This is a genomic window from Pseudomonas sp. B21-048 (assembly GCF_024748615.1).
Lineage (GTDB): Bacteria > Pseudomonadota > Gammaproteobacteria > Pseudomonadales > Pseudomonadaceae > Aquipseudomonas.
Genome location: NZ_CP087168.1, coordinates 3378790 through 3435761, shown reverse-complemented (window position 1 = coordinate 3435761; position 56972 = coordinate 3378790). Strand labels below are relative to the sequence as shown.

Genomic DNA, 56972 nt, shown 5'->3' with positions numbered 1-56972 from the left:
CCGTTCCTGACCGATGGTCTGTCCTGCAAGCACTTGGCTTGCGCTTGATACAAGTCAAGGAGCATTGATCGCCAATCCCGGACACTGTGGATCCGCAGCCAGTCTCGGAGACCTGTCATGCTCGATTTTTCTCACGCCCCCGGCGAGCCGATCGCTCGGTGCGATCAGGGCGTACTCGACCCCAACTGCCATGCCGACACACAAAAGTTTCATGACGGCATCGGCTCTCTGGATTTGCTTCGTGCCTTGCGCATCAGCCGCCAGAAACGACGCCCGATCGCCCTGAACGTGCAGCTGCCTTCCAGCCTCAATCCATTTTGTTCCTCGCGCGATGTCGCCTGCGAGCACGGCGGCATCGAACAGTACCTTCAGCGTCTGGAACAGGAGATCGACCTCGTCGGTTGCCATCTGGGTGCGGAGCAACGGGTCGAACAATTTCATCTGAGTGGCGGAACACCCTCCATCGCTCATCTGGAACGGCTGATGAGTCGTCTGCGTGGCCGGTTCAACTTTCTCGAACATGAGTGCGGCGACTACAGTGTCGACGTCGACCTTCACTCTACCGTTTGGTCGACCATGGGCGCGTTGCGCGACCAGGGGTTCAATCATGTCAGCATTGGCGTTCCGGATATCGACACCGACTGTGACATCTCCGTGGCCTGCTACCAGAACCCGGCACCCATTCATTCACTGATCGATGCCGCCCGTACCTTTGGTTATCGGTCGATCAATGTCGATCTGGGTTTTGGTCATGCCTGGCAAACGCCGGAAAGCTTCGCGCTGAAGCTGGCGGCGATCATTGAGCTGGAACCGGACAGACTGATGGTGTTCGACTATGCCCGGCCACCACGCCGCTATCGGCCAAGGCTCGGCGACAAGGTCAGGAAACTGTGCAGCCAGGACGATAAAGGCGCGATGCGCCAGATCGGCTTCGAACAGTTGATGGGCGCAGGTTATCACTACATCGGTATGGGGCAGTTTGTACGGCCCGACGATGATCTGGCGATCGCTCAGGAGCGGGGCCGGTTGCGTCGCACCTGTGACGGTTTTACCCGTCACGGTTATTGCGACCATATCGGGTTCGGTTTGGGGGCTATCAGTCAGATCGACGATTTGTATACGCAAAACACCGATGTAATCGAGCGCTATCAGCAGCAGCTGGACCGGGGCCAAATGCCGACGTGTCGTGGCTGGCGTTTCGAGGCGGGGGATCAGATAAGGCACATGGTCATGGAGCGACTGGCGTGTGATCAAGAGCTGGATATCCGCGCCATCGAGCGACGGTATGGGCTGATTTTCTCCAAGTACTTTGCCTCTGTCTGGCCATTGCTGGAGCAATTGAGTCGTGAGGGGTTGATTGAATTGTCGGACCGTTTCATCAGCATTCTTCCCGCCGGCCGGTCGGAAGCAGATGCCATCTGCAACCTGTTTGAAAAGGATTTGGGCAGTGCAACGCATTAACCCTCCTGCGAGTTGATTGATCATGAAACCTGCATTCGATTTCGATCGAGCCCTGGTCGAAAAGTATGACCGCCCCGGGCCGCGCTACACCTCTTACCCCACGGCGCCGCAGTTTCATCAGGCGTTTGCCGTCGACGACTATCAGCGTGCCGCCTGCGACAGCAACCTGGCGGCGGCGCCCAAGCCGTTGTCGGTGTATATCCACATTCCGTTCTGCAAGAGCCTTTGCTATTACTGCGCCTGCAACAAAATCATCACCCAGAAAACCCATCGGGCCGTCGAGTACCTGACGTACCTCAAACGTGAAATCGTGATGCAGGCCGCCTTGTTCGACAGCACGCGCAAACTCACGCAACTGCACCTGGGTGGTGGCACGCCGACGTATTTGACCCGTGAACAGCTGGCGGAACTGATGGACTGTTTGCACCAGGCATTCGACATGGACGACAGCGATGACCATGAGTTTTCCATCGAGGTCGATCCACGCACCATCAGCACCGAGCAGATTCAGTCGCTGCGCCAATTGGGGTTCAATCGCTTGAGCTTCGGCGTGCAGGATTTCGATCCCCACGTACAAGCCGCGGTCAATCGGCAACAGAGCGAAGAACAGATTTATGCGCTGGTCGCGGCGGCGCGTGAGGCGCAATTCAAGTCGATCAGCGTCGATCTGATTTACGGCCTGCCACTGCAAACGGTGAACAGTTTCGACATCACCCTCAGCAAGATCATCGCCCTGCGTCCGGACCGGATTGCCGCGTACAGCTACGCCCATTTACCCGAGTTGGTGCGCGCGCAACGGTTGATTCGCCCGGCGGACATGCCGCCGCCGGAGCGCAAGCTGGAGTTGCTGGAGCTGACCATCCGCCGCCTGACCGAAGCCGGTTATGTCTATATCGGTATGGATCATTTCGCCTTGCCAGACGACGAACTGGCGCTGGCCCGCGCCCAGGGCACCCTGCAACGCAATTTTCAGGGTTACTCGACCCATGCCGACTGCGATTTGATCGGCCTTGGGGTGTCTTCGATCGGCAAGGTCGGTGACAGCTACAGCCAGAGCGTGAAGGAGCTTTCGCAGTACTACGCGCGTATCGATCAAGGCTTGTTGCCGGTGCATCGTGGGTATCGTTTGAGCGCCGATGACTTGCTGCGTCGCGAAGTGATCAACGACCTGATGTGCCACGGCAGAATCGATTTCGCCAAGTTCGAAGCGGGTCATGGCATTTGCTTTACCGAGTATTTTGCCGAGGCGCTGGCGCAACTGGGCGAGCAGGTGCGTGACGGACTGCTGCAGATTCACAGCGATGAGTTGGTGCTGTTGCCGCAAGGGCATTTGATGATGCGCAGTGCCGCGATGGCGTTTGACGCCTACCTGGGCGAACAACAAAAAGGCCAGTTTTCCCGCACCGTTTGAGGGTTACGGAGCGCTCTGGCGCAAGGAATGATATTGAGTTGATTTCAATCAAGGGCAGGGTGCACAACGCTCCCTAACATGGCCGCAAGCCTCCTTGAAATCAGCGAGTTCATGACAATCCATCAGCCTACGACACATGGCAATCCGCGCATCTGGAGCGTCGGGCTGGTGGTGATGGTCTTGCTGATGATCGCAGCGTTCGCGACGGTGCAGGCCAAGGCATACGGCGACATCGAGCAGCAGCGCATCCAGAAGGTCTTCCCGCAAACCGATTCGGTGTCCGCAGCCGAAGGCACGTTCAAGGTGCGCACGCTGTCGGCGGCCGGCAAGGTCATCGGGTATGTGTTCCAGAGCCTGGATGTGGTGGACATCCCGGCCTACTCGGGCAAGCCGATCAACACTCAAGTGATCCTCGACACCGCCGGCGTGATTCAGGACGCCTATGTGCTGGAGCACCACGAACCGATTCTGCTGATCGGTATCCCCGAAGAAAAACTCCACGGTTTCAGCGCCCGATACAAAGGGATCAAGGTCAGCCAGCGGGTGGTGGTCGGCCATTCAAGCGACCCGAGCGCGGTTACCGTGGATGCCATTGCCGGCGCAACCGTCACCGCCATGGTGGTCAATGAGGTCATCATGCGTGCCGCCCATGAGGTGGCCGTGTCGCTGAAGCTGATCAAGGGCGAGGGTGGGGTGATGAACAAACCCGCCACCGTGCGCCAGGACTTTTACGAGCCCGCCACCTGGGAGCAACTGACCGGAAATGGCGCCATTCGCCGGTTGAACCTGACCCGTGGGCAAGTCGATGCCGCCTTCAAGGGCACCGAAGCCGAAGGCGTCGATAACGCCGGCCCGGATCAAGTCGATGACACCTTTATCGAGCTGTACACCGCCGATTTGAACCCACCGACCATTGGCCGCGCACTGCTGGGCGACAATCAATATCGCTTCCTCATGCAGGAACTCAAACCCGGCGAACAAGCCATCCTGATGCTGGGGCGTGGGTTGTTTTCCTATAAAGGCTCGGGTTACGTGCGCGGCGGGATTTTCGATCGGGTGCAATTGCGCCAGTTCGGCAACGTCATCAGCTTTCGCGACATGGACCATCAGCGGCTCTTCGACGTGTTTGCCAAGGGCATGCCCGAGTTCAATGAAATGTCGATTTTCATTGTGCGCAAACCGGCCGGATTCGATCCGGGATCGCCCTGGTCTTTGGAGTTGCTGGTGCGGCGCCAGACGGGACCGGTCAGCGGCACCTTCAGCAGCTTCGAACTGCCTTATCAACTGCCCGAGCCCTACCTTGAGCGCCCCGCGCCGAGTGCCGAAGAACGGGCGGCCATCGAGGAAGCCAACCGGCCGATGTGGCTGACCATCTGGTACCAGAAACACTTCCAGATCGCCGTGCTCGCGAGCGCGTTGTTGCTGCTGACGGCCATCCTGTTCCTGCAAGACAAACTCACCCGCCGGCCACGCTTTCTGCACTGGCTGCGTCGTGGTTACCTGCTCTTTACCGTGGTCTTTCTGGGCTGGTATGCCTTGGGGCAATTGTCGGTGGTCAATGTCCTGACCTTCGTGCATGCGCTGTTCGAGCACTTTCGCTGGGAGCTGTTTCTCACAGATCCGCTGATCTTCATGCTCTGGGTCTTCACCGCCGCGAGCATTTTGCTGTGGGGCCGTGGCGTGTTCTGCGGCTGGCTGTGCCCGTTTGGCGCCTTGCAAGAGCTGATCAACGAAGCCGCGCGCAAGCTGAAAATTCCCCAATACGAATTGCCCTTTGCGGTGCATGAGCGGCTGTGGGCGATCAAATACATCATCTTGCTGCTGCTTTTCGGCATCTCCCTGGAATCGATGTCCACCGCCGAGCTGTTCGCCGAAGTAGAACCGTTCAAGACCGCCATTACCCTCAAGTTCGACCGCCAGTGGTGGTTCGTGCTCTACGCGGTGGGACTGCTGGTCATCAATCTTTTCACGCGCAAAGTCTATTGCCGCTACATCTGCCCCTTGGGCGCGGCGCTGGCGATTCCGAGCAAATTGCGCCTGTTCGACTGGCTCAAGCGCCGCAAGGAATGCGGCAGCCCCTGCCAGTTGTGCGCCAAGGAATGCGAGATCCAGGCGATTCACCCCGATGGCCGGATCAATGCCAACGAGTGCCATTACTGCCTCGATTGCCAGATGACCTACCACAACGAAGACAAATGCCCGCCGCTGATCAACAAGCGCAAGAAGCGCGGCAAATCGGCACCCGTGGCGGTGCAACTGATACCTGTCGTGCAAGTGTCGGCGGCTGAATGAAGCTTGCGAGCGCATGTGCGCAGTGACCGTTTTATCCCTTCAAGGAGTACGCAATATGACTGATACAGAATCCACAAAACCGGTGCCGGAAGAAGAACAGACCGGACTCAGCCGTCGCGGTTTTCTGGGCAGCAGCGCCATCACCGGTGCGGTACTGGCGGGGGCCGCGACACTGGGCGGTGCGGTGTTCAGTCGTGAGTCCTGGGCGGCCGCGGTCAAGGATGCGCAGGCGAAAATCCATGTCGGCCCCGGTGAGCTGGACGAATACTACGGCTTCTGGAGCGGTGGTCATCAGGGCGAAGTGCGGGTGCTGGGTGTGCCGTCGATGCGTGAGCTGATGCGTATTCCGGTGTTCAACGTCGACTCGGCCACCGGCTGGGGCCTGACCAACGAAAGCAAACGGATTCTGGGCGACAGTGCAAAGTTCCAGAACGGCGATTGCCATCACCCGCATATCTCCATGAAAGACGGCAAGTACGACGGCAAGTACCTGTTCATCAACGACAAGGCCAACTCACGGGTCGCGCGCATCCGCCTGGACATCATGAAATGCGACAAGATCCTCACCGTGCCGAACGTGCAGGCCATTCACGGCCTGCGTCTGCAAAAAGTGCCCTACACCAAGTACGTGTTCGCCAATGCTGAGTTCGTCATTCCGCACCCCAATGACGGCCGCACGTTCGATCTGCAAGACAAGAACAGCTTCACCATGTTCAACGCCATCGATGCCGAGAAAATGGAGATGGCCTTCCAGGTGATCGTCGACGGCAACCTGGACAACTCCGACGCCGATTACACCGGCAAGTACGCCGCGTCCACCTGCTACAACTCGGAGAAGGCTTACGACCTTGGCGGCATGATGCGCAACGAGCGCGACTGGGTCGTGGTGTTCAACATCCCGCGCATCGAGGCCGCGATCAAGGCCGGCAAGTTCATTACCCTGGAAGACTCGAAAGTGCCGGTGGTCGACGGTCGTAAAACCGAGGGCAAGGACTCCGAGTTCACTCGCTACATCCCGGTGCCGAAGAACCCCCACGGCCTCAACACCTCATCCGATGGCAAGTACTTCATTGCCAACGGCAAGCTGTCGCCAACGGTATCGATGATTGCCATCGACCGGCTGGACGACTTGTTCGCCGATAAATTCAAGGACCCGCGCGAGGTCATCGTCGCCGAGCCGGAACTGGGCCTGGGGCCTCTGCACACCACCTTCGACGGTCGCGGCAACGCTTACACCACGCTGTTTATCGACAGTCAGGTGGTGAAGTGGAACATGGAGGAAGCGATACGTGCCTACAAGGGCGAGAAGGTCAATTACATCAAGCAAAAGCTCGACGTGCAGTACCAGCCTGGCCATAACCACGCCTCGCTGACCGAAACCAGTGAAGCGGATGGCAAGTGGCTGGTGGTGTTGTGCAAATTCTCCAAGGACCGCTTCCTGCCGACCGGGCCGCTGCACCCGGAAAATGACCAGTTGATCGATATTTCCGGCGAAGAGATGAAGCTGGTGCATGACGGCCCTGCGTTTGCCGAACCTCACGATTGCATCCTGGCGCGCCGGGATCAGATCAAGACCCAAAAGATCTGGAACCGCAACGACCCATTCTTCGCCGCCACCGTGGAGCTGGCCAAGAAAGACGGGATCAACCTGGAGACCGACAACAAGGTCATCCGCGACGGCAATCATGTGCGGGTCTACATGACCTCCATGGCGCCGGCCTATGGTCTGACCGAGTTCACCGTCAAGCAGGGCAACGAGGTCACCGTGATCATCACCAACATCGACCAGATTGAAGACGTGACCCATGGTTTCGTCATGACCAATCATGGCGCCAGCATGGAGATCAGCCCGCAGCAAACCTCGTCCATCACCTTTACCGCCGACAAGGCCGGCTTGCATTGGTACTACTGCAGCTGGTTTTGCCATGCGCTGCACATGGAAATGGTCGGTCGCATGAAAGTCGAGCGAGCCTGACAGTTGGCATTCGACAGGAGCGGACCGATGACCAATATCAAGCGCAATCCGATCAAGGTAATCGTGTTTGCGCTCCTGCTGATGTCCGGCAGCGCGCTGGCGGTGCAACCCATCACCACGTTGCCGTTGCGGGTTGACGCTGACCAACGCTGGCACCTGCCGGCGGGCGAGTACCATGGCTCGTTCAGCGTCGATCAACCGATGCAGATTGTTTGCGAGCCCGGCGCGGTGTTTCAGGCGCAAGGGCAGGGGAATGGGGTGATCGTCAGCGCGCCCGATGTCCGGATCGAGGGCTGTACCTTTCTGGATTGGGGGCACGACCTTACCGCCATGAATGCCGCGGTGTTCCTCCAGCCCAAGGCCCGTGGCGCAGTGATCAAAGGCAATCGCCTGCAGGGCCAGGGTTTCGGTATCTGGGTCGACGGGACGCAGGATGCGAGCCTGATCGACAACCGCATCCAGGGGGATCCATCGCTGCGCTCCCAGGATCGCGGTAACGGTATTCATCTGTATGCGGTGCATGGCGCCAAGGTCATCGGCAACCAGGTGCGCGATACCCGCGATGGTATCTACATCGACACCTCCAACGGCAACCTGCTGCAGGGCAATACCCTGGAAGACCTGCGTTACGGCGTGCATTACATGTTCGCCAACGACAACCGGCTGATCGGCAACACCACCCGCCGCACCCGCACCGGCTATGCCTTGATGCAAAGCCGCAAGCTCACGGTGATCGGCAACCGCTCCGAGCAGGATCAGAACTACGGCATCCTGATGAACTACATCACCTATTCAACCTTGCGCGACAATTTCGTCACGGACGTGCGCGACGGCTCGACTGGCGACAGCATGATCAGCGGCGCCGAAGGCAAGGCGTTGTTCATTTACAACTCGCTGTTCAACAGCATCGAACACAACCACTTCGAGCACAGCGCCGTGGGCATTCACCTCACCGCCGGCTCTGAAGACAACCGCATCGCCGACAACGCCTTTGTCGGCAACCAACGGCAGGTCAAATACGTCGCCACCCGCTTGCAGGAATGGTCGGCGGATGGCCGGGGTAATTACTGGAGTGATTACCTGGGCTGGGATCGCAACAACGATGGCCTGGGCGATATCGCCTACGAACCCAACGACAACGTCGACCGCTTGCTGTGGCTGTACCCGCAAGTGCGGCTGTTGATGAACAGCCCCGGCATCGAATTGCTGCGCTGGGTGCAACGGGCGTTTCCGGTGATGAAATCGCCGGGCGTCCTGGACAGCCATCCGCTGATGAATCCCACCACACGACCCCTGACCCAGGAGCCCACCGCATGAACGTCATCGACATGGAAGGCGTCAGCCAGCGCTATGGGTACACCACCGTGTTGCATCAATTGAACCTGAGCCTGGGCGAAGGCGAAGTGCTGGGCTTGTTCGGGCACAACGGCGCGGGCAAGACCACTAGCATGAAACTGGTGCTCGGCCTGCTTCAAGCCAGTGAAGGGCAGGTCCGGGTGTTCGGTCGTACGCCCAGTGATCCGCAGGTTCGGCGTTTGCTGGGTTATTTGCCGGAGAACGTGACCTTCTATCCGCAGATGAGCGGCCAGGAGACCTTGCGTCATTTCGCCCGACTCAAAGGCGCAGCGCCCGCGCAGGTGGATGTGCTGCTGGAGGAAGTTGGCCTGGCGGGCGCGGCGCATCGACGGGTCAAGACCTATTCCAAAGGCATGCGCCAACGCTTGGGACTGGCGCAAGCCTTGCTCGGCGAGCCGCGTTTATTGCTGCTCGACGAGCCGACCGTCGGCCTCGATCCGATCGCCACTCAAGACCTGTATCGGTTACTCGACCGGCTGCGCAGCCAGGGCACCAGCATCATTCTCTGCTCCCACGTATTGCCGGGGGTCGAAGCGCATATCAACCGTGCCGCGATTCTGACCCAGGGGCGCCTGCTGGCCCTAGGCAGTCTGCGCAGATTGCGCGAGGACGCCGGGTTGCCGACGCTGATTCGCGCCAACGGGCTCAAGCACGCCGGGCCTTTGCAGCAATCCTGGAACAACGCCGGGCACGTCACCCAGCGCTGGGGCGTGGAGGGCCTTGAAGTGGCGGCGCTCAATGGCAACAAATTGGACCTGTTGCGCCAATTGCTCAATGAACACGAGCCGGCCGACGTGGAAATCGATCCACCGTCCCTGGAGGACATCTACCGCTATTACATGGGCCGGGCCGGCGCGACCCCCAGTGGAGAGACCGTATGAACCCGATCTGGAACATGGCCCGCAAGGAATTCAATGACGGTTTGCGCAACCGCTGGTTGTTGGCAATCAGCCTGCTGTTCGCAGTGTTGGCGACCGGCATCGCCTGGTTGGGGGCGGCGGCTTCCGGGCAATTGGGCTTCACCTCGGTGCCCGCGACCATCGCCAGCCTGGCCAGCCTGGCGACATTTCTGATGCCGCTGATTGCCTTGCTGCTGGCCTATGACGCCATCGTCGGCGAAGACGAAAGCGGCACGTTGCTGCTGTTGCTGACCTATCCGCTGGGGCGTGGGCACATCCTGCTCGGCAAGTTCGTCGGCCACGGATTGATCCTGGCGCTGGCGACCCTTATCGGTTTCGGCTGCGCGATGCTCGCGATTGCGGTGCTGGTGGAGGACGTCGAACTGAACCTGCTGCTCTGGGCGTTTGGACGATTCATGCTGTCGTCGACGTTACTGGGCTGGGGCTTTCTTGGGCTGGCCTATGTGCTGAGCAGTGTGTCTGCCGAGAAATCCACCGCCGCCGGGCTGGCGCTGGGGGTGTGGTTCTTTTTCGTGCTGGTGTTCGACCTGGCGCTGTTGGCACTGCTGGTGCTGAGCGAAGGGCAGTTCAACCCGAAGGTGCTGCCCTGGTTGCTGTTGCTCAACCCCGCCGACGTCTATCGCCTGATCAATCTTTCCGGGTTCGAGCCCGGCGCTGGCAGCGCTGGCGTACTGACGCTGGGCAGCGATTTGCCTGTGCCGGGCTCGATGCTCTGGTTGTGCCTGTTGCTGTGGGTGGCTGTGCCTTTGGGCGTGGCCTGGTTGCTGTTCCGTCGACGGGCGACATGAATTCATACCTTGGTTTTTGGAGCATCTGACGATGAGTAATCTGTATTCGACGACGGTCCGCGCCGTGGCGGGCCTGATGGTCTGTCTGCTGCTGGCGGCCTGTGACAAACCGGTGCAAGCCACCTACAGCGACGCCCCCACTGCCTTTCACCCCAGTGATGAATGCCATGTTTGCGGCATGATCATCGACGGCTTTCCCGGGCCCAAGGGCGAAGTGGTCGAGCGCAGCGGCATCAAGAAATTCTGCTCCACGGCGGAGATGATCGGTTGGTGGCTGCAACCGGAAAATCATCATGGCGAGGCCCGGTTGTATGTCCACGACATGGGCCGCAGTCCGTGGAACGCACCCAATGATTCTCATCTGATCGAAGCCAAAAATGCGTTTTACGTGGTCGGCACCCAGCTCAAAGGCGCCATGGGTGTGGTGTTGGCGTCCTTCTCCAGCCAGCAGGCTGCGGAACAACTGGCCGCCGACCAGGGTGGTCGTGTGCTGCGGTTCAGCGAGATCGATCAGGCGGTACTTCAGCAGCAGCCAGCGATGTCGCACTCGACTCATTGATCGGCGAGCCATCGAGAAAAGTGATCGCCGTCAAGTCGGTATTTTTGCGTCTGTTCAAAGATAGGGGCTCACAACGTCCCCAGTGCTTGGCATTAACGATGCCCAGGAGAACATGATGCAAACCGAGTTTCAGGATCGTCTGGCGGTGATCACCGGTGCCAGCTCCGGGATTGGCCTGGCGTTGTGCGCCGCGCTGTTGCCGCGCGGGGTCAAGGTGCTGGCGATGTCACGTACTGTCGGTGATTTGCCGACCTTGCAACAGATTTACGGCGAACGGCTGCAATGGTGTGCCGGGGACGTCACGTGCGAGGAAGACTTGCAAGGGCTGGCCCGGCGGGCGGCGGCACTTGGGCGGGTGGATTATCTGGTGCCCAACGCGGGTATTGCCGAAATGGCCGACAGCCTGGACATGCCGGCCTTCCAGCGCCAATGGGCGGTCAACGGTGCCGGGGCGCTGAATACCTTGGCGGTGTTGCGCGGGGAGTTGGCGAATCCAGCTTCGGTGGTGTTTGTCGGTAGCTTCCTGACCGGTTCGAGCTTTCCCGGTCTGGCTGCCTGCATCGCCAGCAAGGCCGCGCTGGCGGCGCAGGCGCGCACATTGGCGGTGGAATTCGCGCGTTATGACGTGCGCATCAATCTGGTTTCCCCGGGGCCGACCGCGACCGCGATGTGGGACAACCTGGGGTTGAGCGATGGGGAACTCGATGACGTCGCTGATACCCTTGGCAAGCGTCTGCTGCCTGGTCATTTCCTTGATGCGTCGGCGGTGGCCAATGTGATTATTTTTCAACTGTCCCAAGGCGCCCGGGGTGTCTATGGGCAGGATTGGAAGGTTGATAACGGTTATACCTTGGGGTGATGGGTGAGCTCGGCGTACATATCCGTTTCTGCGGTAACGGCTGCTTAGGGTTCCGCCCTTACGGCGGGTCACTTTGGAAAAGCGCCAAAGTAACCAAAACGCTTTCGCCCCTGACGTACGGCCCTTCGCCTAGGCTCAGGGTACCCTCACTCCGGTCCTGCTCCGTGGGCCCGCCGCCATCGGCCATCCATGGCCGGGGGCGGCTACCGCGGCATCCTTGCCGCGGTACCCACTGCGCAGAACCTGCGTTCGGCCTTCCGACGGGGCAGGTCAAGATCAAAATCAAAAGCCAAAGCCAAAGCCAAAGCCAAAGCAAAGCAACAGGAGCCGTTCCCACACTGATCGTTCCCACACTCCGCGTGGGAATGCCGCCGGGGACGCTCCGCGTTCCGCTCCCGACGCAAGACTTGAGTCCTGCGCACTGGTGACGCGGAGCGTCACGGGATGCATTCCCACGCGGAGCGTGGGAACGATCAGGTGTACGCGCAGGTGTTGAGGAAGCAGGCCGGCCGGTAGGCCGCCTCGCGCGGCTTTTGCGGTGCACGCCCCCTCGAGAGGCCGAGAGGAGGTTCTGCGCAGTGGGCAACCCGGCATGGATGCCGGGTTAGCCGCCCCCGGCCATGGATGGCCGATGGCGGCGGGCCCACGAAGCAGGACCGGAGCGAGGGCATGGCGAGCCTTAGCGAGCCACCGAACGAAAGGGGCAAAAGCGCTTGGTTACTTGGCGCTTTTCCAAGTAACCCGCTGTAAGAGCGGAACCAATAGCAGCCGTTACCGCAGAAACGGATATACACCCAAACCCAAACCCTAATGCGAAGTCCCCTCCACAAACTCAATCTTGTTCCCCACGTTGTACTTACCCGACGGCTTGTTCATCGGCAGGCGCTTGATCTCCTTAAGCGTATTACTGTCATACACAATCAACGCGCCATCGCTGGCCCAGACGCTCAGCAACAAGTAGCGACCATCCCGAGTGAACTCAACATGGGCAGCCGTCTTGCCAGGCATCGGACGCAAGGTATGGGCTATTTCCAGAGTCTGCTTGTCAATCAGGTGGATCGCATCGTTATCAGGCCCGAAGAACACATCGGTCCAGGCATAACGCGAATTCACATGACTGCGCATAAAGAAGCCCGGCCCCAGGGTCGGAATTTCCTTGATCAGTGTCCAGGTCTTGAAGTCGATGACCGAGATCAGCCCCTTGCTGATGTTCGGCGTGGCGAACACCCACTCACCGTTGCGTTTCCAGTAGGTCCCGGACCCCAGGTGCGGCATGCCCGGCAGCGGTATGTTGGTGACCACCTTGCCACTGTCGAGGTCGATCACCTGGCCGCCCTTGGCCTTGCGCGATGTGGCCAGCAGTTGCTTGTAGTCCGGTGAAAAGGAAAAGTCGTCCAGCCTATCCTCGGCCTGGATCCGTCGTGGTTCAAAGTCCGGTGTGCCGGCGCTCGACAACTCCCAGACTTCCTTCACATCCTTGAGTGCCACGATGAAACTGTCCCGTGGCGGCGCGGTGTAGACCGCGCTGACCCGTGACGCGGTGCCGTCCTTGCCGATGGCCGGGATGGTTTTGACCAGCGACAGGTCACGGGCATCGAGCACCACCAGATTGCCCGGCAGATAGTTGCCCACCAGCACCCAGCGGCCATCCTTGCTCACCGCCAGGTTGCGGGTATTGAGCCCGGCGCGGACCTCGGCGATCAGCTTCAGGTTGTGCAAGTCGTACAGGCTGACCCAGCCATCGCGTGAGGCGACGTAGACGAAGCGTCCATCCGGTGAGAACTTTGGCCCGCCATGCACCGCAAAGTGCGAAGCAAACCGCGCCAGCACGTCGAAACGATCGCCGTCGAGGATGTTGATGTGGTGGTCGCCGGCTTCCACCACCACAAACAGATTCAGCGGATTGGCGCCATGCTGGGGCGTGTCGGGCAGTTTGCTGATATCGGCGAGAATGGAATGACTGCCGCGAATGTCGTCGTTACTCCAGGTGGGCGGGGTGGCGGGGGGGTGCTGAAGGTAGTCCACCAGTGCGTCGATCTGCGCGGGATTGAACACACTGGCATACCCGGCCATCTGACTCGCGGGGCGGCCGTTCTGAATGACGCTGCGGATTTCATCGGGTTTGATCCGGCTCAGACTCTCCGGCAGCAAGGCCGGCCCGGTACCGCCGAAACGGTTGGCGCCATGGCAGCTGTGGCAATGTTGTTGGTAGAGGTCGGCAGCCGCGTCGGAGGATGGAACCGTTGCGCCGGCCTGGGCCGCGCCGACCCATAACAAGGGGACAAGCAGCATGCGCCTCATATCGCCACCTTACTGGGGCGTTGCAACAGGGGAGCGGAGTAAAAGCGCGCTGGATATTCCTGCTGTTGGGTGGCGAACAGATCGACCACTGTGCCGATCACCGTCAGCGTCGGAATGCCCGGTGGACAATCCAGCGCCAAGGTCGGCAGCTGGTGCAGCCTGCCTCGCGCGACGTGCTGGTCGGGACGCGTGCCATTGCTGATCAGCGCCGCCGGTGTATCGGCGGCCATTCCGGCTTCGATCAAGCGCTGGGCGATCATTCCGAGGTTCGATAACCCCATGTAAAACACCAAGGTCTGGCTGCTGTCGGCGAGGCTGCTCCAGGGTAATTGCAACTCACCATCGCGCTGCAAATGCCCGGTAATGAAGCGGCAGGAGTTGACCAGGTCCCGGTGGGTCAGCGGAATGCCCGCATAAGCGCTGCACCCGGAAGCGGCGGTAATGCCCGGGACTACCTGGCAGTCAATGTCGCGTTGCAGCAGATACTCCAGCTCCTCAGCGCCACGGCCGAAGATGAACGGATCGCCACCCTTGAGCCGGACCACGCGCTGCCCCTGATCGGCGAGGTCGGCGAGCAGTTCGTTAATTTGTTCCTGGGGCAGGCTGTGGCAGCCGCTGGCCTTGCCGACGTAATGCCGGGCGCAGGTGAGAGGGATCAACGTCAGCAGCTCGGGACTGATCAGGCGGTCATAAACCACGGCGTCGGCCTGCATCAACAGGCTCCAGGCACGCAGGGTCAGCAGGCGTGGATCACCGGGGCCGGCGCCGACCAGGGCCACTTCGCCCGGTCTGAACGGGGACGCAAGTGCGGCCGGTAAAACAATCGATGGGTGCATGGGACGTCCTTGGTTCTTCATCAGGTGAGCCGGCCCCATCCTTTTCAGATGGCTCGCCAGGCGGGTGCTTCAGTGCATGACGCAAGGGATGGTCATTAAAGGCGGCATACCAATCTCTTCATCGCTGAGGTGGCAACCCGGGTCCTGGCCCCAGAGGTCGCCTTCGGCCCAGGCGCGGGTGCGGGTATTGCCGTTGCAGATGTTCAACCAGCGGCATTGGCCACAACGGCCACCGACGGCGCGCGGATGCACACGCAGCTGCTGCAACAAAGCGTCCGGCTGGTCCAGCCAGAGTGTGCGAAACGGCGTGTGCCGGACATTGCCCACCGAGTGCTGCCACCAATAGGTGTCGGGGTGCACTTCGCCGGTGTTGTCGATGTTGGCGATGCCGCTGCCCGAGGCGTTGCCGCCCCAGGCCCGGAGCATGTGTTCCAGACGCGGGTAATGTTCGGGTAGACGCAGGCCCACCCATTGCAGCAAGAGAATCGCGTCGGCATCGTTGTTGCCGCTGACAAAATCGCTGTCGCGGCCGTGCTCGATGTCTTCCCAGGCCCGTTCGAAGATCAGCGTCATCGCTTCGCGGCTCATCTGCTGCCGGGCGTCGAGCTTGCGGCTGCGTTTGCCGCGACCGCTGTAGTTGAGGTGCGACAGATAAAATTTTTGCACGTCGTACTCGCGCATCAGCGCCAGTAATTGGGGCAGTTGTTGATGGTTCTCTTGGGTCAGGGTGGTGCGCAGGCCGACGCGAATGCCTTGTTCACGACAGAGCCGGATCGCTCGCATGGAACTGGCGAAGCTGCCCTTGAGTTGGCGGAACGCATCGTGGGTGGCTTCCAGGCCATCGATGCTGATCCCTACATAGTCGAAATTCGCCGCGCGGATTTGCGTGATGTTCTGATCGTTGATCAGCGTGCCATTGGTGGACAACGCGACAAAGAAACCCTTGTCGCGGGCGTAGGCGCTGAGCACAAACAGGTCGTCGCGCAACAGCGGTTCACCGCCGGAAAGAATCAGTACCTTCACGCCAGCATCGTGCAGATCGTCGATCACGGTCAGCGCGGCGGGCGTATCCAGTTCGTCGCGAAAGACACTGTCGGCGGACGTGGCGTAGCAGTGTTTGCAGGTCAGGTTGCAGCGCCTGAGCAAATTCCAGATCACCACTGGCGGCCGGTTGCTGCCCGGTGGGCTGGTTCTGGGGGCAGGCGTCTGGCCGGTCAGGGCACGCAGGTATTGGCTGATCCTCAACATGCAAATCTCCTTGAACACGCGCGTGTTCAGCGTGGCGCTGGTGGTAGCCGCAAACCGGTTTTCTTCAGGATGCGACTGCTCACCAGCATCTCGTCGGCGGCGCAGGCGTCGCCCAGCAAGTAGCGCAGGTGTTCGCGGTAGCTGTCGATTTCCTCGCGGCTGCGGCCATGGACCATGGCGAACAGGTTGTAGCGCCACGCGGTTCGGCGCGGGCGTCGGTAGCAATGACTGACGTAGGGTTGCGCACCGATTAGCGCCCCGAGGCGCGGCATGTCGGTGTCGCGCACATCCCAGACCGTCATGCCGTTGTAGCGATAGCCCAGGCGATAGTGGTTGGGGACGGCGGCGATGCGCCGGATGGCGCCCTCGGCCTGCAAGCGCTTGAGCAAATCCAGGGTGGATTCGATGCTCAGCTCCAGCTGTTCGGCGAGCCAGGCCCACGGGTCGTCCAGCAATGGCAGGCCGGCCTGGGTCAACTCGATCAGACGCTGAGCCAGGGTGTCTTCAGACCGGGAAGTACAGACCGACATGGTACGTCTCCTCTTTGGGCAAGTTGAGCGGCGGCAGGCCGGTCAGGGCTTCGATGTGCTGCAGGGTTTCGACGATACCTTGCTCGGTCGGGCAGCCGAGCACAAACCACATGTTCCAGGCGTGTTCGCGTCGGTAGTTGTGCGCCACTTCAGGCAGGGCGTGCAGTTGCTCGGCGACCTCATCGAAACGCTCCTCCGGTACCGCCAGCGCCGCGAGGGTGAAGGCGCCGCCGAGGCGTTCGATATCGAACATCGGGCCGAAGCGCGTGAGCATGCCGTCTTCCAGCAAATCATGGAGGCGATCGAGCAATTCGGTGCTGCTGCTCTCCAGTTCGGCGGCCAGTGCCTGCCACGGGTGGCGCACCAGCGGCAGGCCCAGTTGCAGGCGGTTGATCAGCCGACGGTCGAGGTCATCCATGGGGGGTGGCGCCTGTTGGTGAGGGTGCAAAGCGTCCACCGCGTTGTTTGAAAAGCTGGGTGCTGAACAGCAGTTGATAGGGCAGATCACTCAGCAGATGCTCATCCAGCAACGCCTGGATCTGCGCCTCGACTTGCGCACGTTGACGTCCGTGAACCATGCAGAACAGGTTGTAGCGCCACTGCGGCAGGCGCCGCGGCCGTTGATAGCAGAGCGTAATGCCGGGCGCTTGCCCCAGGCGCTGGCCGACTTCGTCGATCAGCGCGTCCGGAACATCCAGCACCAGCATGGCGTTGGCGGTAAAACCCAGCGCACGATGGTTGAGCACCAGACCGACCCGGCGAAACAGCCCTTGCTCATGCCATTGGTGCATTTGTGCGAGCACCTGACTTTCGTCGGCATTTATCCGTTCGGCGAGGGCCTGATAGGGGCGCAATACCAGCGGCAACCCGCCTTCCAGATGCCGACGCAGCGCCAGTGCCTGTTTGGGATTCAACCCCGGCGTCATAGGCTTTCTCCCAGCGCAAACCCGAGGTCGATGCGGTAAGCAGTCAACATCGGCAGATCCAGCGGCATGAGGCCGGTGTCTTTCTCAAGTTCTTCGAGAACGCCTTCGATGTGTTGGCGATCAGGGCCGGTCAGCACAAACCACAGGTTGTAGAAATGCTCCCGTGCATAGTTATGGTTGACCTCGGGATATTGGCTGACGCGCTCGGCAACCTGTTGCAAGCGTTCGGCGGGCACGGCGAGGGCGGCGAGGGTGCTGGCCCCGGCGCGACTGTGTTCGAACACCGGGCCGATCCGTGAGAGGGTGCCGGCCTGATCCATTTCTTCCAGGCAAGCCATTACCTGGGCCACGGGACAACCGAGAATCCGCGCCATCTCCTGATAAGGTTCCGCGCACAGCGGCATGCCGTGCTGGAAGCGGTCGATCAGTTGGCGGCTGAGCAGGTCGAGGTTCATTTCAATAGCCCATTTTTTGCGCGCGACTGCTGAAGAAGATGCCGCTCGGCGCGGTGGCGGGAAGGGTGCTCAACGGCTTCAGGCTGTACGGGTCCCAGACCTGAACCTGATCGCCATCGCGTAACGACAACCACAACTGGTCGCCACGCGCGGTGAATTCCATGTGCAGCACCGCTGGCCCTGGCCGCAGATCGGCGACCACGGCATGGGTTTCGCTGTCGATGACCTGAACCCGATCGTTGTCCGGGTAGGCGAAATTGACCCACAGCTGCCGACCGTCCGGGCGCGACGTGACGAACACCGGTTGGCCGGCCACCGGGATGGCAGCGGTCTGCTTCCACGTGCGCGAATCCATCACCAGCACCTGATGACGGCCGACGGCGGGCACGAAGGCTTGATTGTCGGCAACGGCCCAACCCTCAAGGTGCGGCATTTTGTAGACAGGCAATTTCGCCTGGCCGCGTCCGTAATCACCGAGCACCCGCTGCACCCCGCGTTCCGGATGCCAGAGGTCGAGTTGCGCCATGCCGTCTTCGCCGAACAGTCCCGCCATGTAATAGCGACCGTCCGGGGTAATCAGCGCGTCGTAGGGTTGCTGGCCGATGTCGGTGAAACGGCTGATTTGCGGTGTGTTGCCCTGACTGAAATCGGCGGTCCAGATCTCGCCGGTATCGAACAGGCTGAACACAAAACGTTGACCGGGCGCATCGACCAGGCCGACCACCCGTGAGCGCTTGCTGCCATCGGCCAGGGGCGTGGCCGGTATATCGGCCACCAACTGCAGGGTTTCGGCATCGAACACCTTGACCCCGCCGGGCACGTAGTTGGACACGGCGATGAGCTTGCCGTCCTGACTGATCGCACCGCCGATGCTGTTACCGCCCTGTATCACCCGTTGATCGATGCGTTGGGTCAGCAGGTCGATTTTGCTCAGCCCGCCGTCGCGACCGAATACATAGGCATAACGCTGGTCGCGGGAAAACACCACCGAGGCATGGGACAGATCGCCCAAACCCTCGAGTCGGGCCAGTGCCGTGCGGGTGTCGCTTTCAATGATTTGCACGCTGCCGGTGGCGCGCTCCACCACCACCCCCAGATCGCCGGTGCCACGCAACGGTGGCTGAACACACGCGGACAACAACAGCCCGGTCGCCGCTAAAAGCAGGGTTGAACGGATCATGGTGCGGGATATCCCTGGAGAAGAAGATCGACCAGCCAACGGATGTCGTCCGGGCTGAGCAGCGGGGCCCAACCGGGCATCGCGGTGCCGGGCCGGCCTTGGGTGACGGTGGCTATCAGGCTGTCCCTGGATTTGCCCGCCAGCGTTGCGCGGGTCAGGTCGGGACCCAGCCCGCCGGTCATGTGCAGCCCATGGCAGGCGCCGCAGTCCTGGGCCAGCAGGTGTTCAAGTTGGGCCTGACGCTTGGCGTCAGGCGCCGCAACCGAGGTCGCGCAAAAGAGGAGGAGGGCCGCCAGAATCGCAGCGTGTCGATAAACCTTCATGACGCCCTCCAGTTGGCTATTTGAGACTCAGGACCCAGGTTGCAAGTGTCTTCGCTTCTTCATCCGTCACCGGGTTGGCCGGCATGGGCATCGGGCCCCAGTTGCCTTGCGTACCGTTCTTGATGTGGCTGGCCAGGGTATCCACGGCCCCGGCCACGCCAGCGTTCTTGGCCGCGACATCCTTGAGCGCCGGGCCGACCAGCTTGGTGTCGATGGAATGGCAGGCGGCGCAGGGTTTGCTCTTGAACAGCTCCTGGCCGTCTTGGGCCATGGCCGGCTGCACACTCAGCGCAGCGGTCAGGGCGAACAGTGAAAACAGAATATTTTTCATGGGGATTCCTTGCATTGATGGAGCTCAATAGATGTCGTGTTGGGTGTTGTAGACGTTGAATTTTCCGGTGGGTGTGATCAGTCGTTTGTCCTTTATGACTGATTTGAGCTTCAGCGTTTTGTCGTCGATCACTACCAGCGCCGATTCCTCTGATTGACCGCTCCACACGGAGAACCAGACTTCATCGCCGGCCTTGTTGTATTCCGGCTGCACCACCCGCATCGCGCCTTGCTTGATGCCGGCGTACTCGGCGATGGGCAGCACGGTGTAGCCGGCGTCGAGTTTGTCGATGTTGAACACTGCTACCGACTGGCTCAGCTTGGCGTCCGGGTTGAGGGTGGTGTCGACATACAAGTGACGGGAGTCAGGGTGGGTTTTGATAAACAGCGATCCGCCGCCCTGGCCCTTGAGTGAGGCGACCTGTTTCCAAGCGTATTGCGGGTGTTTGACCGGGTCGGTGCCGATCAGGGAAATGCCGTCATCACCCAGATGGCTGGTGGCCCAGACCGGGCCGTAGGTCGGGTGGTTGAAGTTGGCGCCGCGACCGGGGTGAGGGGTTTTGCCGACCTCCACCAACGCGGTCAACTTGCGATCTTTGGAGTCGATCACAGCAATTTTGTTGGAGTTGTTGGCGGCGGTCATGAAGTAACGGTGCGTGCTGTCCCAACCGCCGTCATGCAGGAAAGGCGCGGCATCGATGGAGGTGATGGTGAGGTTTTTGATGTCCTGATAATTGACCAGCATGACCTTGCCGGTTTCCTTGACGTTGACGATGAACTCCGGCCATTCATGGGAGGCGATGATCGCCGCGACCCGGGGTTCCGGGTGGTATTCCTGCTTGTCGACGGTCATGCCGCGGGTCGAGACGATCTGTTTGGGTTCCAGGGTTTCGCCATCCATGATGGTGAATTGCGGTGGCCAATAGGAGCCGGCGACGGTGTATTTGTCTTCGTAGCCCTTGAACTTGGAGGTCTCCACCGAGCGCGCCTCAATGCCCACTTTGACTTCGGCGACCTTGGTCGGCTCCACGGGCCACAGGTCAATCATGTCGATCCGCGCGTCTCGACCAATCACCAGCAGGTAGCGACCGGAGGCGGAGATCCGCGAGATGTGCACCGCATAACCGGTCTCGATCAGCTTGACGATTTTCTTGCTGTCACCGTCGATCAAGGCAATCTTGCCGTCATCGCGCAATGTCACCGAAAACAGGTTCGGCAGGTTGAGTTTGCTCAGTTGCTTCTTCGGACGGTCCTCAGGCTTGACCAGCACTTTCCAGGTTTTCAGCGTCTCGGCCATGCCCCATTCAGGCGGCGTCGGCGGCGCGTGCTGAATGAACTTGGCCATTGACGTGATCTGATCCTTGGTCAGCGCATTCGACGTTCCCCAGTTCGGCATGCCCGCCGGTGAACCGTAGGTAATCAACGCCTCCAGAAACGGTTGGCCACGGGACTGGGTGATGTCCGGTGTCAGTGGTTTGCCGGTGGCGCCTTTGCGCAGAACGCCGTGACAGCCGGCGCAACGCTGAAAGTAAATTTCCTTGGACGCGTCGAACTCGGCTTGGCTCATGTCGGGAGCGCCAGCGGTTTTGACCATGGGTGGTGGGGTGGCAGGCTCGTCGGCCCGGGCCGCATGAGTCACCGCAAGGGCCAGCGCCGAACACAATGTGGCGACAGTCAGAGCAAACGTTTTTCTATTGCTGATCAGCATTCCATTTCTCCTCAGGCAAGACCTTTGCGATGTGCTGAAACGGCAGCGCAGAACGCAGGTTCTTAGTGCCGTGCAAGGCTATGCCCGAGCAGGCCAATGCTTGCTTGACCGGGATCAAGTTTGCCGGCCATGTCACTTGCCAGGTTGTCGCAGGGGCCCGTAGCGTGTGACTTGAATCCGCTTTTGGAACAGACAGCCCATGGACCGAATCCAGTCTTGTGAACCCTTCTATCAACCGCTCAATAATGAGGAGGCACTGTTCGAGCAAGCCTGGCGACACGGCATGCCGGTGCTGATCAAAGGCCCGACGGGGTGCGGCAAGACCCGCTTTGTCCAGCACATGGCCCATCGGCTGAAACTGCCGCTGTACACCGTGGCTTGCCATGACGATCTGAGCGCCGCCGACCTGATTGGCCGCCATCTGATCGGTGCCCAGGGCACCTGGTGGCAGGATGGGCCATTGACCCGCGCGGTACGTGAAGGTGGTATTTGCTATCTGGACGAAGTGGTCGAGGCGCGGCAGGACACCGTGGTCGTACTGCATCCACTGGCCGACGATCGTCGCGAGTTGTTCCTGGAACGCACCGGCGAAGTGCTGCAGGCGCCGCCATCATTCATGCTGGTGGTGTCGTACAACCCCGGCTACCAGAACCTGCTCAAAGGCATGAAACCCAGCACCCGCCAACGCTTCGTGGCGATGCGTTTCGGTTATCCGCCGGCGGCCGATGAAGAGCGCATTGTCGCCCGGGAAGCTCAGGTGGACAGCACGCTGGCGGCGCAAGTGGTCAGGCTGGGGCAGGCCCTGCGAAGGCTGGATCAACATGATCTTGAGGAAGTCGCCTCGACGCGGCTGCTGATTTTTACCGCGCGAATGATCCGCTCCGGTATGAGCCCGCGTGAAGCGTGCATGGCCTGCCTGGCCGAGCCGCTGAGCGATGATCCGTTGACGGTTGCGGCGCTGATGGGCGTGGTTGATGTCCACTTCGGCTGAGTCCAGACGCGTTGCACCGGGTCACTTGCCGGGTGATCTGGCCATGTGGTTTTTCATTCTGGCCGAGCTGTCGGTGTTCGCCATCCTGATTCTGGCGTTCGCCGTGACCCAGGCACTCAAGCCGCAGCTGTTCGGCGAAAGCCGAATGTTGCTCAACACCTCTACCGGCCTGGCGATGACCCTGAGCCTGCTCACCGCCGGGCTGTTCGCCGCATTGGCCCAGGAGCAAGTCAAGCGCTCCCGGTCTCGCCACGGCGCTGTCTACCTGCTGGCAGCGTTGCTTGCCGCCAGTGTCTACGTGGTGTTGAAGGTCACGGAATACCGACACTTGCTGGCCTCGGGGCTGGGCATGGAGCACAACACGTTTTTCACCCTCTACTGGATCCTCACCGGTTTTCATTTTCTCCATGTACTGCTCGGCATGGTCATTCTCGGATGGCTGGCCGAGCGTTGCCGTCGTGGCCTGTACAACGCCGCCAACCGAAGCGGGCTTGAATCGGGTGTGCTGTATTGGCACATGGTCGATCTGATCTGGGTCGTGCTGTTTCCGCTGGTCTACGTTCTGAATTGACGGAGGTTCTGATGTCGGCTTCCAGGTTTTTGCTGGTCTGCTGGGCAGCGCTGGCCACGTTAAGCGTGTGCACGGTGCTGCTGGCACAGATGGGCGCGACGTGGCTGCTGTCGGTGGCCATTTTGCTGGTGGCGGTCGGCAAGGCCTGGTTGATTGCCGATGGCTTCATGGAAATGCGCCATGCCCCGCGATTGTGGCGCGGGTTGATGGTGAGCTGGGCGTTGGTGTTGGCAGTCGTTGTGGGGCTGACGCTGGTGTTGGTCGGCTAGCCAACCTGTGGCGAGGGAGCTTGCTCCCGCTCGGTTGCGAAGCAGCCGTAAAACCTGTGCCTGCTTTCTATCTGAATATTCGCGGTGACTGTTTTTAGGGCCGCTGCGCGCTGGAGCGCCAGCCCGGCCCAGCGGGAGCAAGCTCCCTCGCCACAGGTTGGTACCTGGGGTCCTGATGCCAATACCTGACCCAAACCATCTGCCTTTCTTGATCGCCATCAAGCAGCTTTCAAGCCTTGCTTCCTATCATGGGCAGGCCAAGCAAAGAGGAAGCGACCATGTCAGAGACCTTCACCAAAGGCATGGCCAGGAATATCTACTTCGGGGGAAGCGTTTTCTTCTTCCTGATATTCCTGGCCTTGACCTATCACACGGAACAGACCTTCCCAGTGCGCAGTAATGAAGCGCAGTTAACCGAATCAGTGATCCGCGGCAAGACGGTCTGGGAGCAAAACAACTGCATCGGCTGCCACACGCTGCTGGGCGAGGGCGCCTACTTTGCGCCTGAGCTGGGCAACGTGTTTCAGCGGCGCGGCGGGGAGGCGGGCTTCAAACCCTTTCTACATGCCTGGATGAAAATGCAGCCCCTGGGCGTACCGGGCCGGCGAGCGATGCCGCAGTTCAAGTTGAGCGAGCAGGAGGTGGATGACATCGCCGAGTTCCTCAAATGGAGCTCGAACATCAACACTAATGGCTGGCCGCCAAACAAGGAGGGCTAAGCGATGAGCATTGCTAATCCACATCTGAAATTCGCCTCGCAAGCCGTGGCCAAACCGTACTTCGTGTTTGCCTTGATGCTGTTCCTCGGTCAGGTGCTGTTCGGTTTGATCATGGGCGTGCAATACGTGATCGGAGACTTTCTGTTCCCGATCATTCCCTTCAACGTGGCGCGGATGGTGCACACCAACCTGCTGATCGTCTGGCTGCTGTTCGGCTTCATGGGCGCTGCCTACTACCTGATTCCGGAAGAGGCCGACCGCGAACTGCACAGCCCGAAGCTGGCGATCATCCTGTTCTGGGTATTCGCCGCGGCAGGCGTGCTGACGATCCTCGGCTACCTGCTGGTGCCTTATGCGGGCCTGGCCAAACTGACCCACAACGAGTTGCTGCCGACCATGGGTCGGGAGTTCCTGGAGCAGCCGACCATCACCAAGATGGGCATTGTGGTGGTGTGCCTGGGCTTTCTTTACAACATCGGCATGACCCTGCTCAAAGGTCGCAAGACCACGATCAGCATGGTGATGATGACCGGGCTGATCGGCCTTGCGGTGTTCTTCCTGTTCTCCTTCTATAACCCCGGCAACCTGGCCCGCGACAAGTTCTACTGGTGGTGGGTGGTGCATCTTTGGGTGGAGGGCGTGTGGGAACTGATCATGGGTTCGATGCTCGCCTTCGTCCTGATCAAGATCACCGGGGTCGACCGGGAAGTCGTGGAGAAATGGCTCTATGTGATCATCGCCATGGCGCTGATTACCGGGATCATCGGTACCGGTCACCACTTCTTCTGGATCGGTGCGCCTGAGGTCTGGTTGTGGGTGGGCTCGATCTTCTCGGCACTCGAACCGCTACCGTTCCTGGCCATGGTGATCTTCGCCTTCAGCATGGTAAAGAACCGTCGCCGGCAACACCCGAACCGCGCCGCCACACTGTGGGCCAAGGGCACCACGGTCACCGCGTTCTTCGGTGCGGGCGTCTGGGGTTTTCTGCACACCCTGGCACCGGTCAACTTCTACACCCACGGTTCGCAACTGACGGCGGCGCACGGTCACCTGGCCTTCTACGGTGCTTACGCGATGATCGTGATGACCTTGATCAGCTACGCCATGCCGCGTTTGCGCGGGCTGGGTGAAGCCGCTGACGAGCGTTCGCAGACCTTCGAAATCTGGGGCTTCTGGTTGATGACCCTGTCGATGGTGATGATCACGCTGTTCCTGACCGCTGCCGGTGTCGTACAGGTTTACCTGCAACGTTGGCAGGCCGACGGGATTGCGTTGCCATTCATGGCCACGGTCGAACATCTGCAGGTACTGTTCTGGGCGCGTCTGGGCGCCGGTCTCGGCTTCTTCGCAGGCTTGCTCTGTTACCTGCTCAGCTTCAAACAGCGTAGCCGCGCAGCGTTGCGCGCCCCGGCTGCGGTTGTACCTTCATGAACGAGTGCAATGGCTAGAAAAGGTCGGCCCGGCTGATACAGCGGGCCGTTTTTTTGGTTTCCAGGAAGGGCAAGCATCATGGCGTTTACCGTCGAACTGGAAGAGTGGGTAGGCAGTGTCTGGCATCGTTTCATCACCCGGCGTGCCAGCCCGGACTTCCCTGAAGCACGGGTTGAACTGGCCAGTCAGCAACGCCCGCTGGCGCTGTTGTTTCGTGCCATGGGCGGCGCCAATGGCATCGGTGTGGAAGCCGCCAGCGACCGCGATCTGCTGCTGCGCCGAAACGTGTTGCAGCAGATCGCCGGCACCTGCAAACAAGTGCCGTTGGCGTGGTGTGACGCGAGTAATCTGCGGCTGCCATCGAGCCTGGCGGTCTTCCCTGAAGTCGCACTGAATGAGGAACTCTATCGCTGGCTCGCGTTGCTGGCGGCACAGGCCGGGCCGATGCGTCACTGGGGGCGGGACAATCAACGCTGGACGCAACAGTTGTTGCGACGCTATCCCGCGCTGCGTACTCGCTATAAACGTCTGGTCGATGCCCATCTGCAATTGCGCCCCGATCCGGCTTCGCTGAATGCCAGCGAAGCCGCACTGGAACGGGCGCTATGCCAGGCGCTGCGCGAACCGGGCAGTGTCGAACATTTTCCTCGCAGCGAACGGGCCGCGTGGCCGCTACCGCTGTGGTTGTACCCGCCACAAAACCTCGCCAGCCCGCAGGCTGCAGATCTGGGCGATGAATCCGAAGAGTCTTTGACCACGCCACCCGGCGAACAGAAAAGCGGGCGTAAACGCGCGACGCGGATCGATGAAGGCAGCCGCGACGGCGGGTTGTTAATCGTGCGCCTGGAGAACCTGTTCAGCTGGACCGAACACGTGGACCTTGATCGCTGGTCGGACGACAGCGAAGACCCGGACGCCGCCCGAGTCGCCGATGACCTGGATGAACTGACGCTGTCGCGCACCCGTCTGCGCAAGGGCGGTGGTCTGAAGCTGCACCTGGATTTGCCACCGGCCGATGTCGACGATATTCCCCTCGGCGAGGGCATTAAGTTGCCGGAGTGGGACTACCGCAAACAACAAATGCAGGACAGTTTCGTCAATCTGCAAATGATGGTGCCCCGCGACTGTGAGGCACAACCGTTGCCATTGCGTTTGAAGGCCTCGGCGCACCGCTTGCGGCGCCAGTTCGAGCATCTGCGTAATGATCGTCAATGGTTACGCCAGCAACCCCAGGGCTCTGAGCTGGACATGCAGGCCTGGCTGGATTTTCACGTTGAACGCGAGCATGGCCAGTGTGCCGAACGTGGTCTGTTCATGGAGCAACGACAGACCCGCCGCGACCTGGCGTGCCTGTTGCTGGCCGACGTATCGATGTCCACCGACGCCCACCTGAACGATGAGCACCGCGTCATCGACGTCATCCGCGACAGCCTGCTGCTGTTCGGCGAAACCCTGTCGGTGCTGGGTGATGATTTTGCCCTGTACGGGTTTTCCTCGCTGCGCCGTCAGCAAGTGCGCCTGCAGGAACTCAAGGCGTTCACCCAGCGTTATGACGACAATACTCGAGGCCGCATTCTAGGGCTCAAACCGGGGTATTACACGCGCATGGGCGCCGCCATTCGCCAGGCCACGCAATTGCTGGGCAACAGCAAGCGGCGCAGCAAACTGTTGCTGCTGCTCACGGATGGCAAACCCAATGATCTGGATTTGTATGAGGGACGCTACGGTGTTGAAGACACCCGCGAGGCGGTGCTGGAGGCGCGGCGTCAGGGGCTGACGCCGTTCTGCATCACGATCGATCGCGAGGCCGGGGATTACCTGCCGTACATGTTTGGCGCCAATGGCTACACCTTGATCCGTCAGCCTGAGCAGTTACCTCTGCGCTTGCCGCAGTTGTACCGCCAGCTGACTCAACCTTGAACCCCGGGTTGATCAACGCAGCATCAGCTGATGCTGCGCGGCAGCCAGAAAAACATCGTCACGCAGAAGATTGTCAGGCCGATGCAGAACCACTTGAATCGGCGCAACCGACGTTGCGCTGCATGTGCGGCCAATGCCGGCAGAGGCATGCTGCATTGGCGGCACTCGATTTCTTGTGGTGGGTTGGCGTGTTGGCAATACAGGCAGACGGGCATGGCACTCACTCGAACTGTTCCAGGCGCAGACGATCCAGAATGGCGATCTGACGGCCGTCCTGGGTGATGATGTTTTCATCGATCAAGCGGCGGATAATCCGCGAAAAGGTTTCCGGCTGGATCGACAGATGCCCGGCAATCAGTTGCTTGGCCATCGGCAGCTCGAATTGGCTGTCTACGGTTTGCTGGCGTACCAGTTGCGTCAGCAGATAACGCACGACCCGGTGGGTGGCGTTTTTCAATGACAGGGTTTCGATTTCGTTGACCCGTTGATGCAAGCGAACGCAGAGCTTGCCCAGCAGTGCAAAGGTCAGCCGGCTATTGCTCTGCAGCAGGCGCATGTAGGTGCTGTTGGATAACCGGTAGAGCTGGGTGGGGCAGATCGCTTCGGCCGAGGCCACATAGTTTGGGGTGTCCATCAGCATCATCGCCTCGGCGAAGGTTTGTCGATCGCTGATGACCTCGAACACTTTCTCCTGCCCATCGGGTGTCAGCCGGTAGATTTTCACCGCGCCGGCAATGATGAAATAGAACGAATCTGCCGGCTCACCTTGACGGAACAATGGCTCGCCTTTGTCGATGCTCAGCAAGTGGCTGGTACTCATCAATTCATCCAGCTGTTCTTCATTCAACGGCTCGAACAAGTGATGACTGCGCAGAATCTGGTGATGGACGCGATGAAGCACCATGAGAATTCATCCTGAGGATTGAGAAAGGGGGGGATCAAGTCAGACGAGAACCAGGGAAACGCCGCTGGCCAGGGCCAGGATTGAGGTCAGCACAACAAACCAGGCCAGTGGCTGGATGACTTTTTTCATGACGACTCCGGGTAATCGAGAGGAATCCGGGATTTCTAAAAGGTTGCCCATGCTGAGCAAGACGCGGGCCAGGCTTGGGAGGGCCTTGTTTATTGGGGGGGGGGCAGCGATCAGGGTAAAAAACACCTTGATGTTTAGGGTTTAAATAACCATCAAAGGGTCATTTGTACCCTGATCGGGAGCCCCTTGTGGGGAGGGGGCAAGCTCCCTCGCCACAAAGGGCGCGCGCTCGGCATCGGGGCACGTCCCTTGCACACTTGATCTGTGACAAAGGCAATGGATCGGTAATGCCCGATGATTGGCCCTGGATTTACCTCGGCGCGTGCGGGTTGGCGCCAGGTCAGCAAACAGGTAGAGGAGTGGCTTTATGCAAGTGCTTGACCGCCGTAAAGCGATGGCAATCGCGCCGCTGTTACGGCTGGCCTTTCGGCCGTTTTTCCTCGCCGGCTGCCTGTTGGCGGTGCTGGCCATTCCGCTCTGGCTGACCGCCTTCAGCGGTTCGATGTCCGACTGGCAGCCGGCAGGCGGTTGGCTGGGCTGGCATCGGCATGAATTATTGTTCGGGTTCGGCTTGGCGATGATCGCGGGCTTTCTGCTGACGGCGGTGCAGACCTGGACCGCTCGCCCCGGCCTCAGCGGCAAACCGTTGGCCGCTTTGGCGTTGCTGTGGTTATTGGCGCGGGTGGCCTGGCTGGCCAATGCGCCGTGGCCGTTGCTTGCGGTGCTGGAAATGGCGTTCCCGTTGGCGGTGGCGGTGCTCATGGGATTCACCCTGTGGAAGGTGCGGCAGAAACGTAACTACCCGATTGTGGTGGTTCTGTTGTTATTGGCCGTGGCCGACGGGTTGTCCCTGTACGGCCTGGTCGAGGGGCATGAAGGTTGGCAGCGCCAAGGCGTGCTGACCGGCATTTGGCTGGTGGCGGCGATGATGGGGTTGATCGGCGGGCGGGTGATTCCGTTCTTCACCCAGCGTGGCCTTGGTCGGGTTGAAGGCGTTGCCGCCTGGCCCTGGCTGGATCGACTGCTGTTGGTGGGTTCGCCGCTGGTGGCGTTGTTATATGCCGCAGGGCCTGCGCTTAACCCCAATGTCTGGGTGGGCCTGCTGTTCGCGATGCTGGCGGCGGGGCATCTGGTGCGACTGGTGCGCTGGCATGACCGGGCACTCTGGCACGTACCGTTGCTGTGGTCGCTGCACCTGGCCTATGGCTGGTTGGCGGTGGCGTGTCTCGGGATGGCGCTGTGGCATTTCGGCGCGCCGATCAATCCGAGCCTGGCGGTGCATTGCCTGACGATCGGTGCCATGGGCGGTCTGGTGCTGGCGATGATCGCCCGAGTCAGCCTCGGGCATACCGGCCGTGCGCTCGAACCGCCGTCGGGGATGACCCTGGCGTTCATCTTGCTCAATCTGGCGTGCCTGAGCCGGGTTGTGTTGATCGAGTTCTTTCCCTTGCCGGCATTGTGGCTGGCCGGTCTGTGCTGGGCGTTGGCATTTGCGCTGTACGCCTGGCGCTATGGGCCGATGCTGCTGCGGACCCGGGTCGACGGTCATCCGGGATGAGCACGCGAACGGACAGAGGCTGGCGCTGATGTATCCCTTTTTACTGGTCACGCATTTGCTGGCGGCGATTGCCTTCATCGGCACGCTGTTTTTCGAGGTGGTTATCTGGCATCGCGCCCGTCAGCAGTTGGCGGATACCGCGCAATCCACGGCGGATCAGGCGATTGCCGTGCGCTCGCGCAAGGTGCTGCATGGCGTGGTGTTGCTGTTGTATGGCGCCGGCATCGGCCTGGCGTGGCAGTACCGGGGCGCATTGAGTCAGCCGCTGAGCAGCAGCTTTGGTACGTTGCTGAGCCTGAAGATCATCCTGGCCCTGAGCATCATTGGTCATTACTTGCTGCTGGCCTATTGGCTGACCCATGCGCGCCTGACCGCGACGCGTGCCAGCTGGATTCGCCGCAGCATCCTCGGGCACATGGTGTTGATCGTGATCCTGGCCAAGGCCATGTTCTATTGGCATGGCTGATCGCAAAATGTCCCTTGCAAACAAAACCCGCGTCAACCGGTGGGCTGGCGCGGGCTGGGAGGGATCGGCAATCGATCAATGACGAGGGTTCAGGGCGTTGATGAACAACACGTTGTTTTCCAGATGGATGTGTTGCATCAGGTCGTCTTTGAATTCCAGCAGCCCGCGATAGAGGGCGCGCCAGGTGTTACAGGCATCGGCAGGCGGGGTGATGTGATCGGTCAGGGCGAGCATTTTCTCCAGTGCCTCGCCATGTTGATCATGTTCGAAGCGCAATACCTGGATCGGCGGAGCCGCTTGAGGACCGATGCCCTGTTGCAGCATCGGGAACAGCACTTGTTCTTCCTTGAGCATGTGGCCTTCGAGTTCTTGCTGCATGTCGGTCAGGAGATCGGCCAGGCCGTTGGGGCAACTGCTGCGCGCCCCATGGACCTGCTCGACGCGGCGAGCCAGACGGATCAGTTCCGGCAATTGCTCGCGGTGACGGGCGTGGTAGCGCGCCAGAAGGTGAGCGATCAGCAGTTCCGACGGTTCGTTGCGCCAGTCGTGCTGGGTTTCGCCGCTGTCTTGCAGCATGTGCAGGGCGTCGGCAATGAGGACCGGGTCGAGGTTTTTGCCAAGGGCCGCTTCACGCAGGCTTTTTTGCCCGCCGCAACAGAAGTCCAGTTTGAAGGTGTGGAAGATCCGGGTGGCACCGGGAATGTCGCAGGCCAGTTGGCCGAGGCTTTGTTCCAATAGGGTCTGGCTCATCAGGGTTCCTTGTTTGGGTTTCAACGGTTCCCCAGGCTCATTGCATCCGGCATGCCATTTTCAACTGATTGAAAAACATCGATTAATTTTTAGTTGTGGTGATAGCTACCCCGATGCTTCAGGGTAAATCCAACCATAGAGGGTAATTACTACCATGCTGCGAGAAAGCCTGGCAGCCGACCTGATCGTCGAGTTGCCCAATGCCGTGCGATTGCAACGATTGGTCCAGACCCTGCGCGAATACTTCAACAGTGGCGCCGTGGGCTTGCTGCGTCTGGATGACGATAGCCTCAGGCCGGTGGCGACGGTGGGGCTGGTTCATGAAGCGTTGGGGCGCCGGTTCGTCATCGCCCAGCATCCCCGGCTGGCGGCCATCATGGCGTCGCGCGAGCCAACCTGGTTCGAACCCGACAGTCGCCTGCCGGACCCCTATGACGGCTTGCTCGACAACCACGTCGGCGAACCGCTGCCGGTGCATGACTGCATGGGCGTGAGTCTTTATGTCGAGGGGCGGATCTGGGGCGCGATCACCCTCGATGCGCTGCACGCCGGGACCTTCGACAGCCGGGCGCGGGAGGAGCTCAAGCGCTGCACCTTGCAGATCGAAGCCGCCGTGCGGGTTACGCGGCTCGAGCAGGAAAACCGCAGCTTGCGTTTGTCCCGCAGCGATCCCCAGGACTTGCGAATGCCGGTCGAGGAAGGCGAGATCCTCGGGCAAAGTGAGGTGTTGCATCAGTTGCTCAATGAGCTGGATGTACTGGCCGACTCCGATCTGCCGGTATTGCTGTTGGGCGAGACCGGCGTCGGCAAAGAGCTGTTCGCCCGACGCTTGCATCGTCTTTCAAGGCGCCACCACAAACCGCTGATACACGTTAACTGCGCCGCCTTGCCGGAGTCGCTGGCAGAGAGTGAGTTGTTCGGGCATGTCAAAGGCGCGTTTTCCGGCGCCACCAGTGACCGTGCCGGACGCTTCGATGCCGCCAACGGCGGCACGCTGTTTCTCGATGAAGTCGGGGAGTTGCCATTGGCCGTGCAAGCGAAGTTACTGCGCACCCTGCAGAACGGCGAGATCCAGCGCCTCGGCGCCGACAAGCCGCTGCACGTCGATGTGCGCATCATCGCCGCCACCAACCGGCACCTGCCGGACAGCATCCGCGACGGCTTGTTTCGCGCCGATCTGTATCACCGGCTCTCGGTGTATCCGGTGCCGATTCCGCCGTTGCGTGAGCGCGGTAACGATGTGCTGATGCTGGCCGGGCATTTCCTTGAACTCAATCGGGCGCGGCTCGGCCTGCGTGGTTTGCGCCTGTCGCCGGCGGCCGAACGCGCGCTGCTGCTTTATACCTGGCCGGGCAATGTGCGCGAACTGGAGCATGTGATCAGTCGCGCCGCATTGAAGCAACTCAGTCGCGGGACGAGTCGCGCGCTGATCATGACCCTGGAGTCTGAAATTCTCGATCTGGACAACTTGATGGCGGCACCGGGGGCGGTGGTTGAGCCGTCCCCGGAGGTGACGGCTGATCTGCCGTTCCAGCCCTTGGGCGAAGCCGTCGACGACTACCAGCGCAAGAAAATCCTTCAGGCCCTGAGCCTGTCCGGGGACAACTGGGCCAGCGCCGCGCGCATCCTCGAAGTCGACCCCAGCAACCTGCACAAACTGGCGCGGCGTCTGCGTCTCAAGTAGGTGACAGTGTTGATGGCGGTCAAGGTGGTATCGCGCAGTGCCTCGCACACTGCGTAAAACCTTCCGGAGATCACCGTCATGCCGCTTTCCCTGGCTCAGATGCGCCGCAACTACACCCTCAATGGCCTGCAAGATGAAGCGGCGCTGGACGATCCGCTGGCGATGTTCCGGCAATGGCTGCAACAGGCCCGAGACACCGAGTGCGCACCTGTCGAGGTCAATAGCATGGTGTTGGCGACGGTCGACCCAGAAGGACGGCCGCACTGTCGGGTTCTGCTGCTCAAGGGGTTGAGCGATGAAGGTTTTACGTTCTTCGGCAATTACCAGAGCGACAAGGGTCAGCAATTGGCCGCCAATCCCTATGCGGCGATGACGTTTTTCTGGCCGGGGCTGGAGCGTCAGGTGCGTATCGAAGGCCAGGTGTCCAGGCTCGATCCGGCGTTGTCGGATGCGTACTTCGATTCTCGCTCCATGGCCAGTCGCCTGGGGGCCTGGGCTTCACCGCAGAGCCGTCCGCTGGCCAGTCGCGCAGCGCTGGAATCCATGCTGGCGCAAACGATCAAGCGCTTTGTCGGCCAGACCGTGTCGCGTCCCGAGCATTGGGGCGGCTACTGCCTGCACCCTGAGCGTCTGGAGTTCTGGCAGGGGCGGGCCGACCGCTTGCATGATCGACTCGATTACCGGTTGCGCGAGGGTCTGTGGAAGCGCAGCCGGTTGGCGCCGTGAACACTTTTCAACGACTCACGAAATGATGCGCCGAGCACAAAACCTGTCGCGAGGGAGCTTGTCGGAACGCCGCATCGTCCCGTTCGGCTGCGAAGCAGTCGTAAAACGGCGGATGCTGTCTACCTGAAGAATTGCGGTGGCAGGTTTTTGGGGCCGCTCCGCAGCCCAGCGGCGGGAGCAAGCTCCCTCGCCACAGGTGTGTGTGCTACTTGTCATCACCGCTGACTGGTATTCCCTAATGTCCCCGACGAGGTACCTCCTTGGAGGAATAGGCTCGCTCGCTATTCCGGTTCAGGCTTTGGGCCATACCCTCATCTACGGGAAGACCTGGATATGGCCCATCTGGCGCAACGCACGTTTGAACCCCTGAACATCGCCGTACTGACCATCAGCGATACGCGCACCTTCGACACCGACACGTCGGGGCAGACCCTGACGGATTTGCTGCAAACGGCCGGGCATGTGTTGATCGATCGTGAGCTGGTCAAGGACGACATTTATCAGATCCGCGCCACCGTTTCCCGGTGGATCGCCGACCCCCAGGTGCAGGTGGTGTTGATGACCGGCGGCACCGGTTTCACCGCTCGCGACAACACGCCGCAAGCAGTCTTGCCATTGCTGGACAAACATGTGGAAGGCTTTGGCGAACTGTTCCGCCAGGTGTCTCTGGAGGAAATCGGCATGTCCAGCCTGCAGTCCCGGGCACTGGCCGGCATGAGTAACGGCGTACTGGTGTGTTGCGTGCCAGGCTCGCCGGGTGCCTGCCGGACGGCCTGGAACAAGATCCTGCTCGAACAACTGGACAGTCGCACCGGCCCGTGCAATTTCGCCCCGCATTTGAAACCGCAAGCGCAGCGGATCATCGACGCCTGCGGGACACGCTCATGACCGGCCGGGTGTGCGACATGGGCAACCTGATGCCGGTGGACGAGGCCATCAGCCGTCTGCTGGACCAGGCACCGCCGCCACCCCTGGCGCAAAGGGTTCGTCTGAATCAAGCCATGGGGCGGGTGCTGGCGGCGGACATTCATTCCCCGGTGAACCTGCCGGCCTGGGACAACAGTGCCATGGACGGCTATGCCCTCAGGGCGGCTGACTTGCCCCAGGCGGGCGGCTGTTTATCGATTGGCGGGCGCATTGCGGCGGGGGATCAAGCAAGTTCACCCTTGCTCGCGCAGCAGGCGGTGCAGATCTTTACCGGTGCGCCATTGCCACCGGGTGCCGATACCGTGGTGCCGCAAGAACGCTGTCGGGTCGAGGGCGAGCGCGTCTGGTTTCCGCCTGTATCCGTTGGCGACCATGTGCGCAAGGAGGGTGAGGAAGTTCGCTGCGGGGATTTGTTGCTCAAGGCCGGCAAACGCCTGCGCGCACAGGAGCTGGGATTGTTGGCCGGTGCTGGTATCGCGCGGGTCGAGGTCTATCGGCCGTTGCAGGTGTGCCTGCTCAGCAGCGGCAATGAACTGCGTGAGCCGGGCGATTCGTTGGCGCCGGGGCAGATTTACAACAGCAATCGGTATTGCCTCGCCGCGTTGTTGCGCGGCTGGGGTGTCGAGGTGCATGACTATGGCGTCATGGTCGATGAGTTGGCGGCCAGCCGGCATGCCTTGAGCCTGGCATCTTCGGAATGCGACCTGCTGTTGAGTTCCGGTGGCGTGTCGGTGGGCGAGGAAGATCACCTCAAGCAGGCGATCGAGGAGCTGGGCAACGTCGATTTCTGGCGGCTGGCCATCCAGCCGGGCAAGCCATTGGCGTTTGGCGAAGTGGCCGGTAAACCGTGGATCGGCATGCCGGGAAATCCGTCGGCGGCGCTGATCACCGCGTTGGTGGTGGTGCGTCCGTTCCTGCTCAGGGCCCAAGGCGTGACTGACGTACTGCCGGTGCCGTTGGCCGTGCCAGCCGGATTCGACTGGTTGCAGCGTAACAAGCGTCGACAGTACCTGCGGGCCCGATTGACGCCCGGCGCCAATGGCCAGTTGAGCGTGGAACTGCACCCTCAGCAAAGCTCGGCGATGTTGACCGCCGCGTGCTGGGCCGATGGGCTGGCGGTGATCGAGTGCGAGCAGCAAGTGCTCAAGCACGACAACGTGATGTTCCTGTCCTTCGCCGAGCTGATGCATTGATGGCAATTGATTGCCGTCAAGGCCGTGCCTGCCGGTCTGGCTAGACTGGCAGCGCCTTTTTCGATTGCCCCGAACCCCTCGTTTCCCGGGCATCAGAGGAGGGCCCGGATGCGTTTTTTCATGAGGATTACCCATGCAACTGGTCTGCCCGGCAGGGAACCTGCCTGCGCTTAAAGCGGCGGTGCGCCAAGGCGCCGATGCCGTCTATGTCGGCTTTCGCGATGACACCAACGCCCGACATTTCGCGGGGTTGAACATGGACGACAAACAGTTCGACGCCGCGGTCGCCCACATTCGCCAGCATCAACGCAAACTCTACGTCGCGGTCAACACGTACCCGCAACCCAAGGGCTGGGAGCGCTGGCAGCGAGCGGTGGATCGGGCCGCCGATTTCGGCGTCGATGCGCTGATCGCCGCCGACCCCGGGGTGCTCAACTACGCCAGTCAGCGTCACCCGCAATTGCCGTTGCACCTGTCGGTCCAAGGCTCGGCGACCCATGCCGCGGCGCTGGAGTTTTATGCGCAGCGCTACGGCATTCGCCGCGCGGTGCTGCCACGGGTGTTGTCGTTGGCGCAAGTACGTCAGGTCGCTGCCAGCAGCCCGGTGCCCATTGAAGTCTTTGGCTTCGGCAGCTTATGCATCATGGCTGAAGGGCGTTGCCATCTGTCTTCCTACATTACCGGCGAGTCGCCGAACCTGTGCGGTGTCTGTTCACCGGCCAAAGCGGTGCGCTGGAGCGAGGACGCCGAAGGCTTGAGCGCGCGCCTCAGCGAAGTGCTGATCGATCGCTACACCCCTGACGAACCGGCCGGTTACCCGACCTTGTGCAAGGGGCGTTTCCTGGTCGATGGCAAACGTTTTCATGCGCTGGAGGAGCCCACCAGCCTCGACACCCTGGACTTACTGCCGGAACTGACGGCCATCGGCGTCGAAGCGGTGAAAATCGAAGGCCGTCAACGCAGCCCGGCCTATGTCGAACAAGTCACCCGTGTCTGGCGCGCGGCACTGGACGCCCATCGTGGCGCGCCGGGCAGTTTTCGGGTCAAGGACGAATGGCGTCAGGTGCTGGCCGGTTTGTCCGAAGGCAGCCAGACCACCCTGGGTGCTTATCATCGATCATGGCAATGAGGGGTTCGACATGAAACTCAGCCTGGGACCGGTCCTGTTTTATTGGGACAAAGAACAACTCAGCAACTTTTACGCCGAGATGTCGGCCTTGCCCCTGGATGTGATTTATCTGGGGGAAACCGTGTGCTCGAAACGTCGGGCCTTTTCACTGGATCAATGGCTGGGTTTGGGCCGTGAGTTGCAGGAATGCAGCCAGGCGCAATTGGTGCTTTCCAGCCTGACGCTGATCGAAGCTGCGTCCGAACTCTCTAGCCTGCGTCGGCTGTGCGACAACGGCCAATTGCTGGTGGAAGCCAACGACATGGGCGCGGTGCAATTCCTGGCCGAGCGCAAGTTGCCGTTCGTGGGCGGCCCGGCTCTCAATTTGTACAACGGTCACTCATTGGCGCAATTGCTCGACAGCGGCATGACCCGCTGGGTACCGCCCGTGGAATGTTCGGCGGCGCTGATTAGTGATGTGATCGAACAGGTCCGCGAGTTGGGCCGCGCAGTGCCGGAAGTTGAAATCTTCGCCTATGGGCATTTGCCGTTGGCCTATTCCGCCCGCTGCTTTACGGCTCGGGCGGAAAACCGGCCCAAGGATGACTGCCAGTTTTGCTGCATCAACTACCCCGATGGCTTGGCGCTGACCAGCCAGGAAGGGCAGGCGCTGTTCACCCTCAATGGTATTCAAACGATGTCGGCCGAGGTGACCAATCTGCTGGCCGATTATTCCGGGCTGGTGGCTTGTGGCGCCGATTTGTTGCGCTTGAGCCCTCGTGCTCAGGGCATGGCAGAGGTGGTCGAGGCGTATCAACGGGTTCGTCTGGGCGAGACACCGCCGCTGTTCGTCGAAGGGTGCAATGGTTATTGGCATGGCCAGGCCGGCATGCTGCGCGTTGAGGAGGTCGGCCTGTGTTGAATCGAAAAAAGTGGCTGTTGAAAGGTGCCGACCGGGTGTTGCCGCTGGTGCGCCGGGTGCCTTTTGCCGTGCAGCGGCTGGCGTTGCAGCAGGCGCTGAATCGCTGCCTCGCCGAGCCGTTGCGCGATGGTGAGTTCGAGGTTTTGCGTGGGCGTTGGTTGTGTTTGCGGATTCCGGATCTGGGGTTGTCCTGGTATCTGACGCTCAGCGGTAAAGGGTTGCGGATTGCGGAGCACGCCGTGGCACATGTGACGATCAGTGGTAATTGGCGGGAGTTTTTACTGCTGGCGAGTCGTCAGGAAGATCCGGATACGCTGTTCTTTCGCCGGCGTTTGGTGATTGAGGGGGATACGGAGTTGGGGCTGGCGTTGAAGAATCTGATCGACAGTCTGGATCCTGATGTGTTGCCTGTTTGGTTGTGGCGCAATCTGGAGCGGGCGGGGAAGGGGTTGGCGGCCTGATAGCCGAGCTGTATTTTTGGTCGGGGTACATATCCATTTCTGCGGTAACGGCGGCTTAGGGTTCCGCCCTTACGGCGGGTCACTTGGAAAAGCGCCAAGTAACCAAACGCTTTTCGCCCCTGACGTACGGTGGCTCGCCTAGGCTCGCCATGCCCTCACTCCGGTCCTGCTCCGTGGGCCCGCCGCCATCGGCCATCCATGGCCGGGGGCGGCTACCGCGGCATCCTTGCCGCGGTGCCCACTGCGCAGAACCTGCGTTCGGCCTTCCGACGGGGCAGATCAAGATCAAAAGCCAAAGCCAAAGCCAAAGCCAAAGCAAGATCAACAGCCAGAGCCAAAGTGGCGTTGAACCTGTGGGAGCGCGTACGTTTGAAGAGACAGGCCGGCCGGTAGGCCGCCTCGAGAGGCCGAGAGGAGGTTCTGCGCAGTGGGCAACCCGGCATGGATGCCGGGTTAGCCGCCCCCGGCCATGGATGGCCGATGGCGGCGGGCCCACGGAGCAGGACCGGAGCGAGGGCATGCCGAGCCTAGGCGAGGCACCGAACGAAAGGGGCAAGAGCGTTTTGGTTACTTTGGCGCTTTTCCAAAGTGACCCGCCGTAAGGGCGGAACCCAAAGGAGCCGTTACCGCAGAAATGGATATGTACTGAGCCAAAAAACAGCCCAGCGAGCAGACGCCATCGCGGGCAAGTCCGCTCCCACAGGGTTTTTGCTGTTCTTCAGGCCATCGTTTCCTGCCGGCTTTCATGCTGCCGAGCATCACTGGCAATCAACTGCCTGATCCCTTCAAACAACTCATCACTCTGCGCCTGCGTGCAATCCTCACCATGGCGTTTGCGCAGCCCATACTGACTCAGAATCAGATGCACATCAGCCTGCAGCCCATGCTGCTTGAGGCAGTTCTCAACACATCGCAACGGGCAGCCGTCCAGCGCGAAGATCCGGCGCCCCGAGCGTGCCTTGTTGACCAACGCCGCCACATGCCCGCCAACACCGACGATGCAGGACATTTCAGCCAGGCCACTGCGGTCCAGCCGCACCGCCAGGGTATTGGCCAGTTGGGCGACGTTGGAACAGCCTGAGCAGGAGTAAACCAAAGGCAGGGTTGAACGGGGCATTTGCACTCTCCATGGATGGACTCTGCCAGTGTGCAAGGTGCGTGGCATTGCGCCTTGATGACGGTCAATTCCGACTATTGGAAAGCCGCCAGCTCCTCTTCAGCGAGAATGCTGATATGGCGACGCTCCATGGCGATCAGGCCGCACTCCACCAAACGATGCAAAATCCGCGAAAAGGTTTCCGGCTGAATCCCCAGCTTCGACGCCACCAGACGTTTGGACACCTGCAAGACAATCTGGCCGGTGACAGGGTGGCGTTCCTGGAGCAGGAAATTGATCACCCGACGGCTTGCACTGGCCGCGGTCAAGTTGTCGATGTCGCGCAGGCGCAGGTGCAGGTGAACGCTCATGCTCGCCAGGATCGCCAGACAGACTTTCGGCTGGTCCTCCAGGGCGTTGCGGTAATGGTTGCCCTCGATACTCACCAGCACACTGTCCTTCAGTGCGGTGGCGCTCACCGGGTAGAGCCGGGCCTGGCTGAACAGCAAGGCTTCGGCAAAGGTCTGGCCGGGCTGGATGATCTCCACCAGGTTTTCCTGGCCTTCGCCGGTGAGCCGGTACAACTTGATCTGGCCGCTGACCAGCAGGAAAAAACGCCTGGCCGGATCCCCTTGATGCATGAGCGTGCTGTGACAACTCAGGCGCTTGAGCATGGCCAGCCCACAGACTTCCTCGAAGATTTTCTCCGGGAGTTGGCTAAACAGATGATGACGGCGCAACGTTAAAACGATGGAAGGGTGGGTCAGCATGGCGTACCTCCGCTGACCGCCATAGTAGAGAGCGCAGGCCAAATGACCTATGCCTCTGCAGGCCTACCTCCAAAGAGGAATGCCTGTCAGCCCGCATTGCGCAGATGTTCCATGGCCCACACCGCGGCCTCCACCCGCGAGCGCAAGCCGAGTTTGTGTAGCAGGTTTTTCACGTGGACCTTGACCGTCCCTTCGGTGATGCCCAGCTTGTGCCCGATGACCTTGTTGCTGAAGCCGCTGGCGATGGTTTTCAGCACCTGACGCTCACGCTCGGTCAATTCCACCACGGCTTGGCGTGGCGGCGAGCGCAGCGCCTGCGCCATCACTTGGGTCAGCCCCGGGCTGATCACCAAGGCGCCGTTCAAGGCGTCCCGGATGTACTGAATCAACAGTTCGGGCTCCATGTCCTTGAGCAGATAACCGTCGGCATCCAGGCGCAGTGCGTCGCGAATATCGTCTTCGGCGTCGGACACGGTGAACAGCAGCACTTTGCCGGTGTAGTGCATCGCCCGTAATCGGCGCAGGGTTTCAATGCCATTCATTTGCGGCATATTGTTGTCGAGCAAGACCAGGTCCGGTCGAAGCGGTTCAATCAGGCTGAGTGCTTCTTCGCCTTGGCTGGCTTCGCCAACGATCAGGAAATCATCTTCGAGTTCGAGCATCTGGCGAATGCCGTGACGCATCATCGGATGGTCGTCTACCAGCAGGATTCTGTGTTGTGGGGACGGGTTCATGGGGTGCTGCCTTCTGTTTGCTGCCCGAGAAATTCCGGGTGGAATTCCAGTTGGACACGGGTGCCTTGGGGTTCCCTGGAAATGATCTGCAGCTGGCCGTGCAAGCTGCGAGCCCGTTCATCCATGATGTTCAGGCCGTGGTGTTCGCGTTGGTCGACGTTGCCGCTGAAGCCGCGACCGTCGTCTTCGACCGACAACCTGACCGTCTCGCCGTCCTGGCGCAGTTGCAGCCAGGCGTTTTGCGCATGAGCGTGGCGCAGGCAGTTGGAGAGCGCTTCGCGCGTAATCTGCAAAATGTGGATTTGTTCGCTGGCCGATAGCTCAAAGGCCAGCGAGTCGACGTGCAGGTGCACCTGAAACTCGCCGCGACGGGAGAACTCCTCGGCGGTGTCCTTGAGTTCCTGCACCAGTCCCGCGTCGTGAATCTGCAAGCGAAACGTGGTCAGCAACTCGCGTAACTGGCGGTAGGCATTGTTCAGTCCCTCGCGCAATTCGGCGGTGACGGCTTCCAGGGTCTGGGCCGGTTCGCCCCGGCGCATCAGGGTCTGCATGCGGCTGACTTGCAGCTTCATGTAGGACAGGGCCTGGGCCAGTGAATCATGCAGCTCGCGGGCGATGATCGTGCGTTCTTCGAGCAGTAGCAGGCGATGATCCTGTTCCCGTTGGCGCTTGAGCGAGAGCGAGGTGCCGATCAGATTGGCCAGGGCCTGGATCAGCTGGGTTTCCCAGGCTTGCATGAGATGACCGTCGACAAAGTGCGCCTTGAGTTCACCCAGTTCACTGCCCTGGTTGCTGATGTTGAAGGTTTGCGGGTTGGTTTTAGGGTGCCGCTCGCAGGTTGCACAGTCGCTACTGGCGCAGACTTCCCGGACGTTCGCGCCATGCAGGGCGAGCAACTGCTGGGCGGGTGCCTGCAGTTGGCCTTGCAGGCACAGCGACAGGCGCAAACCGGGCAGGCGTTGCTGGAAGCGTCGAATCAATTCATCCAGGCCTTCGGCATTGGCCAGGCGTGTGGCCAGGCTTCGGCTGGTTTGATACAGGAGCTCCAGGGCGGCATTGGCTTGTTGCAGGTTCAGGGTTTTTTGCAGGACCTGACTCTCCAGCGTGCGATGCGACTCTTCAATCGTCTCGGCCATGCTATTGAAACTCGTGGCCAACTGGCCCAGTTCGTCCTGGGACTGATGGTTGACCCGCACCTTGAAGTCGCCACGACGAAAGCGCTGGGTTGCGTCCACCAACTCTTTCAAAGGGGTGACGACGCCGTACTGCAACTCATATAACCCGATCAGCAGGACGATCATGGTCGTGAACAAGGCCATGCCCTGGATCGCCTGTTGCCAGCCTTGCTTTTGTTCGCTTTGGCGCTGCAACAGATCGACGAACCGGTTCAGTTGCTCAACGAAGGGCAGGGCCCTGGCTTGAAAGGCAGCCGCATCGCCGCGCTCCAGTGCCGGGCGCAAATCTTCGGTCCAGGATTGCTGGATTTGCCCATAACTGAGTTGCAGTGCGGTGGTCGGGCCATCTTCCAGCACGGCCTTGAGTGACTGGCTGGTGAGACGGGTTTGCAGGCTGTCGGTGATGGTGGCGATTTCTGAGGGCGTTGCACCCGCGGCGAGTTTCCAGCTCAGGTGATAGGTCTCCATGCGCACCGAGCCTGCGGTGTTGATGGCGGCGGCATCGCCCTGGCTGAACCAGGCGATCAGCCCGGCGCTCAACGAACTGGCGAGCGCCAACACGGCGATCAGGATTACCGCCAGCCCGGCGCGAGCGGGCAGGGAGCTGCGCAACCAGCGCATCATTGGCTCAGGTCCGGGGGAAAAGTAAGAAAGCAGAGCATGCAAAGTTCCAGCGTGGGGTTTTGCCGCCGATCCAGGGCGCGCTACCTCTAAAGAGTTATCGACCGTTCCGTGTCAGCAAAAGCGTTGGTTAAAACCCTTAACAAGCTGATAAATAAAGGGTTTTAAGGTTTTATTGAGCTACCTCCTTAGAGGTAGGCGGTGCAAGCATAGGCTTGGGTCCCCATGGCGTTCGTTGACGTGGGTCAAGTTTTTGCGGAGTTGCCCTCTCTAGTCTGCCGGCATGGCTGACTGACTGGAGAGCATTGTGAACCAACCGCGTGTACGACAAGGCTTGGTGCTGGGCATGAGCACGCTGGCCTTCACTGTGTGCTTCATGGTCTGGATGATGTTTGCCGTGCTCGGGGTGCCGATCAAGGAACTGCTCCAGCTCAACGAAACCCAGTTCGGCCTGCTGGCCGCGACCCCGGTGCTGACCGGCTCGTTGGTGCGTTTGCCGCTGGGTCTGCTGACTGACCGCTTCGGCGGGCGCAGCGTGTTCTTTCTGCTGATGCTGGCCTGCGTCGCACCGCTGTACCTGATCAGTCACGCCACCGCCTACTGGCAATTCCTGGTGCTGGGTTTGTTCGTCGGCCTGGCCGGTGGCTCTTTCTCAGTGGGGATTGCCTACGTCGCCAAATGGTTCGACAAGGAGAATCAAGGCTTCGCCATGGGCATCTTCGGTGCCGGTAATGCCGGAGCGGCGGTGACCAAGTTTCTCGCGCCGGCACTGATTGCGGCCGGCAGCTGGCAGCTGGTGCCGAAAGTCTTCAGCGCGATCCTCTTTATCACCGCGCTTTCATTCTGGTTTCTCAGTGCCGAAAACAAGGATCACCGCAGTGCCTCCGGCGCCAGTTTGCGCGAGCAACTGCGCTCGCTGAAAGACCCTGCGGTGTGGCGCTACTGCCAGTACTACTCGATCGTCTTCGGTGGCTACGTCGCCCTGGCGCTGTGGATGACCAAGTACTACGTGCAGGAATACGGTTTCAGCCTGCAAAGCGCGGCGTTGCTGGCGGCCTGTTTTTCCCTGCCCGGTGGCGTGCTGCGCGCCGTCGGCGGCTGGATGTCGGATCGCTGGGGCGCGCAAAGCGTGACCTGGTGGGTGTTGTGGGTCAGCTGGATCTGCCTGTTCCTGCTCTCGTATCCCCAGACCCAACTGCAAGTGCAAACGATCAACGGCCCGCTGGATTTCCACATCGGCCTCAATCCCGCGCTGTTCACCGTGCTGCTGTTCGTCATGGGCATCGCTTTCGCGTTCGGCAAGGCCTCGGTCTTCAAATACATCGCCAATGACTACCCGAAAAACATGGGCGCGGTGTCCGGCATCGTCGGCCTTGCGGGTGGCCTGGGTGGTTTTGTGCTGCCGATCCTGTTCGGCGCCCTGGTGGACCTTACCGGCGTGCGCTCTTCCTGCTTCATGTTGATGTACGGCGTGGTCTGGGTCTCCCTCACCTGGATGTACTTCAGCGAAATACGCAAAAGCCCGGTGCTGGGTAAAGCGCCGCTGCTGACCCCGTCCCCGATTTCCAGCATTGCCCTAGGAGAAGAACATGTCCGTTCTGCAAAAGCCTGACAAAGGCCCGGTCATTCATGACTGGCGCCCCGAGGACCCCGCGTTCTGGGGAAGTAGCGGCAAACAGACCGCCACTCGCAACTTGTGGATTTCCATTCCTGCGCTGTTGTTGGCCTTCGCGGTGTGGATGGTCTGGAGCACGGTGATTGTGCGTTTGAACGCCATCGGCTTCAGCTTCACCACCGACCAACTGTTCTGGCTGGCGGCGTTGCCGGGGTTGTCCGGTGCGACTTTGCGCGTCTTCTATTCCTTTATGGTGCCGATCTTCGGTGGCCGGCGCTGGACCGCCCTGAGCACCGCGTCGCTGCTGTTGCCATCGATCTGGATGGGCTTCGCCGTGCAGGACCTGAGCACCTCGTACAGCGTGTTCGTGTTGATTGCCTTGCTCTGCGGTTTTGGTGGCGGCAACTTTGCCTCGAGCATGTCCAACATCAGCTTCTTCTATCCCAAGTCGCAGCAGGGCACGGCGTTGGGCCTCAATGCCGGTTTAGGCAATCTGGGCGTCTCGGTGATGCAGTTCTGCGTGCCGCTGGTGATTACCTTCGGGGTGTTCGGCTTCATGGGCGGCTCGCCGCAAGCACTGCCGGACGGTGGTCAGTTGTGGCTGCAAAACGCCGGGTTCATCTGGGTGCCGTTTATTGTCCTGGTGACGGTGCTGGCCTGGTTCTGCATGAACGATCTGTCCAGTGCCCGGGCCTCGTTCAGTGACCAAGCGGTGATCTTCAAACGCAAGCACAACTGGCTGATGTGCTGGTTGTACCTGGCGACCTTCGGTTCGTTCATCGGTTTTTCCGCCGCGTTTCCGTTGCTGATCAAAACCTCTTTCCCAGATGTGATTGCCTTGAAATTCGCCTTCCTCGGCCCGTTGGTGGGGGCGCTGGTACGGCCATTGGGCGGCTGGCTGGCGGACAAGCTGGGTGGCGCGAAAGTGACCTTGTGGAACTTCGTGGCAATGATCGCGATGGTCTTCGGGGTGATGCACTTTTTGCCGCAGAACGGTACCGGCGGCAACTTCTACGGCTTCCTCGGCCTGTTCATGTTGCTGTTCATCACCACGGGCGTGGGCAACGGCTCCACCTTCCGGATGATCCCGGTGATCTTCCGCACCCAGCATGAAAAAGCCTCGGCCGGAAAACCGCCCGCCGTGCGCGAGCAAGCGCTCAAGGATGCCGGCAAAGAATCGGCCGCCGTCCTGGGCTTCAGTTCGGCCATAGGCGCCTTCGGTGCGTTCTTCATTCCCAAATCCTTCGGCACTTCGATGGCCCAGACCGGCGGCCCGGAGATGGCCTTCTACATGTTCGTCGGTTTTTACCTGAGCTGCATCGTCGTGACCTGGTGGTGGTACGCCCGCAAAGGCGCCGCGACTCCCTGCTGAAACGACCCGAATCCAACCATTGCGTGGGCGGGGCACAGAACCCCGCAGCAAGCCTGAGAGGACTACACCGTGAGTCATTTACTGGATCAATTGCGGTTTTTCAACCGCAAGCAAAACGAGTTTTCCGATGGACATGGAGAGACTCACAAAGAGTCGCGCGACTGGGAGAACGTCTACCGTTCGCGCTGGCAGTACGACAAGATCGTGCGTTCCACCCACGGGGTGAACTGCACCGGTTCCTGCTCGTGGAAAATCTACGTCAAGAATGGCTTGATCACCTGGGAAACCCAGCAGACCGACTACCCGCGTACCCGCAACGATCTGCCTAACCATGAACCCCGTGGCTGCCCGCGTGGCGCCAGTTACAGCTGGTACATCTACAGCGCCAACCGGCTCAAGTACCCGAAGATCCGCAAGCCTTTGCTCAAACTCTGGCGCGAGGCACGGCAGACCATGGCACCGGTGGAAGCCTGGGCGAGCATTGTCGAGGACAAGGTCAAGGCCGATTCTTATAAAAGCAAGCGCGGCATGGGTGGTTTCATTCGCTCCAACTGGGATGAAGTCAACGAGATCATTGCCGCGTCCAACGTCTACACCATCAAGCAATACGGCCCCGACCGGATCGTCGGTTTCTCGCCGATCCCGGCCATGTCGATGGTCAGCTACGCCGCCGGCTCGCGTTACCTGTCGCTGATCGGCGGCGCGTGCCTGAGTTTCTACGACTGGTACTGCGACTTGCCACCGGCCTCGCCAATGGTCTGGGGCGAGCAGACCGACGTGCCGGAATCGGCTGACTGGTATAACTCCAACTACATCATTGCCTGGGGCTCCAACGTCCCGCAAACCCGTACCCCCGACGCGCACTTCTTTACCGAAGTCCGTTACAAGGGCACTAAGACTGTGGCGATCACCCCGGATTACTCGGAAGTCGCCAAGCTCACCGACCTGTGGCTGAACCCTAAACAAGGCACCGATGCGGCGCTGGCCCAGGCGTTCAACCATGTGATCTTCAAAGAATTCCACCTAGACAAGCCGAGCGCCTATTTCACCGATTACGCCAAGCGCTTCACCGATTTGCCGGTGCTGGTGCTGCTCAAGCAAATGGTCGACAAGGCACCGGGCGCCGGTTATCAGCCGGACCGCTTCCTGCGCGCCAGCGACCTGACCGACAACCTCGGCCAGGAAAACAACCCGGAATGGAAAACCATCGCGCTGGATGTCAGCGGCGAACTGGTTTCCCCTCAAGGCTCCATCGGTTATCGCTGGGGCGAGAAGGGCAAGTGGAACATCCTGCCGCGTGAAGGCGGCGAAGGCCGTGAGATCGATCTGAAGCTGAGCCTGATCGGCGATGACGTTGCCGAAGTGGCGTTCCCGTATTTTGCCGGCGAGTCCCACGAGCACTTCCAGCACGTGGCCGGCGATGCCGTGCAATACCGTCGCGTGCCAGTGCATAACGTGGTGCTGGCGGACGGCAGCGTGGCCAAAGTCGCCACCGTGTTCGACCTGTCGGCCGCCAACCTGGCCATCGACCGCGGCCTCGGCGGCGATAACGTGGCCAAGGATTACAACGACGCCTCGGTGCCGGGCACCCCGGCCTGGCAGGAACAGATCACCGGCGTCAGCCGTGAGAAAGCGATCCAGATTGCCCGTGAGTTCGCCGACAACGCGGACAAGACCAAGGGTCGCTCGATGATCATCGTCGGCGCGGCGATGAACCACTGGTACCACATGGACATGAACTACCGCGGGCTGATCAACATGCTCATGCTCTGCGGGTGTGTCGGCCAGACCGGTGGCGGTTGGGCGCACTATGTCGGCCAGGAAAAACTGCGTCCGCAATGCGGCTGGCTGCCCTTGGCGTTCGGCCTGGACTGGAACCGTCCGCCACGGCAAATGAACGGCACCAGCTTCTTCTACGCCCACAGCTCGCAATGGCGCCACGAGAAGATGAGCATGCACGACGTGCTCTCGCCATTGGCCGATAAATCGCAGTTCCCAGAGCATGCCCTGGACTACAACATCCGCGCCGAACGCGCCGGTTGGTTGCCGAGCGCACCGCAACTCAACACTAACCCTTTGCACATTTGCCGCGATGCGGCTGCGGCCGGCATGGACCCCAAAGACTACGTGGTCAAGTCGCTGCAGGACGGTTCGCTGCGCTTCTCCTGTGAACAGCCGGACAGCCCGGTCAACTTCCCGCGCAACATGTTTGTCTGGCGCTCCAACCTGTTGGGCTCCTCGGGCAAGGGTCATGAGTACATGCTCAAGTACCTGCTCGGCACCAAAAACGGGGTGATGAACGAAGACATCGGCCAGGTCGGCGATTGCAAACCCGAAGAAGCTGAATGGGTGGACGAGGGCGCCATCGGCAAGCTTGATCTGGTCACCACGCTGGACTTCCGCATGTCGTCGACCTGCGTCTATTCCGACATCGTCTTGCCGACCGCTACCTGGTACGAAAAAGACGACATGAACACCTCGGACATGCACCCGTTCATTCACCCGTTGTCGGCGGCGATCGACCCGGCGTGGGAATCGCGTTCCGACTGGGAAATCTACAAAGGCATCGCCAAGGCGTTTTCCAGTATGGCCGAAGGGCATCTGGGCGTTGAGAAGGACCTGGTGACCATCCCGCTGATGCACGACAGCGTTGGCGAACTGGCCCAACCCTTTGGCGGCACCGACTGGAAAAGCGCCGGCGTCGCCCCGGAGCCGGGCAAGAACGCGCCGAACCTGCATGTGGTGGAGCGCGACTACCCGAACATCTACAAGCAGTTCTCGTCCCTCGGGCCATTGCTGGAAAAACACGGCAACGGTGGCAAGGGCATTAACTGGAACACCGAAGCCGAAGTGAAATTCCTCGGCGAGCTCAATCACAAAGAAGGCGCCGCCGGTATCAGTCACGGCCGTCCGAAAATTCACACGGCGATCGATGCCGCCGAAGTGATTCTGTCCCTGGCGCCGGAAACCAACGGCCATGTTGCGGTCAAGGCCTGGGCGGCGTTGTCGGAGTTTACCGGCATCGATCACAGCCACCTGGCATTGCCCAAGGCCCACGAGGCGATTCGGTTCCGCGACATTCAGGCACAGCCACGCAAGATCATTTCCAGCCCGACCTGGTCGGGTCTCGAGGACGATCACGTCAGCTACAACGCCGGTTACACCAACGTTCATGAAGCCATCCCGTGGCGCACCATCACCGGTCGCCAACAGTTCTACCAGGATCACCCGTGGATGCAGGCGTTCGGCGAGCAACTGATGAGTTATCGCCCGCCCGTCAACACCCGCACCATTGCAGGGGTGAAAGACAAACGCAGTAATGGCGAAACCGAAATTGTCCTGAACTGGATCACCCCACACCAAAAATGGGGCATCCACAGTACCTATAGCGACAACCTGCTGATGCTGACCCTCAGCCGTGGCGGGCCGATTGTCTGGCTCTCGGAGAATGACGCGAAAAGCGCCGGCATCGAGGACAACGACTGGATCGAATGCTTCAACGCCAACGGCGCGCTGACCGCGCGGGCAGTGGTCAGCCAACGGGTCAAGGACGGCATGGTGATGATGTATCACGCCCAGGAACGGATCGTGAACGTGCCAGGCTCGGAAACCACCAAGACCCGTGGCGGCCACCACAACTCCGTCACCCGTGTCGTGCTCAAGCCGACCCACATGATCGGCGGCTATGCGCAGCAAGCCTACGGTTTCAACTATTACGGCACCGTCGGTTGCAACCGCGATGAGTTCGTCGTGGTGCGCAAGATGGCCAAAGTCGACTGGCTCGATGGTTCGTCCGGCGATGACTTGCCGCGCCCTCTGCCGACCGATATCGAGGAGAACTGAGATGAAGATTCGCTCACAAATCGGCATGGTGCTGAACCTGGACAAGTGCATCGGTTGCCATACCTGTTCGATCACCTGCAAAAACGTCTGGACCAGCCGTGAAGGTATGGAATACGCCTGGTTCAACAACGTCGAATCGAAACCCGGGATCGGCTACCCGAAAGAATGGGAAAACCAGGACAAGTGGAAGGGCGGCTGGATCCGCAATGCCAACGGCACGATCAACCCGCGCATCGGCGGTAAATTCCGCGTGTTGGCGAACATTTTCGCCAACCCGGATCTGCCGAGCCTCGACGACTACTACGAACCCTTCGACTTCGATTACCAGCACCTGCACACCGCGCCGTTGGGCGAGCACCAGCCCACCGCGCGTCCGCGCTCGCTGATCTCCGGCAAGCGCATGGAAAAAATCGAGTGGGGCCCGAACTGGGAAGAGATCCTCGGCACCGAATTCGCCAAGCGTCGTAAGGACAAGAACTTCGACAAGATCCAGGCGGACATTTACGGCGAATACGAAAACACGTTCATGATGTATTTGCCGCGCCTGTGCGAGCACTGCCTGAACCCGGCGTGCGCGGCGTCGTGCCCGAGCGGGGCGATTTACAAGCGTGAAGAAGACGGGATTGTCCTGATCGACCAGGAAAAATGCCGTGGCTGGCGGATGTGCATCAGCGGCTGCCCGTACAAGAAGATCTATTTCAACTGGAAGAGCGGCAAGTCCGAGAAGTGCATCTTCTGCTACCCGCGGATCGAAGCCGGGATGCCGACCGTTTGCGCGGAAACCTGCGTCGGGCGCATCCGTTACCTCGGTGTGCTGCTGTATGACGCCGACCGCATCAGCGAAGTGGCGAGCACCGCCAATGAGCAGGACCTGTACGAGAAACAACTGGAGATCTTCCTCGATCCGAATGACCCGGCGGTGATTCGTCAGGCCCTGGCCGATGGCGTACCTCAGTCGGTGATCGATTCAGCCCAACGTTCACCGGTCTACAAAATGGCCGTGGACTGGAAACTCGCACTGCCGCTGCACCCGGAATACCGCACCTTGCCGATGGTCTGGTACGTGCCGCCGCTGTCGCCGATCCAGAACGCTGCCACTGCCGGCACCGTCGGTATGAACGGGGTGATCCCGGACGTCGACAGCCTGCGTATCCCGCTGAAGTACCTGGCCAACCTGCTGACCGCCGGCGATGAAAGACCGGTCAAGCGTGCGCTTAAACGCTTGCTGGCGATGCGCGCCTACAAACGTTCCGAGCAAGTCGATGGCGTTCAGGACCTGCAAGTACTCAAGGATGTCGGCTTGAGTGTGACGCAGGTGGAGGAGATGTATCGCTACCTGGCGATTGCCAACTATGAAGACCGCTTTGTGGTACCGAGCGCGCACCGTGAAGACGCCATGAGCGATGCCTTTGCCGAGCGCTCCGGTTGCGGCTTCAGTTTCGGCAGCGGCTGCAGCGGCAGCTCCGACACCAACATGTTCGGTGCGAAGAAAGCCAACCGCCGCGACATCCTGAAAACCGTGCAGTTGTGGGAGGAGTGAGCATGCAAATTCTCAAAGTGATTTCGCTGCTGCTCGATTACCCGACCGAGACGCTGATTGGCGGTCGCGACGAACTGGAGCAGGCGATTATCCAGTCACGGGAAATCAGCCCCAAGCAACGCGGCGCATTGTTCGAGTTGCTGGAACTGATCTGCGCCAATGACCTGATGGACGGGCAAGAGCACTACGGTGCGCTGTTCGGCCGGGGGCGCTCGCTGTCGCTGCTGCTGTTCGAGCACGTGCACGGCGAATCCCGCGACCGCGGTCAGGCGATGGTCGACATGATGGCGCAATACGAAGCCGCTGGTTTTGCCATCGGCGTCAAGGAGCTGCCGGACTACATCCCGCTGTATCTGGAGTACCTGTCCACCCGTGAAGACGTCGAGGCCCGCGAGGGCCTGGCGGATGTTTCGCACTTGCTGGCGTTGCTCGCGGCCCGTCTGGAAGAACGCGAGAGCGCGTATGCCAGCTGCTTCCGGGCGCTGCTGCAAATTGCCGGGGCCGAGCCCCATCAAGCGGTGGCCGACCTGCGCGCGCAGGTGGCTGCCGAACCGCGCGACGACTCCCTCGAAGCCCTCGACAAGATCTGGGAAGAGGAGGCCGTGGACTTTCTCCAGGCCGAACAGCAGGACCGTTGCAGTGGACTGCCAAGCGCACCGGGCAAGGCCCGGGAAGAAAGCGCGGTGCCATTGCACTGGGTGGATTTTCAGCATGAAGGGCTGGCCGCCGCGCCAGCCAAGGAGGTGGGCAATGTCTAAATGGAACCTGTTGTTGTTCGGGGTCTATCCCTATATGGCCCTGATGATTTGCCTGGTTGGCAGTTGGGCACGTTTCGATCTGTCGCAGTACACCTGGAAGGCTGGCTCCAGTCAGATGCTCAACCAGCGCGGCATGCGCGTGGCGAGCAACTTGTTCCATATCGGTGTGCTGTTCGTGCTGGCCGGGCACTTCGTAGGCCTGCTGACGCCAGCGTCGATCTATCACCATGTGATCAGCACTGAGAACAAGCAGTTGCTGGCAATGGTCTCCGGCGGGTTCTTCGGCCTGTTGTGCCTGATTGGCTTGCTGATGCTGGTCAAACGGCGTCTGACCGATCCTCGGGTACGGGCCACCTCAAACCCTTCGGACATCCTGATTCTGCTGGTGCTGCTGGCGCAATTGCTGCTGGGTCTGCTGACGATTGCGGCGTCCACCGCGCATATGGACGGCTCGGTGATGGTGATGCTTGCCAACTGGGCGCAGAACACCGTGCTGTTGCGGCCGATGGACGCGGCGGCGGCCATCGCGCCGGTCGGGTTGACCTACAAGTTGCACGTGTTTCTCGGTTTGACCTTGTTCGTGCTGTTCCCCTTCACCCGTCTCGTACACATCATCAGTGCGCCGGTCGGGTACGTGGGGCGCCGTTATCAAATCGTTCGGCAGAAAGTCTGAGGAGAAAATCATGTCAGGTGGATGTGGATGTGGCGGCGGTAACGGCGGCAGCGGTGGCTGTGGTTCCTCAAAAAAAGCAGAGCCTTCGGTGCCAGACGTTGTCGATATCGCGCCGTTTGAAGCACTCCCGGTTGAGCCGGTGGCGGCTGATGACGCCCCGGCTCAGCTGATCGCCAGCAGCGAACAGGAGTGGCCGATCATCAGCGTCAACGAGGTGGCGATCACCCCGGAAGCGATGGCTCAGGAGCTGCAATATCACCCGGCCGAGAGCCGCGAGGAGGCGGTCTACCTGGCCGCCCGGGCGCTGGTGATCCGCGAGTTGTTGCAGCAGCGCATTGCCGAACTCGGCGTGTCGCTGGAGATCGGCGTGGGTGAAAACGAAGAAGAAGCGGCCACGCGCTTGTTGCTCGAACGTGAAGTGCAGGTGCCCCAGTGCGACGAGGAAACCAGTCTTCGTTACTACGAAAACAATCGCGGGCGCTTCCACAGTGCGCCGTTGCTGGCGGTACGGCACATCCTCCTCGAGTGTGCGCCGGACGATGTCGAGGCGCGCGCCCTTGCGCGTGATCAGGCGGAAATTCTGCTGCAGCGGTTGGCGGACTTCCCCGGTAGTTTCGCCGAGCTGGCAGTGAAATATTCGGCCTGCCCGTCGAAGGCTCAAGGCGGTTCTCTGGGGCAGATCAGCAAGGGTCAAACCGTGCCCGAACTGGAACGTCAGCTGTTCACTCTGGCGCCGGGGCTGGCCAGTAAACCGCTGGAAAGTCGCTACGGCTGGCATGTGGTCAGCGTCGATCAGCGGATCGACGGCATGCCGTTGCCCTACGAGGTGGTATCGACGGCGATCCGCACGCAGTTGCAGCAAGGCGTCTGGCAAAAAGCCCTGGTGCAGTACCTGCAAACCCTGATCGGTGCGGCGGATATTCGCGGCATCCACTTGCAGGGCGCCGACTCACCGCTGGTGCAGTGAGCATCGAGGCAAACCGGGAGATGTGATGAACGCTGTAATGCAGGATGGCTTTGGACGGCAGATCGATTATCTGCGGATGTCGGTGACGGATCGGTGTGATTTTCGCTGCGTGTATTGCATGGCGAAGAACATGACGTTCCTGCCGCGTCAGCAGGTGCTCACGCTGGAAGAGTTGCAACGTCTGGCAACGCTGTTCGTCGGGTTGGGCGTACGCAAAATCCGCCTGACCGGCGGCGAGCCGCTGATTCGGCCGGGCATTGTCGAACTGTGCCGCAACATCGCCGCGCTGCCCGGTTTGCGCGAACTGGTGATGACCAGCAACGGCTCGCAACTGAGCCGTCTGGCCCGGCCATTGGCGGAGGCGGGGGTCAAGCGGATGAACATCAGCCTCGATAGCCTGGACGGGCAGAAATTTCGCGCAATCACCCGCATCGGCGATCTCGATCAGGTGCTCAATGGCATCGAAGCGGCGCGGGATGCGGGGTTCGAGCGGATCAAACTCAACTGCGTGGTCATGAAAGGGCGCAACTTCGAAGAAGTCCCGGCGTTGGTGCAATACGCCATCGATCAGCGCATCGATATCAGCTTCATCGAAGAAATGCCCTTGGGCGATGTCGGCCGTTCCCGGGGCGAATCGTTTTGTTCAAGCGACGAGGTACGGGCGTTGATCGCCAGCCAGCATCGGCTGCTCGATAGCACTGAGAACAGCGGCGGACCGGCGCGCTATGTGCGCCTGGAACGCCATCCAGAGACCCGGATCGGTTTCATTTCACCCAACAGTCACAACTTCTGTGGCAGCTGTAATCGGGTGCGGATGACTGTTGAAGGGAAGCTGCTGCTTTGTCTGGGGCAGGACGATGCCCTGGATTTAAGAGGATTGTTGCGGCGATATCCGCTGGATGACCAACCCGTGATCAATGCGGTGCAGAAGGCCTTGCGCGGCAAGCCGTTGCGCCACGATTTCAGCCCCGAAGGGGAGGTGCAGATTGTGCGCTTCATGAACATGAGTGGCGGTTGAGTTGATCCGTTAAGGAAAGAGTTTGCTAAACACACTCCTTGTGGCGAGGGAGCTTGTCGGATTTTCCCTTCACCGCCTTCGGGCGGTTTTTTTTCACCGGCGAATCTTGATATCGATCAATTGCAGAACAGCGCTTTGTCCGTAGTCTTCACTGCATGTTGTGTTTGTTTGTCTATAAACATCTATATGTAGTATCTGGAGGCCGAATGCAGAGCACGCTGATCTCAGTAGGATGTAACCGCTTGCACAAGCGCGATGGCAGTCTGGTCGCCTTCGATGCCGACAAGATCCGCCAGGCATTGATTGCCGCCGGCAAGGCAACCGGGGAGTACACCGAGGTTGAAGTTGAAGGTTTGCTTCAGGCGGTACTCGCTCGGCTGGACGGACTGCCAAGGCTGCATGTCGAGCAGGTCCAGGATCGGGTCGAACGGGTATTGATGGACGCCGGTTTCTTCTTCGCCATGCGCGCCTACATCGTCTACCGCGAACAGCACGGGCGTTTGCGTCGTGACCGCCGGACTATGGTCGAAGTGGCGACCTCGATGAACGAGTACCTGGACCGTGAAGACTGGCGGGTCCAGGCCAATGCCAATCAGGGCTACTCACTGGGCGGGCTGGTGTTGAACGTGTCGGGCAAAGTCACTGCCAATTACTGGCTGGACGAGGTGTACAGCGAGGCCATCGGCCAGGCCCACCGCGAGGCGGATTTGCATGTGCACGACCTGGACATGCTCGCCGGTTATTGCGCCGGGTGGTCGCTGCGCACTCTGTTGCACGAAGGGCTCAATGGTGTGCCGGGGCGTGTCGAAGCCGGTCCGCCGAAGCACTTGAGCAGCGCTTTGGGGCAGATGGTGAATTTCCTCGGCACCCTGCAAAACGAATGGGCCGGTGCTCAGGCATTCAGCTCGTTCGACACCTACCTGGCACCCTATGTGCGCAAGGACCAGCTGAGTTATCAAGAGGTGCGCCAGGCGATCCAGGAGTTCATCTACAACCTCAATGTGCCGTCGCGCTGGGGCACCCAGACGCCGTTCACCAACCTGACCTTCGACTGGGTGTGCCCGCAGGATTTGCGTGAGCAGATACCCGTCATCGGCGGGGAGGAAATGCCGTTTGCCTATGGCGACCTGCAGGTCGAAATGGACCTGCTCAACCGCGCCTACATCGAGGTGATGCAGGCTGGCGATGCCAAAGGGCGAGTGTTCACCTTTCCGATCCCGACCTACAACATCACCCATGATTTTCCGTGGGACAGTGAAAACGCCGATCGTCTGTTCGAGATGACGGCGCGTTACGGTTTGCCTTACTTCCAGAACTTCCTCAATTCGGACCTGCTGCCCAATCAGGTGCGTTCGATGTGCTGCCGGTTGCAGCTGGATGTGCGCGAGTTGCTCAAGCGCGGCGGCGGTTTATTCGGGTCGGCGGAACAGACTGGGTCGCTCGGCGTGGTGACGATCAACTGCGCGCGGCTGGGCTATGTGTTCAAGGGCAATACCAGCGGTTTGTTGCAGCGCCTGGACGCGCTGATGGAGCTGGCGATGGAGAGCCTGGAGGTCAAGCGCAAGGTCATTCAGCACCACATGGACGCCGGTTTGTACCCTTACACCAAACGTTACCTGGGCACCTTGCGCAACCATTTTTCCACCATCGGCCTCAACGGCCTGCATGAAATGCTGCGCAATTTCAGCGGCGACGAGGAGGGCATGCACACCGAGCATGGCCGGCAGTTTGCCCTGAAGATGCTCGATCATGTACGCGCCACGTTGCTGCGTTTCCAGGAGGAAACCGGCCATATGTACAACCTGGAAGCGACACCGGCCGAAGGCACCACTTACCGCTTCGCCAAGGAAGACCTCAAGCGCTATCCCGACATTCTCCAGGCTGGCAGTGTGCAGGCGCCGTATTACACAAACTCCTCGCAACTGCCCGTGGGTTACACCGAAGACCCCTTCGAGGCGCTGGAACTTCAAGACGAACTGCAATGCAAATACACCGGCGGCACGGTCCTGCACCTGTACATGGCCGAGCGAATTTCCTCGACCGAGGCCTGCAAGCAACTGGTGCGAAAAGCCCTTGGCCGCTTCCGCCTGCCGTACCTGACCGTGACCCCGACCTTCTCCATCTGCCCGGTGCACGGCTACCTCGATGGCGAACATGAGTTCTGCCCCAAATGCGACGAGGCCCTGCTGCTGCAAGAGCAGAAAGCCGGCGCCGTTCATTGATTTTTATCCACTCAACCGCAAGGAGCTTCACCATGACTGCATCGCAAACACTGCCCCAGGCTCAACGTCAACGCTGCGAAGTCTGGACCCGGGTGATGGGTTATCACCGTCCTGTGTCGGCGTTCAATCCGGGCAAACAGTCGGAGCACCGTGAGCGGGCGCACTTCACCGAAAGCGCGGCACTGGCCGGGCGCCAATGAGTCGAATGCTTCGGGTCGGGGGCATGGTGCCCCTGACCACTATCGACTATCCGGGACAGCTCGCCTGCGTGCTGTTTTGCCAGGGGTGCGCCTGGCGTTGTCGTTATTGTCACAACCCGCAGCTGATTCCGCCTCGTGGCACAGACGAAGTGGATTGGCGGCGGGTGTTGGCGTTTCTGCA

The 56972-nt window shown here is 60.6% G+C and carries 53 protein-coding genes (1 of these 53 running past the window's edge); 35 read left to right on the top strand and 18 right to left on the bottom strand.

Annotated elements, in window-relative coordinates:
* Window positions 1–117 precede the first annotated feature (117 nt).
* The 9 genes from LOY56_RS15980 (at window position 118) to LOY56_RS15940 (ending at window position 11621) form a co-directional block, all read left to right on the top strand.
* Complete coding sequence (locus LOY56_RS15980; RefSeq protein ID WP_258615503.1) at window positions 118–1461, top strand: coproporphyrinogen III oxidase; 1344 nt, start codon at window positions 118–120, stop codon at window positions 1459–1461.
* 22 nt (window positions 1462–1483) lie between these two features.
* Window positions 1484–2872 carry an oxygen-independent coproporphyrinogen III oxidase gene (gene hemN / locus LOY56_RS15975; RefSeq protein WP_258615501.1) on the top strand — a complete coding sequence of 463 codons (1389 nt, stop codon included), beginning with the start codon at window positions 1484–1486 and terminating at the stop codon, window positions 2870–2872.
* Window positions 2873–2983: 111 nt separating this feature from the next.
* On the top strand, window positions 2984–5164 hold the full coding sequence (nosR, locus tag LOY56_RS15970; RefSeq protein WP_258622706.1) for a transcriptional regulator NosR: 2181 nt from the start codon (window positions 2984–2986) through the stop codon (window positions 5162–5164).
* A gap of 55 nt (window positions 5165–5219) precedes the next feature.
* Window positions 5220–7139: a TAT-dependent nitrous-oxide reductase gene (gene nosZ / locus LOY56_RS15965; protein WP_258615500.1), complete on the top strand. Its 1920-nt coding sequence runs from the start codon at window positions 5220–5222 to the stop codon at window positions 7137–7139.
* A 27-nt stretch (window positions 7140–7166) separates the two neighbouring features.
* Window positions 7167–8456, top strand: coding sequence for a nitrous oxide reductase family maturation protein NosD (locus LOY56_RS15960; protein ID WP_258615499.1), 1290 nt, complete (start codon window positions 7167–7169; stop codon window positions 8454–8456).
* Window positions 8453–9376: an ABC transporter ATP-binding protein gene (locus LOY56_RS15955; RefSeq protein ID WP_258615497.1), complete on the top strand. Its 924-nt coding sequence runs from the start codon at window positions 8453–8455 to the stop codon at window positions 9374–9376. Before LOY56_RS15960 ends, LOY56_RS15955 begins: the two co-directional genes overlap by 4 nt.
* Window positions 9373–10203 carry an ABC transporter permease gene (locus LOY56_RS15950; protein WP_258615495.1) on the top strand — a complete coding sequence of 277 codons (831 nt, stop codon included), beginning with the start codon at window positions 9373–9375 and terminating at the stop codon, window positions 10201–10203. The genes LOY56_RS15955 and LOY56_RS15950 overlap by 4 nt, the downstream gene beginning before the upstream one ends.
* Before the next feature lie 31 nt (window positions 10204–10234).
* Window positions 10235–10762, top strand: a complete 528-nt coding sequence (locus tag LOY56_RS15945) for a nitrous oxide reductase accessory protein NosL (RefSeq protein ID WP_258615493.1) — start codon at window positions 10235–10237, stop codon at window positions 10760–10762.
* A 115-nt stretch (window positions 10763–10877) separates the two neighbouring features.
* Window positions 10878–11621 carry an SDR family NAD(P)-dependent oxidoreductase gene (locus LOY56_RS15940; RefSeq protein WP_258622699.1) on the top strand — a complete coding sequence of 248 codons (744 nt, stop codon included), beginning with the start codon at window positions 10878–10880 and terminating at the stop codon, window positions 11619–11621.
* Window positions 11622–12428: 807 nt separating this feature from the next.
* Here LOY56_RS15940 and LOY56_RS15935 read toward each other — a convergent pair.
* The 11 genes from LOY56_RS15935 to nirS form a co-directional block, all read right to left on the bottom strand.
* Window positions 12429–13922, bottom strand: a complete 1494-nt coding sequence (locus tag LOY56_RS15935) for a nitrite reductase (RefSeq protein ID WP_258615490.1) — start codon at window positions 13920–13922, stop codon at window positions 12429–12431.
* A complete protein-coding gene (gene cobA / locus LOY56_RS15930) occupies window positions 13919–14758 on the bottom strand; it encodes a uroporphyrinogen-III C-methyltransferase (RefSeq protein WP_258615486.1) in 840 nt (279 codons plus the stop codon). Before cobA ends, LOY56_RS15935 begins: the two co-directional genes overlap by 4 nt.
* A 69-nt stretch (window positions 14759–14827) precedes the next feature.
* A complete protein-coding gene (gene nirJ / locus LOY56_RS15925; RefSeq protein ID WP_258615480.1) occupies window positions 14828–16006 on the bottom strand; it encodes a heme d1 biosynthesis radical SAM protein NirJ in 1179 nt (392 codons plus the stop codon).
* Window positions 16007–16032: 26 nt separating this feature from the next.
* Window positions 16033–16536: a nitrite reductase gene (locus tag LOY56_RS15920; protein WP_258615479.1), complete on the bottom strand. Its 504-nt coding sequence runs from the start codon at window positions 16534–16536 to the stop codon at window positions 16033–16035.
* Window positions 16511–16954, bottom strand: coding sequence for an Lrp/AsnC family transcriptional regulator (locus LOY56_RS15915; RefSeq protein WP_258615477.1), 444 nt, complete (start codon window positions 16952–16954; stop codon window positions 16511–16513). The genes LOY56_RS15920 and LOY56_RS15915 overlap by 26 nt, the downstream gene beginning before the upstream one ends.
* A complete protein-coding gene (locus LOY56_RS15910; RefSeq protein WP_258615476.1) occupies window positions 16947–17462 on the bottom strand; it encodes an AsnC family protein in 516 nt (171 codons plus the stop codon). The genes LOY56_RS15915 and LOY56_RS15910 overlap by 8 nt, the downstream gene beginning before the upstream one ends.
* Window positions 17459–17917: an Lrp/AsnC family transcriptional regulator gene (locus tag LOY56_RS15905; protein ID WP_258615475.1), complete on the bottom strand. Its 459-nt coding sequence runs from the start codon at window positions 17915–17917 to the stop codon at window positions 17459–17461. The genes LOY56_RS15910 and LOY56_RS15905 overlap by 4 nt, the downstream gene beginning before the upstream one ends.
* Window position 17918: 1 nt before the next feature.
* On the bottom strand, window positions 17919–19097 hold the full coding sequence (locus LOY56_RS15900) for a cytochrome D1 domain-containing protein (protein ID WP_258615474.1): 1179 nt from the start codon (window positions 19095–19097) through the stop codon (window positions 17919–17921).
* Window positions 19094–19420, bottom strand: a complete 327-nt coding sequence (locus tag LOY56_RS15895; RefSeq protein WP_258615473.1) for a cytochrome c — start codon at window positions 19418–19420, stop codon at window positions 19094–19096. The genes LOY56_RS15900 and LOY56_RS15895 overlap by 4 nt, the downstream gene beginning before the upstream one ends.
* A gap of 16 nt (window positions 19421–19436) precedes the next feature.
* Window positions 19437–19751 (bottom strand): c-type cytochrome, encoded by a 315-nt coding sequence (locus LOY56_RS15890; protein WP_052964437.1) that lies wholly within the window; start codon window positions 19749–19751, stop codon window positions 19437–19439.
* Window positions 19752–19775: 24 nt separating this feature from the next.
* Entirely contained in the window at window positions 19776–21344 is a 1569-nt protein-coding gene (nirS, locus tag LOY56_RS15885) for a nitrite reductase (protein ID WP_258622698.1), read from the bottom strand.
* A 313-nt stretch (window positions 21345–21657) separates the two neighbouring features.
* Here nirS and LOY56_RS15880 point away from each other — a divergent pair, with 313 nt between their 5' ends.
* The 6 genes from LOY56_RS15880 (at window position 21658) to LOY56_RS15855 (ending at window position 27359) form a co-directional block, all read left to right on the top strand.
* Complete coding sequence (locus tag LOY56_RS15880; RefSeq protein ID WP_258615469.1) at window positions 21658–22449, top strand: CbbQ/NirQ/NorQ/GpvN family protein; 792 nt, start codon at window positions 21658–21660, stop codon at window positions 22447–22449.
* On the top strand, window positions 22433–23020 hold the full coding sequence (locus LOY56_RS15875) for a cytochrome c oxidase subunit 3 (protein ID WP_258615466.1): 588 nt from the start codon (window positions 22433–22435) through the stop codon (window positions 23018–23020). Before LOY56_RS15880 ends, LOY56_RS15875 begins: the two co-directional genes overlap by 17 nt.
* An 11-nt stretch (window positions 23021–23031) precedes the next feature.
* Window positions 23032–23289 (top strand): cytochrome C oxidase subunit IV family protein, encoded by a 258-nt coding sequence (locus LOY56_RS15870; protein WP_258615459.1) that lies wholly within the window; start codon window positions 23032–23034, stop codon window positions 23287–23289.
* A 278-nt stretch (window positions 23290–23567) separates the two neighbouring features.
* The gene (locus LOY56_RS15865) at window positions 23568–24008 is read left to right on the top strand and encodes a cytochrome c (RefSeq protein WP_105341013.1); all 441 of its coding nucleotides are present in this window, start codon (window positions 23568–23570) and stop codon (window positions 24006–24008) included.
* Between the two features lie 3 nt (window positions 24009–24011).
* Entirely contained in the window at window positions 24012–25439 is a 1428-nt protein-coding gene (locus LOY56_RS15860; protein WP_258615457.1) for a cbb3-type cytochrome c oxidase subunit I, read from the top strand.
* Window positions 25440–25517: 78 nt separating this feature from the next.
* A complete protein-coding gene (locus LOY56_RS15855) occupies window positions 25518–27359 on the top strand; it encodes a nitric oxide reductase activation protein NorD (RefSeq protein WP_258615455.1) in 1842 nt (613 codons plus the stop codon).
* A gap of 23 nt (window positions 27360–27382) precedes the next feature.
* Here LOY56_RS15855 and LOY56_RS15850 read toward each other — a convergent pair whose 3' ends face one another.
* Entirely contained in the window at window positions 27383–27583 is a 201-nt protein-coding gene (locus LOY56_RS15850; RefSeq protein WP_258615454.1) for a protein DnrP, read from the bottom strand.
* Complete coding sequence (locus tag LOY56_RS15845; protein ID WP_008075049.1) at window positions 27580–28263, bottom strand: Crp/Fnr family transcriptional regulator; 684 nt, start codon at window positions 28261–28263, stop codon at window positions 27580–27582. Before LOY56_RS15845 ends, LOY56_RS15850 begins: the two co-directional genes overlap by 4 nt.
* Before the next feature lie 496 nt (window positions 28264–28759).
* On the opposite strand from LOY56_RS15845, the gene LOY56_RS15840 reads away from it, so the two are divergent.
* Together LOY56_RS15840 and LOY56_RS15835 are read left to right on the top strand one after the other, a co-directional pair.
* Window positions 28760–29950 carry an NnrS family protein gene (locus LOY56_RS15840; protein ID WP_258615450.1) on the top strand — a complete coding sequence of 397 codons (1191 nt, stop codon included), beginning with the start codon at window positions 28760–28762 and terminating at the stop codon, window positions 29948–29950.
* A gap of 28 nt (window positions 29951–29978) precedes the next feature.
* Entirely contained in the window at window positions 29979–30416 is a 438-nt protein-coding gene (locus tag LOY56_RS15835) for a CopD family copper resistance protein (protein WP_258615448.1), read from the top strand.
* A gap of 75 nt (window positions 30417–30491) precedes the next feature.
* Here LOY56_RS15835 and ytfE read toward each other — a convergent pair whose 3' ends face one another.
* Window positions 30492–31166: an iron-sulfur cluster repair protein YtfE gene (gene ytfE, locus LOY56_RS15830; RefSeq protein ID WP_258615447.1), complete on the bottom strand. Its 675-nt coding sequence runs from the start codon at window positions 31164–31166 to the stop codon at window positions 30492–30494.
* Between the two features lie 154 nt (window positions 31167–31320).
* On the opposite strand from ytfE, the gene norR reads away from it, so the two are divergent.
* The 7 genes from norR to LOY56_RS15795 all read left to right on the top strand — a co-directional run bounded on the left by norR (window position 31321) and on the right by LOY56_RS15795 (window position 38187).
* Window positions 31321–32850, top strand: coding sequence for a nitric oxide reductase transcriptional regulator NorR (norR, locus tag LOY56_RS15825; RefSeq protein ID WP_258615439.1), 1530 nt, complete (start codon window positions 31321–31323; stop codon window positions 32848–32850).
* A 78-nt stretch (window positions 32851–32928) separates the two neighbouring features.
* The gene (gene pdxH / locus LOY56_RS15820) at window positions 32929–33576 is read left to right on the top strand and encodes a pyridoxamine 5'-phosphate oxidase (RefSeq protein ID WP_258615436.1); all 648 of its coding nucleotides are present in this window, start codon (window positions 32929–32931) and stop codon (window positions 33574–33576) included.
* 333 nt (window positions 33577–33909) lie between these two features.
* Entirely contained in the window at window positions 33910–34464 is a 555-nt protein-coding gene (gene moaB / locus LOY56_RS15815; protein ID WP_258615435.1) for a molybdenum cofactor biosynthesis protein B, read from the top strand.
* A complete protein-coding gene (gene glp, locus LOY56_RS15810; RefSeq protein WP_258615432.1) occupies window positions 34461–35696 on the top strand; it encodes a gephyrin-like molybdotransferase Glp in 1236 nt (411 codons plus the stop codon). The genes moaB and glp overlap by 4 nt, the downstream gene beginning before the upstream one ends.
* A gap of 133 nt (window positions 35697–35829) precedes the next feature.
* On the top strand, window positions 35830–36825 hold the full coding sequence (locus LOY56_RS15805; RefSeq protein WP_258615431.1) for a peptidase U32 family protein: 996 nt from the start codon (window positions 35830–35832) through the stop codon (window positions 36823–36825).
* A gap of 10 nt (window positions 36826–36835) precedes the next feature.
* Window positions 36836–37726 carry a U32 family peptidase gene (locus tag LOY56_RS15800; RefSeq protein ID WP_258615429.1) on the top strand — a complete coding sequence of 297 codons (891 nt, stop codon included), beginning with the start codon at window positions 36836–36838 and terminating at the stop codon, window positions 37724–37726.
* Window positions 37720–38187: an SCP2 domain-containing protein gene (locus tag LOY56_RS15795; protein ID WP_258615428.1), complete on the top strand. Its 468-nt coding sequence runs from the start codon at window positions 37720–37722 to the stop codon at window positions 38185–38187. The genes LOY56_RS15800 and LOY56_RS15795 overlap by 7 nt, the downstream gene beginning before the upstream one ends.
* Before the next feature lie 718 nt (window positions 38188–38905).
* On the opposite strand, the gene LOY56_RS15790 is transcribed toward LOY56_RS15795, so the two are convergent.
* From LOY56_RS15790 to LOY56_RS15775, 4 genes are all read right to left on the bottom strand, one after another.
* Window positions 38906–39304 (bottom strand): putative zinc-binding protein, encoded by a 399-nt coding sequence (locus LOY56_RS15790; RefSeq protein WP_258615427.1) that lies wholly within the window; start codon window positions 39302–39304, stop codon window positions 38906–38908.
* 74 nt (window positions 39305–39378) lie between these two features.
* Window positions 39379–40053 carry a Crp/Fnr family transcriptional regulator gene (locus tag LOY56_RS15785; RefSeq protein ID WP_258615426.1) on the bottom strand — a complete coding sequence of 225 codons (675 nt, stop codon included), beginning with the start codon at window positions 40051–40053 and terminating at the stop codon, window positions 39379–39381.
* An 86-nt stretch (window positions 40054–40139) separates the two neighbouring features.
* Complete coding sequence (narL, locus tag LOY56_RS15780; RefSeq protein ID WP_258615424.1) at window positions 40140–40787, bottom strand: two-component system response regulator NarL; 648 nt, start codon at window positions 40785–40787, stop codon at window positions 40140–40142.
* Entirely contained in the window at window positions 40784–42586 is a 1803-nt protein-coding gene (locus tag LOY56_RS15775; protein WP_258615423.1) for a HAMP domain-containing protein, read from the bottom strand. Before LOY56_RS15775 ends, narL begins: the two co-directional genes overlap by 4 nt.
* Window positions 42587–42890: 304 nt before the next feature.
* Here LOY56_RS15775 and LOY56_RS15770 point away from each other — a divergent pair, with 304 nt between their 5' ends.
* The 11 genes from LOY56_RS15770 to LOY56_RS15720 all read left to right on the top strand — a co-directional run.
* On the top strand, window positions 42891–44195 hold the full coding sequence (locus LOY56_RS15770; protein ID WP_258615422.1) for a nitrate/nitrite transporter: 1305 nt from the start codon (window positions 42891–42893) through the stop codon (window positions 44193–44195).
* Window positions 44173–45570 (top strand): NarK family nitrate/nitrite MFS transporter, encoded by a 1398-nt coding sequence (locus tag LOY56_RS15765; RefSeq protein ID WP_258615421.1) that lies wholly within the window; start codon window positions 44173–44175, stop codon window positions 45568–45570. The genes LOY56_RS15770 and LOY56_RS15765 overlap by 23 nt, the downstream gene beginning before the upstream one ends.
* Before the next feature lie 69 nt (window positions 45571–45639).
* On the top strand, window positions 45640–49413 hold the full coding sequence (locus LOY56_RS15760; protein WP_258615419.1) for a nitrate reductase subunit alpha: 3774 nt from the start codon (window positions 45640–45642) through the stop codon (window positions 49411–49413).
* A gap of 1 nt (window position 49414) precedes the next feature.
* Window positions 49415–50953, top strand: coding sequence for a nitrate reductase subunit beta (gene narH / locus LOY56_RS15755; RefSeq protein WP_258615416.1), 1539 nt, complete (start codon window positions 49415–49417; stop codon window positions 50951–50953).
* Window positions 50954–50955: 2 nt separating this feature from the next.
* Window positions 50956–51711: a nitrate reductase molybdenum cofactor assembly chaperone gene (gene narJ / locus LOY56_RS15750; RefSeq protein ID WP_258615414.1), complete on the top strand. Its 756-nt coding sequence runs from the start codon at window positions 50956–50958 to the stop codon at window positions 51709–51711.
* Entirely contained in the window at window positions 51704–52384 is a 681-nt protein-coding gene (gene narI / locus LOY56_RS15745) for a respiratory nitrate reductase subunit gamma (RefSeq protein ID WP_258615412.1), read from the top strand. Before narJ ends, narI begins: the two co-directional genes overlap by 8 nt.
* 10 nt (window positions 52385–52394) lie before the next feature.
* Complete coding sequence (locus tag LOY56_RS15740) at window positions 52395–53351, top strand: peptidylprolyl isomerase (protein WP_258615410.1); 957 nt, start codon at window positions 52395–52397, stop codon at window positions 53349–53351.
* A gap of 25 nt (window positions 53352–53376) precedes the next feature.
* Window positions 53377–54369: a GTP 3',8-cyclase MoaA gene (gene moaA / locus LOY56_RS15735; protein ID WP_258615408.1), complete on the top strand. Its 993-nt coding sequence runs from the start codon at window positions 53377–53379 to the stop codon at window positions 54367–54369.
* 206 nt (window positions 54370–54575) lie between these two features.
* Window positions 54576–56591 carry a ribonucleoside triphosphate reductase gene (locus LOY56_RS15730; protein WP_258615406.1) on the top strand — a complete coding sequence of 672 codons (2016 nt, stop codon included), beginning with the start codon at window positions 54576–54578 and terminating at the stop codon, window positions 56589–56591.
* A 32-nt stretch (window positions 56592–56623) separates the two neighbouring features.
* Complete coding sequence (gene nrdD, locus LOY56_RS15725; protein WP_038982862.1) at window positions 56624–56791, top strand: anaerobic ribonucleoside-triphosphate reductase; 168 nt, start codon at window positions 56624–56626, stop codon at window positions 56789–56791.
* Window positions 56788–56972: the 5' end (the start) of an anaerobic ribonucleoside-triphosphate reductase activating protein gene (locus LOY56_RS15720; RefSeq protein WP_258615403.1), read on the top strand. 511 nt of this gene lie beyond the right edge of the window; the window shows 185 of its 696 coding nt (coding positions 1–185); the start codon lies at window positions 56788–56790; the stop codon falls past the right edge of the window. The genes nrdD and LOY56_RS15720 overlap by 4 nt, the downstream gene beginning before the upstream one ends.

Excerpts from the sequence above, each read along its gene's own strand:
- LOY56_RS15900 (WP_258615474.1), bottom strand. The coding sequence starts at position 19,097 with ATGATCCGTTCAACCCTGCTTTTAGCGGCGACCGGGCTGTTGTTGTCC.
- LOY56_RS15895 (WP_258615473.1), bottom strand. The coding sequence starts at position 19,420 with ATGAAGGTTTATCGACACGCTGCGATTCTGGCGGCCCTCCTCCTCTTT.
- LOY56_RS15860 (WP_258615457.1), top strand. The coding sequence starts at position 24,012 with ATGAGCATTGCTAATCCACATCTGAAATTCGCCTCGCAAGCCGTGGCC.
- hemN (WP_258615501.1), top strand. The coding sequence starts at position 1,484 with ATGAAACCTGCATTCGATTTCGATCGAGCCCTGGTCGAAAAGTATGAC.
- LOY56_RS15980 (WP_258615503.1), top strand. The coding sequence starts at position 118 with ATGCTCGATTTTTCTCACGCCCCCGGCGAGCCGATCGCTCGGTGCGAT.
- narH (WP_258615416.1), top strand. The coding sequence starts at position 49,415 with ATGAAGATTCGCTCACAAATCGGCATGGTGCTGAACCTGGACAAGTGC.
- norR (WP_258615439.1), top strand. The coding sequence starts at position 31,321 with ATGCTGCGAGAAAGCCTGGCAGCCGACCTGATCGTCGAGTTGCCCAAT.
- LOY56_RS15730 (WP_258615406.1), top strand. The coding sequence starts at position 54,576 with ATGCAGAGCACGCTGATCTCAGTAGGATGTAACCGCTTGCACAAGCGC.
- nirS (WP_258622698.1), bottom strand. The coding sequence starts at position 21,344 with ATGGTCAAAACCGCTGGCGCTCCCGACATGAGCCAAGCCGAGTTCGAC.
- LOY56_RS15865 (WP_105341013.1), top strand. The coding sequence starts at position 23,568 with ATGTCAGAGACCTTCACCAAAGGCATGGCCAGGAATATCTACTTCGGG.
- moaA (WP_258615408.1), top strand. The coding sequence starts at position 53,377 with ATGAACGCTGTAATGCAGGATGGCTTTGGACGGCAGATCGATTATCTG.
- LOY56_RS15915 (WP_258615477.1), bottom strand. The coding sequence starts at position 16,954 with ATGGATGACCTCGACCGTCGGCTGATCAACCGCCTGCAACTGGGCCTG.
- LOY56_RS15805 (WP_258615431.1), top strand. The coding sequence starts at position 35,830 with ATGCAACTGGTCTGCCCGGCAGGGAACCTGCCTGCGCTTAAAGCGGCG.
- LOY56_RS15800 (WP_258615429.1), top strand. The coding sequence starts at position 36,836 with ATGAAACTCAGCCTGGGACCGGTCCTGTTTTATTGGGACAAAGAACAA.
- LOY56_RS15920 (WP_258615479.1), bottom strand. The coding sequence starts at position 16,536 with ATGTCGGTCTGTACTTCCCGGTCTGAAGACACCCTGGCTCAGCGTCTG.
- LOY56_RS15905 (WP_258615475.1), bottom strand. The coding sequence starts at position 17,917 with ATGAACCTCGACCTGCTCAGCCGCCAACTGATCGACCGCTTCCAGCAC.
- LOY56_RS15910 (WP_258615476.1), bottom strand. The coding sequence starts at position 17,462 with ATGACGCCGGGGTTGAATCCCAAACAGGCACTGGCGCTGCGTCGGCAT.
- LOY56_RS15950 (WP_258615495.1), top strand. The coding sequence starts at position 9,373 with ATGAACCCGATCTGGAACATGGCCCGCAAGGAATTCAATGACGGTTTG.
- LOY56_RS15890 (WP_052964437.1), bottom strand. The coding sequence starts at position 19,751 with ATGAAAAATATTCTGTTTTCACTGTTCGCCCTGACCGCTGCGCTGAGT.
- glp (WP_258615432.1), top strand. The coding sequence starts at position 34,461 with ATGACCGGCCGGGTGTGCGACATGGGCAACCTGATGCCGGTGGACGAG.
- narL (WP_258615424.1), bottom strand. The coding sequence starts at position 40,787 with ATGAACCCGTCCCCACAACACAGAATCCTGCTGGTAGACGACCATCCG.
- pdxH (WP_258615436.1), top strand. The coding sequence starts at position 32,929 with ATGCCGCTTTCCCTGGCTCAGATGCGCCGCAACTACACCCTCAATGGC.
- LOY56_RS15790 (WP_258615427.1), bottom strand. The coding sequence starts at position 39,304 with ATGCCCCGTTCAACCCTGCCTTTGGTTTACTCCTGCTCAGGCTGTTCC.
- LOY56_RS15880 (WP_258615469.1), top strand. The coding sequence starts at position 21,658 with ATGGACCGAATCCAGTCTTGTGAACCCTTCTATCAACCGCTCAATAAT.
- LOY56_RS15870 (WP_258615459.1), top strand. The coding sequence starts at position 23,032 with ATGTCGGCTTCCAGGTTTTTGCTGGTCTGCTGGGCAGCGCTGGCCACG.
- narI (WP_258615412.1), top strand. The coding sequence starts at position 51,704 with ATGTCTAAATGGAACCTGTTGTTGTTCGGGGTCTATCCCTATATGGCC.
- LOY56_RS15775 (WP_258615423.1), bottom strand. The coding sequence starts at position 42,586 with ATGATGCGCTGGTTGCGCAGCTCCCTGCCCGCTCGCGCCGGGCTGGCG.
- LOY56_RS15835 (WP_258615448.1), top strand. The coding sequence starts at position 29,979 with ATGTATCCCTTTTTACTGGTCACGCATTTGCTGGCGGCGATTGCCTTC.
- LOY56_RS15840 (WP_258615450.1), top strand. The coding sequence starts at position 28,760 with ATGCAAGTGCTTGACCGCCGTAAAGCGATGGCAATCGCGCCGCTGTTA.
- ytfE (WP_258615447.1), bottom strand. The coding sequence starts at position 31,166 with ATGAGCCAGACCCTATTGGAACAAAGCCTCGGCCAACTGGCCTGCGAC.
- cobA (WP_258615486.1), bottom strand. The coding sequence starts at position 14,758 with ATGCACCCATCGATTGTTTTACCGGCCGCACTTGCGTCCCCGTTCAGA.
- narJ (WP_258615414.1), top strand. The coding sequence starts at position 50,956 with ATGCAAATTCTCAAAGTGATTTCGCTGCTGCTCGATTACCCGACCGAG.
- LOY56_RS15855 (WP_258615455.1), top strand. The coding sequence starts at position 25,518 with ATGGCGTTTACCGTCGAACTGGAAGAGTGGGTAGGCAGTGTCTGGCAT.
- nosR (WP_258622706.1), top strand. The coding sequence starts at position 2,984 with ATGACAATCCATCAGCCTACGACACATGGCAATCCGCGCATCTGGAGC.
- LOY56_RS15785 (WP_258615426.1), bottom strand. The coding sequence starts at position 40,053 with ATGCTGACCCACCCTTCCATCGTTTTAACGTTGCGCCGTCATCATCTG.
- LOY56_RS15940 (WP_258622699.1), top strand. The coding sequence starts at position 10,878 with ATGCAAACCGAGTTTCAGGATCGTCTGGCGGTGATCACCGGTGCCAGC.
- LOY56_RS15955 (WP_258615497.1), top strand. The coding sequence starts at position 8,453 with ATGAACGTCATCGACATGGAAGGCGTCAGCCAGCGCTATGGGTACACC.
- LOY56_RS15845 (WP_008075049.1), bottom strand. The coding sequence starts at position 28,263 with ATGGTGCTTCATCGCGTCCATCACCAGATTCTGCGCAGTCATCACTTG.
- LOY56_RS15935 (WP_258615490.1), bottom strand. The coding sequence starts at position 13,922 with ATGAGGCGCATGCTGCTTGTCCCCTTGTTATGGGTCGGCGCGGCCCAG.
- nosZ (WP_258615500.1), top strand. The coding sequence starts at position 5,220 with ATGACTGATACAGAATCCACAAAACCGGTGCCGGAAGAAGAACAGACC.
- moaB (WP_258615435.1), top strand. The coding sequence starts at position 33,910 with ATGGCCCATCTGGCGCAACGCACGTTTGAACCCCTGAACATCGCCGTA.
- LOY56_RS15945 (WP_258615493.1), top strand. The coding sequence starts at position 10,235 with ATGAGTAATCTGTATTCGACGACGGTCCGCGCCGTGGCGGGCCTGATG.
- LOY56_RS15875 (WP_258615466.1), top strand. The coding sequence starts at position 22,433 with ATGTCCACTTCGGCTGAGTCCAGACGCGTTGCACCGGGTCACTTGCCG.
- nrdD (WP_038982862.1), top strand. The coding sequence starts at position 56,624 with ATGACTGCATCGCAAACACTGCCCCAGGCTCAACGTCAACGCTGCGAA.
- LOY56_RS15765 (WP_258615421.1), top strand. The coding sequence starts at position 44,173 with ATGTCCGTTCTGCAAAAGCCTGACAAAGGCCCGGTCATTCATGACTGG.
- nirJ (WP_258615480.1), bottom strand. The coding sequence starts at position 16,006 with ATGTTGAGGATCAGCCAATACCTGCGTGCCCTGACCGGCCAGACGCCT.
- LOY56_RS15960 (WP_258615499.1), top strand. The coding sequence starts at position 7,167 with ATGACCAATATCAAGCGCAATCCGATCAAGGTAATCGTGTTTGCGCTC.
- LOY56_RS15740 (WP_258615410.1), top strand. The coding sequence starts at position 52,395 with ATGTCAGGTGGATGTGGATGTGGCGGCGGTAACGGCGGCAGCGGTGGC.